Origin of the sequence: Paraburkholderia sp. LEh10, assembly GCF_017814945.1 — a bacterium.
Classification (GTDB): domain Bacteria; phylum Pseudomonadota; class Gammaproteobacteria; order Burkholderiales; family Burkholderiaceae; genus Paraburkholderia.
Genome location: NZ_JAGIPX010000058.1, coordinates 287 through 52,231, shown reverse-complemented (window position 1 = coordinate 52,231; position 51,945 = coordinate 287). Strand labels below are relative to the sequence as shown.

The following is a 51,945-nucleotide window of genomic DNA, read 5'->3' as shown; positions in this document are numbered from 1 at the left end:
CGACCATCTCCCCTACGGTACTGAAGTTTCGGCGAAATCGAGAGCACTCGCTACTACGGGGATTCTCGGGCGGATACGCATCAGCGACAGATACCCGTACAACCATGGCTGCGCCCTCAGGCGCTCAACCATTTCCGCCGATAGCGCCGCCTCGCGCAGCATCGAAGTGGACGGTGCCCGCTTCATCAGGCCACTCCGCGTGTGCCCATGCGCACCGGCCAGCGCATCAGGCGACCGCGCTGCATCGAGTGAAGCTCGGTCTGCGTGAACGAGTTGATCGACACATGCCGCGCCAGGTAGTGCTCGAGAATCAGCCCAAACAGGTATGGGCTGACGCCGGAAAAACCGGTCTCGTCGACCGTCAACTGGCACTCGATGCCACGCCCGAACACCAGCGGACCACCACCCGGCAGCTTTCTCGCGACGGGACGGGTCTTCACGCCCACAAGGCTCTCCACCTGGCGCCGCGGTCCCGTATCGTCGCCGGTCAGAAACAGGCGAAGCATGTCGCGTACACCCTGCCCGCCAGGACGGTGGTCCATGTCTTCAAGCGGCAAGTAATTGAAATTCAGTTGCCGGATGAGCCGCCATGCGGTTTCACGCTCTGCGAACGGCGCGCGCGGCGTGCTCGGCGCGCGGATCAGCCCAACGCCCACCACGGGCACCGATTCGCTGGCCTTCAGGTCATCCACGCCGTCGCGCGGCAACAGGTTCGGCAAGTCGCGATTGGTCAGCCATGCGTCGACCGACAGGTAGCGCATCCCTTCGTGATACGGCGCCTCATGCTGGTCGACCAGCGACACGAAGACCTCGGTCCCGATATAGGGCGTGCGCGTACCATAGCGACGTGCCGACTCCGACAACAGCCGGCGTTCGCGACGAAGCGAGAAGTAGCGTCCGTGATTGCCTTCGTCGTTATTCAGGGTCTGGTAAAGCGGCCGGAACTCGAGTCCCGCCGATTCCTTGCCGACCTGACCAATCAGCGAATCGACCGCAAACACCTCGTAATCGAGCGGTGCGAGGCGCTTGGGTACCAGGTGAAACTCCGTGCTGGCCTGGTTCAGCTCGATGCGATCGACCTGGCGTGGAAACAGGTTGATGACGGGAGTGCAGAACAGCGCGAACCGCGATGCGTCGACGAGTCCCGCCAGCCGGTCAGGCGACTGGTCGAGCAGCACGACGATCTCGGCTTCGCGGCCGCTTGTCTTTTTCAGTCCCTCCCGCAGTCCTGTCAGCGTAAAGAAATAGAACCGGCTCGGACAAGTGAAGTATTCATGCAGCAGGTTATGACCATGAAACTTTGACCAGACGAGAGGCAACAGGCCCTGACCGGTACCGAGTCCCTCGTGTACGACTGCGTCCTGCATGACCGCGCCAAAGGACCGCCCAGGCTCGCCGAATGCACCGGGTTCGCCTGTGATCGACGCAACGCCCGCCGCGTGAAGTAACTCGAACAGGTGCGAGGCGACCTGCTCGTCCCCGGCCAGGTAGACCGGCAAGCGGTCCAGCCCCCGCAGGTCCGCGATGTTGGACTCGCCCGTGCACCGTAGCCGTAACCGCAATGCACCACGCACTTGCGTATGCGGCGGCACGTAGCGGTCAAGCATCGGGATATCCGGCGGAATTCCCGTCAGCCTCGCTTCGGTGATCTCCAGCGGGTAAAGGGTGATGTCCTGGCTGGTGCGAAATTCGCACGCTGTTTTCTCGCCTGGTGGCGTCCGGCTTTTGAGCGCACTGCCACGCGGCACCAGAAACCCTTCGATGAGGCTTCCTTCCTTCGGGCTCGGGAAAAAACGGGTGATTGCCATCGACGGCGAACCGCTCCTTCAACATCTGCGGCGCGTTCCGACGACGTCGCCCGCCGACCTTTACGCGTTGCTGATCAGCATGGCAGGGGAACTCTCGACCTACGTGCGTCCGCAGACGCGCCGGCCGCTCGAAAGTCATCCGCCGTATCAGCACATCGAGCCGCATGTTTGCCTGAAACCCGTCGTCGATGACACGCACCTGCTGCTCAACGCGGTGCTGGTACGCAGCGCGCAGAGCATCCCGTTTGCCGATGCGGGGTACGGCATGCGCAACGCGGTGGTCGATCCGGCGGAAATGCGCAGCTTCAATTCGCTCGTGCTTGCCGTGTCCGCGCAGATGCCACCCGATACATTGATCCAGCAGTTCGCCATGCAGGCCAAGATGGGACCGTCCGAACGTCTGCCCGATCTGGTGCGCTCGCATCTTCCGGGCATCGCGCTTCAGGCGCTGCCCGTGCCGCCACGGCAGATTCCCTTCAATGCTGGCTACGTGTACTACGAACTGTCGCGCACTGGCCCATTGTGGGACGCGGTCGCGCAACACGGCGGTATCGCGCTGCACGTGGCAGGCGACTTCCCCGGACTGAGGCTGGAACTGTGGGGCGTGCGCGGATAGCGCGCTACACGCCCAAAAACAGGAGCGCTTCTGCTGAAGCGCCTGTTGGTCATCAACCAAAGGAACACAGTGAAACCTGACCCAGGACTTCCTTCATTCGGCACGGCATTTCCGACGGCCGATCGCACCGCGGCTACCGGTATGCAGACAGTAGCCGGCGAACCCGTAGTTGATCTGAAGCCGGCTCTGCCTTCCGAACCACTGGCGGACATCCCGTTGGGCGAACCCCAAGCTGCGCGGCTGCGATCCGTCGAAGGCGCTCGCAATCCGCTGCTCGAAGCCACGCGTCCATTGCTGCGCGCGCTCGCCGACATGCCCAATGAGCTCGATCTGAAGGCTATCGACCGGCTTCACCTGCTGCTAAAGCAGGAAATGCGCGTCTTTCAGCGACTATGCGAGCAGGCCAGGATCCGGCGCGATCACATGATCGGCGCCCGCTATTGCCTCGCGACGGCGCTTGACGAGTCTGCCGGCCAGACGGACTGGGGCAAACGCGAAACCGGCGTCGAATGGATTCGCAAAGGCCTCGCCACTGAGTTCCATGAAGACCGGCAGGGTGGCGACAAGGTCTATCTGCTGATCGGGCGACTAATGACCGAAGCGCAGGAACATCTCGACCTGCTCGAAGTCATCTATCGGCTCCTGAGCCTCGGCTTCATGGGCCGCTACCGGCACGAGGCCGATGGCGCACGCAAGCACGACGCCGTGCGCCAGCGACTCTACAACGAAATCCAGACCCAGCGAGGGATCGTGCCAATCGCGCTCTCGCCGCATGTGCAATCCGACGCACGCGGGCGGCGCATGTCGGTCTACGACTTTCCGGTCTGGATCACGTTCGTGGTACTTGGACTGATGCTGCTCGGCCTGTTCGGCTGGTTCAAATACCATCTGCTGGACCATAGTGCGGCCGTCGAGAAGCAGATCATTGACATCGGCCATCTGACACCACCGCCCGCCCCACGGCTGCCGCGTCTGAAGGAACTGCTGAAAGACGAGATTGCCGCCGGCACGGTCACAGTCGATGAAGACGCACGCCACAGCTCAGTCACGTTCAAGGGAGACGCGATGTTCCCGCCGGGTGCCGTCAGCGCAAACGCGTCGATGGGCCCGCTCATTGCAAAGATCGCGAACGAAGTCGGCAAGGTGCCGGGCAAGGTGACGGTCACCGGCTACACCGACAACGTGCCAATCAGAAGCCGCCAGTTCGCATCGAACGACGCGCTCTCCGAAGAACGCGCTACCCAGGTCATGCAGATGCTGCAGACAAAGGGCGTAGCTGCCGCCCGGCTCGAAGCCATCGGCAAGGGAGAGGCGAACCCCATCGGCGATAACGCCACGGCGCAAGGTCGCGCGCAAAACCGCCGCGTCGAAATCACGGTCATGCCCTGACCGCGCACATGCCCATCGGGACTCAAGGATGAAGAAGTTTTTGTCGTTTCTGGTATCGCGCTGGTTTCTCGCATTCCTCGCGCTGTTGGTTCTCGGACTGGTGATCTGGTTTCTGGGGCCCTTTGTCGCATTCGGTGGCCTCAAGCCTCTCACGACTGCAGGAATGCGCATTCTAGTGATCGCGCTGTTGCTTGTCGGCGTGCTTCTTTGGCTTGCCGGCCGATCGATCAGCGTGGTGTTCGTCGCCCTGCTTTGCCTGCTCATCTGGTACGCGGGGCCGCTGCTCAGTTTCGGACATACCGAGCCACTGGTGTCGGTAGCGACGCGTGTCATCGCCATTGCCGTCGTGCTGGCGGTCTTTGCCGCATTCGGCCTGTACTGGCTCTGGCAGAAAATGCGCAGCGACGAAGCGTTCCTCAAGAAGGCGCTCGCATTCGGCGCCAGGAAGGAGGCATCGCCCGCCGCCGGTCGGCTCAAGGACGTCGAAACCCGTGTCAATGCGGCGCTCGTCCGCCTCAAGTCCATGCGCACGGGTGCACGCGGCGTCGGGCGGCTATTCCAGGGCACGCGCTATCTGTACGAGTTGCCCTGGTTTATCGCACTCGGCTCAACGTCCTCTGGCAAGACGACTGCATTGCTGAATGCCGGACTGGCGTTTCCGGTCGTTGGCGCGACGCCGCGAATATCCGGCGCAGCGACCAGCACGAAGAACGTCGACTGGTGGCTCACCAATGACGCGGTGTTGATCGACACTGCTGGGTACTACACCCGCCATGGCGCATCGACGCTGTCACTGCCCACGCCCGTAGATCAAGACCGCGAGAGCGACGAAAAGAACAGCCGCCGTAGCACGACAGGTCGAATGGATGCTCCCGACGCGCAAAGCGATGCCGACTGGCGTCGGCGCGTCGATGAAGACGAATGGCATGGTTTTCTGGACCTGCTTCGCCGTCATCGTCCTCGTGCGCCGATCAATGGCGCGTTGCTCGCGATCAGCCTCGATGTGCTCACCGCATCCGATCCGGCAGCGCGTGCAGCGGAAGCCGATGCGCTGCGCGAACGGCTGATTGATTTGCGCGGCAGGCTCGGCATCCGCTTCCCGGTCTATCTGATGATCACGCAAATGGACCGGTTGTCTGGATTCGCCGACTACTTTGGTTCCTTGACTGAAGAACATCGCACGCAGATGTGGGGATTCACGCTGCCCGTCAATAGCCGGGCAGATCAGGGCAATCTCGCCGCCCTCTGCGACGGAGAATTCAGGCAGCTTGCGGCACGTCTGACCAACGGCGTCAACACGCGCCTCGAAGACGAGTACGATCTCGACAGACGGCGTCGTCTCGCCACCCTTCCCGAAGCGTTCGCCTCACTCGCGGCGCCGTTCGCCGAACTGCTTGCGCAACTCTTCGTCGACTCGCGTTACGACGACACGCAGCATCACGCGTCGATACGAGGCGTGTACTTCACGAGCGCCCTGCAGGGCGGGCAAAAGCTCGTGGCCGAACCGCTCACTGTCATGCACCGCCTTACGACGGGGCGCAGCAGTCCACTCGCAGCGCACGCCATGCAACCGGCTGGAAACCAGAGCTATTTCCTGCATGACCTGTTTGCCAAGGTCATATTTCCGGAAGCCCATCTCGTGCGTCCCAACCTGCGCTGGGAATACCGATTCCGTCTGCTACGGCTGCTTGGCCATGCGCTCGGACTTCTGCTGTTCGTCTGGCTTGCGATCGGTATGCGCATGAGTTTCGGCAACAACAGCGACTATCTCGATGCGATCGCGCGCAAGACGCAGGCACTCGCAGCAAAGGTCACTCAGCTTTATCGCGAGCCGAAACCGGAAGCTGTTCCCGACACGCTGGGTGAAGCGCGTTACCTGCCGACCTGGACGGGACTCGATCTCTCCGATCCTGACAGCGGATTCCGCTATGGCTTGTACAGTGCGCCGGGCGTCGTCGATGCGAGCCGCGCAACGTATCGCGCGCTCGAAGACAACCTGCTGCTGCCGTCGATTGTTCATCGCCTCGAAGATGTCATCGCGCAATCGATGGCAAACAAGGACGCCAAGGCCACGTATGATGCGTTGCGCGTCTACCTGATGCTGTACGACAAGGCGAAGTTTAGCGCCACCGATATCAAGGCCTGGGTATTGGACGACTGGGCGAAGAATGACAGTGCATCGATTTTCGGTGGGCGAGCATCGATGATCGAACACGTCGAGGAGCTTTTCTCGGGTGATCGAGTCGTCCAGTCGCCCCTGATCCGCAACGATGCGCTGATCCAGCAGGCCCGCGCGTTCCTCGACGGCAGCAATGCGACACAGCGTCTGTATGACCGCGCAAAAGCGGACATGGCGAAAGAGGCACCCGACGAGTTCACACTGCTGCGCGCAGTAGGCCCTCAGGCAGGAACGGTGTTCACGCGGGCGAGCGGCGCACCATTGTCGCGTGGTGTACCCGGCCTCTTCACCTTCGACGGCTACCGCAATCTGTTCGACAAGCGGCTGCCCGAATTCGTCGGCGCCGCACGCGATGACGACGCGTGGGTGATGGGACGTTCGTATCTTGGCGACGCTCAAAAAAAAACGGCTGAAATTGTGAGCACGGTGACGGGCGCCGACGATCCGTTGACGGAAGCGATCCGCCGCCTCTATCTGACCGAGTATGCGCAGCGGTGGGACGCATTCCTCGGCGATATCCGCACCGTTGCCGGCACAAGCCTCGCGTTCAACCTGCAGGTGCTGCGCCAGTTCGCAGCACCGGATTCCCCGCTGACGCGGCTCGCGCGCGCGGCCGTACACGAAACGACCCTCACCCGGTCGATGGCGGCCGCAGATGGCTCGCTTCTGCAAAAGACCACCGACCAGCTCAGCCAGAAAGCAGACAAGACGCTGGGCATCCGCGCGGAAGAACGCATCGAGCGCGAACTGGTCGACACCCACTTTGCGGCGCTACGTGAGATGGTGACGGGCAATGGCGACGCGTCGACGGCAAACCAGTCTGCCAATACGCAGGCCGGCAAGACCGGGCTCGATGGCGTCACGAGTCTGCTCAACGATTACTACACCGCGCTGACGGTCGCGGACAACGCAATCGCAAACAACAGCATGCCGCCAGCCAGCGATGCCGCAGCAAAGCTGAAAATGGCGGCCAACACGATGCCGGCGCCATTTCGCGAAGTGCTGCTCGGACTGTCAGTCCAAGGCTCACACGAGGTCAATCAGGGTATCGGCCAACTGCTCTCGCGCCAGATGCAGGCCGTCGTCAGCGACACCTGCCGGCTGACAGTCGAAGGCAATTACCCATTCGCGCCCGACAGCCCGCGCGATGTGAGCATCGACGACTTTACACGCGTGTTCGCGCAGGGTGGCGTGATCGACGATTTCTTCGCGAAGAATCTCACGCCATTTGTCGATACGTCAGCCAAGCCATGGCGCTACCGCACACTACCCGGCGCCACTGAGCCGGTGCAGGGTCCCGATCTCGAACCTTTCCAGCACGCAAAACAGATTCGCGACATTTTCTTCGGCGATCAGGGCAAGCAGCTTCAGTGGAAGACGGATATCCGCGTGCCTGAACTCGACCCAACCGTGACCACGCTTGCGATCGACATCGATGGCCAGAGCACACAGTATCAGCACGGGCCTGTCGCACCGTTTGCCGTGAACTGGCCTGGCCCGCGCGGCGGTGTGCACGCCGAAGTCACAGCAAGTCCGCGCGTTCACGCAGAAACGTCCACAGTCACAGCGGACGGACCGTGGGCGTTGATGCGCCTGTTGCGCAAAGGGCAGATCATCGAGACCGCCACACCGGGCCGCACACGCGTAGCGTTCGACTTCGATGGACGCAAGGCCGTGCTTGATATTGGCAGTGCCGGAAGTGTTCCTAATCCGCTGACCAGTGACGTGCTCACCACTTTCCGTTGCCCTAGTTCAATGCCGATGTTCAGTTTGCCCAACAGCGGTCCGCCGCCAGAATTGCCGCCTGCGGCTGGCGTGGCAAACCTGGGTCGTATGCATTGATGCGCTCGCCATAAGCCCTCCGGACGCAACATGAGCACATCGCGTATTTTTGATTCGTCGGCAACGTGCCGCGATAGTGATCCGCTCCCGCAGACATCTGGATGTGACAAGCTGGGAGTCCGCGACGGCATGCGCATGGTGCTGCATGACGGGCACAAGAACGATCCTGAACTCCTCTTCGAGCCTGCCGTTGTCGGATCCACCTCGGCACCCGCCGGTCGCCGGCATCCCTTGGTAACGCGGCAGCTCACGGAAGTCTCGCGACGAATTTAGCTAACACAGCGCAGTACGAGGAGCGCCAGCATGATCATCGATGAAATAGGCTGGACCGTGCCAGAAGCAAGGGGAAGTTGCTGCGGCGAAGCGCCGTGCTGACTCTCTGCCATCTATCCGACATCGTCATTCGGGCGAGCACGGGCAGCATCCAGCAGAAAGGCGATCTTTTTGACGCTTGCGCCCGTCTCGTTGCGCAATTCATCCACATAAAGAAAAAAGGACCTACGGCTTTCACCGTAAGTCCTTGATTTTCCTGGTCGGGGCGAGAGGATTTGAACCTCCGACCACCTGCACCCCATGCAGGTACGCTACCAGGCTGCGCTACGCCCCGAAAGCATGAAAGTATAACAGACACTTCACGCGAATAGAACCGCCACAATTAATCTCGAGCGATTTAAATCGTTCAATGCCCGAGCAGGTCGATCACCTGCAACAACTCCTTGCGCAACTGATCGACGTCGACGCTCGCGGTGGTCGGCTGCACGACCGTCCCTTCGACCACTTCATTTTCGCCTTCCGCGCTCTGTACGGCGCCATGCGAATCGAGCCGGTTACGCGCGCCGTTGATCGTAAAACCCTGCTCGTACAGCAACTCGCGAATCCGCCGGATCAACAGCACTTCATGATGCTGATAGTACCGGCGATTGCCCCGGCGCTTCACCGGACGCAACTGCGTGAACTCCTGCTCCCAGTACCGCAGCACATGTGGCTTCACGCCGCATAGTTCGCTGACTTCACCGATCGTGAAGTAGCGCTTCGCAGGAATCGGAGGCAAGACGACTTTTTCGATCGTCGCTGTCATCGTCAGTTAGCGGTCGGTTGACCGTCGTAATGGTTGCGCAGACGCGCGATTCGATCAGCGCGCGAAGCTCTCTTCAGCGCCGTTCTCAACCAGCGCCTTCAGCTTTTGACTTGCGTGGAACGTCACGACGCGGCGCGCGGCGATAGGTATCGCCTCGCCCGTCTTCGGATTTCTGCCCGGACGCTGCGGCTTGTCGCGCAACTGGAAGTTGCCGAAGCCGGACAGCTTGACGCTGTCGCCGCCCTCCAGCGCATCACGAATCACCTCGAAGAACGCCTCGACCATGTCCTTCGCTTCCCGCTTGTTGAGCCCGACATTGTCGAACAGCAGCTCGGCAAGCTCAGCCTTGGTGAGCGTCGGCGCTTCGACCGACGCGCTGGAGGTTGAAGTAGGAATATCGCGGATCATGGCGCTACGTTGCGCCGAAAGAAGGGCTTCGAAATCACTCGAGTTCATTTCATTCATATCTGTCAAATGGCGCGTCTACCACAACGGAACATGCGGAACAGCCGTTATCGGTTATCCGCGCAACCGCGCGCCATACACTCGAGCAAGACGATCCACCAAAGTCTGAATGGCCAAATCGACCGTTTCATCCTGAAGGGTCCCACCAGTATCTTGCAAGGTTACACGGAACGCAAGGCTTTTCTCGTGCGCCGCCAGTCCGCCGGAAGTATTTGATTTTGCACGAAATTCATCGAAAAGCGCAACCCTTTGAATGGTCTTGCAGGCGTCTTCCGACAACGCCTTTTGCATCTCGTCAAAGAGCGCCTGAACCTCGATTTTCTGATCGACGACGATCGCGATGTCACGTCGCACGGGCGGGAACTTCGACACTTCCGTCGGGCTCGGCAACGCGCGCTGCATCAGCGCTTCTGCTTCGACTTCGAACAGGATCGGCGCATGCGGCAAGTCGTACTTCTGCATCCAGCGCGGATGCAGTTCGCCGATCCAGCCAATTGCGCGGCCATCGAGTTCGACGCGCGCGCTGCGTCCCGGATGCAGCGCGGGATGCCCGGCCTTCACGAAACGCGCGACGGCGGGCGCAAGCAACGCTTCGAGATCGCCCTTTACGTCGAAGAAATCGACAGCGCGCGTCTGTGCGCCCCACTGCTCTTCGACGACGGGGCCATACGCGAGCGCACCGATCATCTTCGGCTGCGCAAAGCCTTCGACAGCCAGCTCGCCCGCCTTGACCGACGAATCCGGCAGGAACACGCGCCCCGCTTCGAACACGCGGATGCGATCCGCGCGACGGTTCAGGTTATGACGCAGCACATTGATCAGGCTGCCGAACAGCGTCGTGCGCATCACCGACAACTGGCTCGCGATCGGATTCAGCAGACGTACAGGCTTGTCGTTACCGGCGAAGTCCTGTTCCCATTCCGCGTCGACGAAGCTGAAGTTCACCGTTTCCGCGTAGTCGCGCGCGGCCAGCGCGTGACGCAGCACGTGAATCGAGCGCTGCGTTTCGTTCGTGCGGCGCATCTCGCTGCGCGCGATGGGCGGGCGCGCGGGAATCTTTTCGAAGCCGTAAATGCGCGCGACTTCTTCGATCAGGTCCTCTTCGATTTCGATATCGAAGCGATACGGCGGCGGCGTCACGAGGAAGTCGTCGCCTTCGCGCGTGAACGGCAGGCCGAGGCGCGTAAAAATCTGCGCGATCTCGTCGGCGCCGATTTCGACGCCGATGATGCGGTTCGCGCGCGCCACGCGCATCTTCACGGGCTCACGCTTGGGCACGTTGACGATCTGGTCGTCGACGGGGCCCGCCTCGCCGCCGCAGATATCGAGGATCAGTTGCGTGATGCGCTCGATATGCTCGACGGTCGTCGAGTAATCGACGCCGCGCTCGAAGCGATGACCCGCATCCGTCGAGAAGTTGTACCGGCGCGATCGCCCGCGGATGCTGTCGGGCCACCAGAACGCGGCTTCGAGGTAAATGTTGGTCGTGTCGAGCGTGACGGACGTGCTGTCGCCGCCCATGATGCCCGCGAGGCTTTCGAGGTGACGGTCGTCGGCGATCACGCCGACCGTTTCGTCAACTTCGACGGTATTGCCATTGAGCAGCTTCAGCGATTCGCCGCGCTTGCCCCAGCGCACGTCCATGCTGCCGTGGATCTTGTCCAGATCGAACACGTGCGACGGACGTCCTAGCTCGAGCATCACATAGTTCGAAATGTCGACGAGCGCCGAAATGCTTCGTTGACCGGAACGTTCGAGCCGCTCGACCATCCACGCCGGCGACTTCGCGCGCGCGTTCACGCCTCGGATCACGCGGCCCGAGAAGCGGCCGCACAGGTCCGGCGCCGAGATCTTGACGGGCAGCGTTTCGTCGAGCTTGACCTCGACGGGCTTGATGTCGAGCGCACGCAATGGCGCGCCCGTGATTGCGGCCGTCTCGCGCGCGACACCGAAAACCGACAGGCAATCGGCCTTGTTCGGCGTCAGCTTGATTTCGAAGATCGTGTCGTCGAGGTTCAGCGCTTCGCGGATATCCTGGCCGATCGGCGTATCTTCCGGCAGGATCATGAGACCGCTATGATCTTCCGACAGCTTCAGTTCACGCGCCGAGCACAGCATGCCTTCGCTCTGCACGCCCCGCAGCTTCGACAGCTTGATCGCGAACGGCGCGCCGCCCTCTTCGGCAGGCGGCAATTGCGCGCCCACCAGCGCCACGGGCACCTTGATGCCGGGCGCCACGTTCGGCGCGCCGCAGACGATGTTCAGCGTCGCGCCCGTACCGGCGTCGACCTGACATACGTTGAGCTTGTCCGCGTCCGGGTGCTTGACGACCTCGAGCACACGGCCCACCACGATCTTCGACGTCGGCGGCGCAGCGGGGCGTAGGTCTTCCACTTCGAGACCGGCCATCGTCAGCGCGTGCGACAACTCGTCCGTCGTCAGTTGCGGATCGACAAAGGTTCTGAGCCAGGATTCCGGGAATTGCATGGTTCTGTACGTTCTAAACAGGTTGTGTCCGCGTCCGGCCGATACGTCGGCACCGAGCCGGAGGCGCTGTTTGCGGCACGGCGGTCATGCTCGATGCCGGGCCGCTCTCGTAGCGTGCTTGAGCCTGATGCGCTCACGCTCTATGCGCTTGCAAGCGTCAGGCGAACTGGCGCAGGAAACGCAGGTCGTTCTCGAAAAACAGACGCAGGTCCTGCACGCCATAGCGCAACATGGTCAGACGCTCGAGGCCGCTGCCGAATGCAAAGCCGATGTAGCGCTCGGGGTCGAGGCCCATGTTACGGATCACCGTCGGGTGAACTTGGCCCGCGCCCGAAATTTCGAGCCATTTGCCGGCGTTCTTGCCCTGCTCGAACATCATGTCGATTTCGGCTGACGGTTCGGTAAATGGGAAGTACGACGGACGGAAGCGCACGAGAATATCGTCGCGCTCGAAGAATTTCTTCAGGAAGTCGGTATAGACGCCCTTCAGGTCGGCGAAGCTGATGTTCTCGTCGATCCACAGGCCTTCGACCTGGTTGAACATCGGCGAGTGCGTCGCGTCGCTGTCCACGCGGTACGTGCGGCCCGGCACGATTACCTTGATGGGCGGCGTATTGGTGCGCGCGTAGCGGACCTGCATCGGGCTCGTGTGCGTGCGAAGCAGCAGCGGACGGCCTTCGGCGTCCTTGCCGTCGATGTAGAACGTGTCCTGCATCGAACGCGCCGGATGGTTTTCCGGGCTGTTCAGCGACGTGAAGTTGTACCAGTCGGTTTCAATTTCGGGGCCGTCGGCCACATCGAAGCCGATCGTGCGGAAGATCTGTTCGACGCGCTCCCACGTGTGCATCACGGGATGCAGGCTGCCCGTGCCCAGGCCGCGCCCGGGCAGCGTGACGTCGATGGCTTCGGCGGCGAGACGCTGGTTCAGCAGCGCATCGGCCAGCGCCTGACGGCGCGCCGTCAACGCGGCTTCGACCTGCTGTTTCACGATGTTGATCCGCGCGCCTTCCGTCTTGCGCGCTTCGGGATCGAGCTTGCCCAGCCCCTTCAACAGTTCCGTCAGTACGCCCGATTTGCCGAGAAAGCGTGCCTTCTCGTTCTCGAGCGTGGTGACGTCGGAGGCTTGTTCAAAGGCGCTTTTTGCGTCGGCGACAATCTGGTCCAGATCCATTGATCCCATCTTTTCAACGTCAGTATTCAATCGAAGTAAAACTGGCTCGACCAACAAAAAAGGGGCTCGGTGAGGAGCCCCGTTTTTGTTGCAGCGTCACCGGGACTACCGGACTGTTCGCTGCAACGAACCACGCAGTACTAGATGCAAGAAGCGCAATCAGGCTGCAACGGCGGCTTTCACCTGCTTGACGATCGCAGCAAAAGCAGCCTTGTCGAACACAGCCATGTCGGCCAGCACCTTGCGGTCGAGTTCGATCGACGCCTTCTTCAGGCCGTTGATGAACACGCTGTACGTCATGTCGTGCTGACGCACCGCCGCGTTGATACGCGTGATCCACAGTGCGCGGAACACACGCTTCTTGTTGCGGCGATCGCGGTAGGCGTACTGGCCTGCGCGCATGACCGCCTGCTTGGCGATGCGATAGACGTTATTGCGGCGGCCGCGGTAACCCTTGGCCAGCTTGATGATCTTCTTGTGGCGGGCCCGTGCGGTAACCCCACGTTTGACTCGAGGCATGTTTCGCTCCTATGAGTGTCGGTTAAGGGTTAGGCGAACGGCAGCATCGCGCGTACGGAGTTCAGATCGGAATCATGAACTGCCGTGGCGCCGCGCAGGTGACGCTTGTTCTTGGTGGTCTTCTTGGTAAGAATGTGGCGCTTGAAGGCTTGACCGCGCTTGACGGTACCGCCCGGACGAACCACGAAGCGCTTTGCAGCGCTCTTCTTGGTCTTCATCTTCGGCATGACAGACAACTCCATTATTTGATGGACATGGGTGTGCGGTCGGCTCAGAAAGCCCTCACCCGCCCTTCGAAACCCACTCCACTTGGTATGCAGCCGGCCTGAACCGCTAGCCGCTGCTCTTTCAGGAAAAGCGCCCGCTGTACAACCGATACGGGCGCCCGTTCCGAAACCTGCTTCCTTGTCGCCCCAAGGCGACGCACTCTACTCAAACTTTCCAGCAAACGGGCTGCGCATACTCAAATGCGCGGCGCACGTCTGCTTACTTCTTTTTCTTCGGCGCCAGCACCATGATCATCTGGCGGCCTTCCATCTTCGGCATTTGCTCGACCTGACCAACTTCATCCAGGTCGGTGCGCAGACGTTCAAGCATACGCATGCCAATTTCCTGGTGCGCCATTTCGCGGCCGCGGAAACGCAACGTGATTTTCGTCTTGTCGCCATCTTCCAGGAAGCGGACAAGATTGCGCAGCTTGACGTTGTAGTCACCGTCATCCGTACCCGGCCGGAATTTGACTTCCTTGACCTGGATGACCTTCTGCTTGAGCTTGGCCTCGTGCTGCTTCTTCGCTTCCTGGTACTTGAACTTGCCGTAGTCCATCAGGCGGCAGACAGGCGGAACCGCTTGCGGCGCGATTTCGACCAGATCTACATCCTGCTGTTCCGACAGGCGGAAAGCTTCAGCCAGTTTTACGATGCCGAGCGGTTCGTTGTCGACTCCGACCAGACGCACCTCGGGCGCAGTGATTTCACCGTTGATGCGATGCGACGACTTATCAGTAGCGATCTTACGTTTCCTCTAAAGATTAAAAAAACGAGCCGCGCTGCCAGGTGGTTTAGTTGAACGTCTGTACGTCCTGACGCAGACGCTCGCTGAAGGCGTCGACGGACATTACGCCCAGATCGACACCGCCACGGGCACGCACGGCTACCGTTTGTGCATCACGCTCCTTATCGCCGACGACCAGCAGATACGGCACCTTTTCGAGCGTGTGCTCCCGTATTTTATAGCTAATCTTCTCGTTGCGCAAATCGGCCTCCACTCTAACCCCTTGTTTTTGCAACGATTGGGCTAGCGTTTCGGCGTATTCGACCTGACTTTCGGCAATATTCATCACGACGACCTGCATCGGCGCCAACCACGCAGGCATTGCGCCTGCATGGTGTTCGATCAGAATGCCCAGGAAGCGCTCCATTGATCCGACGATTGCCCGATGCAGCATGATCGGCCGACGACGGCTGTTGTCTTCCGCCACATACTCGGCGCCGAGGCGCTCCGGCAGCACCATGTCGAGCTGCAACGTGCCGCACTGCCATGAGCGACCGAGCGCATCCTTGATGTGATATTCGACCTTCGGACCATAGAAAGCGCCCTCGCCCGGCAACTCTTCCCAGCTCACGCCGCACGCGGTCAGCGCGTCACGCAAACCCTGCTCGGCGCGATCCCAGATTTCGTCGGTGCCGGCGCGCGCGTCGGGACGCAGCGACAGCTTGATCTCGACGTTTTCGAAGCCGAAATCCTTATAGACGCTCATTGCCAGCGTGTTGAACGCGATCGATTCGCTAATGAACTGGTCTTCCGTACAAAAGATATGCGCGTCGTCCTGGACGAAGCCACGCACACGCATCAATCCGTGCAGCGCGCCCGACGATTCGTTGCGGTGGCACGACCCGAATTCGGCGTAACGCAGCGGCAAATCGCGGTACGAGCGCAGGCCGTGATTGAACACCTGCACGTGGCCCGGGCAGTTCATCGGCTTGATCGCGTAATCGCGCTTTTCCGACTCGGTCGTGAACATGTTCTCGCGATAGTTCTGCCAGTGACCCGACGCTTCCCACAGCGAGCGATCCATGATCATTGGCGTCTTGATCTCGAGATAGCCCGCGTCGTTGACGCGGCGGCGCATGTATTGCTCGACCTGCTGCCACAGCGTCCAGCCGCGCGGATGCCAGAACACCATGCCCGGAGACTCGTCCTGCATATGGAACAGGTCGAGTTGCTTGCCGAGCTTGCGGTGATCGCGCTTTTCCGCTTCTTCGAGCATGTGTAGATACGCGTCCTGGTCTTCCTTTTTCGTCCAGGCCGTGCCGTAGATGCGCTGCAACTGCTCGTTCTTCGAATCGCCGCGCCAATATGCGCCCGCGACCTTCATCAGCTTGAAGACCTTCAGCTTGCCCGTCGAAGGCACGTGCGGACCGCGGCACAGATCCGTGAAACCGCCGTGCGAGTACAGCTTGATTTCTTCGCTGACGGGAATCGATTCGATGATCTCGGCCTTGTACTTTTCGCCGATGCTCTTGAAGTACTCGACGGCCTCGTCGCGCGACACCACGCGACGCGACACCGGCTCGTCCTTCTTCGCGAGTTCCTGCATGCGCTTCTCGATCTTCTCGAGATCTTCGGGCGTGAAGGGACGGCTATAGGAAAAGTCGTAGTAGAAGCCGTTATCGATCACCGGCCCGATCGTCACTTGCGCTTCCGGGAAGAGATCCTTCACCGCGTACGCAAGCAGGTGCGCCGTCGAATGGCGAATGATGTCCAGACCGTCGGCGTCCTTATCCGTGACGATCGCGAGCGCGACATCGTGGTCGATCAGCGCGGACATATCGACCAGCTCGCCATCGATCTTGCCGCCGAGCGCGGCCTTCGCGAGACCGGGACCGATCGATGCAGCCACTTCGGCGACGGTCACGGGATGCTCGTACTGTCGAACGGAACCATCGGGAAGTCGTATCGAAACCATTGCGTTCTCCGTAATGCCGGCCGGCGGCGGCACAGGCAACAAGACCAAAGACAAAAAATGCGGACAAAAAAAATGCGGCCCCGCTTTCGAAGGGCCGCATTCACATTTCTGCAAGCTACTGCAAACAACAAGGGCGAAAGTGGTCCTCGACTAGCGTCGCTCCGAAACAGTTCCGGTCAACGTTCGCGGTGTCATAACCATGTTCGCTTTATTCGCCGATTACGCCGAAGCGCGCACTGCTACTTGCGTTTGCGAAACTTCGGCAAGCCGAAGTTTCAGATTCGTTGGTAGGCTCGATTGGACTCGAACCAACGACCCCCACCATGTCAAGGTGGTGCTCTAACCAGCTGAGCTACGAGCCTAGAGAAACGAGATTATATGGAGCGTACAGAAAGTTGGCAAGCGTTTTATGTACCGACCGCAAAATTTCTCTAGGGATCGCCCGCGAGCGGCCAGCCGTCTCACTTGCGCGTTGCCCTGACGACGCCCGCCACTTCGCCCAGCATCGCACAGGCGCGCTGTATCTGTGCCGCGCTCGACACTTCGACAGTGAACTGCATGAACGCCGCATTGCGCCGCGACTGCGTCTTGACACCGATCACATTCATCTTCTCGCGCGCGAAGACTTCGGATATGTCGCGCAGCAAGCCTTGCCGGTCGCTTGCTTCGATCGACAGATCGACGGGGTAGACCGACTTGCCTCGCCCGCTCATCACATCCGCGGACCACGCAGTTTGCAGCACACGTTCGGGCGCGCGTTCTGCCATGCGCAGGAAAGTCGGGCAATCGCTGCGATGGATCGACATGCCCTTGCCGCGCGTGACGAAACCGGCAATGTCGTCGGGCGGCGCGGGGCGGCAGCAGCGCGCCAGTTGCGTCAGCAGCGCGTCGACGCCCACCACGAGCACGCCCGTCGACGCGCCATGCGCGACGCTCGCACCGCTACTGCGCTTCTCGAACTGCTCCGGTGCTTCGACGACGGGCTCGGCTGGCGGCGCATCGCTCAGCGCCTGCTCGACGAGCCGCAGGCTGAACTCTTCCTTGCCGACCACTGAAAACAGATCATCGGGCGCCTTGAAGCCGAGCTTCGCGGCGAGCTGATCGAGACTGACGGAGGTCTTGCCTTCGCGCTGCAACGTCTTTTCGACCATCGCGCGCCCCGCCGCGATGTTCTCCTGTACCTCGACGGCGTTGAACCACGCGCGGACTTTTTGACGGGCGCGGTTGCTTTGCAAGTAGCCGAGCTGCGGATTGAGCCAGTCGCGAGACGGGCCGCCTTCTTTCACAGCGATGATCTCGACCGTCTGCCCGTTCTGCAAAGGCGTATTCAGCGGCACCATTGCACCATCGACGCGCGCCCCTCTGCAACGATGCCCAAGCTCGCTGTGCAGGTGATACGCGAAGTCGAGCGGCGTCGCGCCTTGCGGCAGCGGAATGACGCGCGCCTGCGGCGTGAGCGTGTAGATGTGGTCGTCGTCGAGGGTCGCCTGGCGCAGCTGCTCCCACGGCCTGGCAGAACCCTTCTCGCCCTGCTTGCCTTCGGACACATCGTCCTTCCACGCAAGCAGTTGACGAAGCCATGCAATCTTCTCGTCGTATTTTTCGCTGGCGCTGAACTGGCCGCCATAGCCGCGCGTGCCCGCTTCCTTGTAACGCCAGTGCGCCGCCACGCCATACTCGGCGAACTGATGCATTTCCTGCGTGCGGATCTGCACTTCGAATGCGCGGCCATCATCGCCGATCACGACGGTATGCAGCGACTTGTAGCCGTTCGGCTTGGGCCGGGAGATGTAGTCGTCGAACTCCTTCGGCACCGGCTGCCACAGGTTATGCACGATGCCGAGCACCGTATAGCAATCCTTGATGTCGGGCACGATGACGCGAAACGCACGCACATCGTAGAGCTCGGAAAAGTCGAGCTCCTTGCCGCGCATCTTGCGCCAGATGCTGTAGATATGCTTTGGCCGGCCGCTCACTTCGGCCTTGATGTGCGCGGCCGCCAGTTCCCGCTGCAACTGCGCGATCGCCTCGGCCACATAGGTTTCCCGCTCGACGCGCTTCTCGTCGAGCAGCTTCGCGATGCGCTTGTAGGTTTGCGGCTCTTCGAAACGGAACGCGAGGTCTTCGAGCTCCCATTTCAGTTGCCAGATACCCAGGCGATTCGCAAGCGGCGCGTAGATGTCGAGCGTCTCGCGCGCGACATCCGGCGACGGCGTGATCTTCGCCGCCGCGTAATAGCGCAGCGACTGCAGCCTCGACGCAAGCCGGATCAGCACGACGCGGATGTCTTGCGCGAACGCAAGCAACATCTTGCGCAGCGCTTCGACCTGCGCGCGACGCGCGGCCTGCGCATCGCGGCCCGCTTCGGGCATTGCGTTCTGCGCGGCGCGCATGCTCACAGTGCCGAGGCGCAACAGCTTGCGCACATCACCCACGAGCTGCGCCACTACTTCGCCGAAGTTGTCGGCGATAGTCTGCTCAGGATTCGCGAGACGCGGTGTCAGCGAGAACAACGCCGCCGCCAGCACCGCCGGCGGATCGACGTTGAGCGTGCGCATGATGGCTGCCGTACCCGCCGCATGGTCGGCGAGCGGCTCGCCCGAAGACAGACGCGCGTCGCCCGCGTGCTCGCGCACGAACGCGAGCGCGTCGTCGAAAGACGGCGTCGGGTTCGGAGCAGTCGTGACGGTGTCGGTATTCATCATGCGGCGGCCCGCCACTTGTGCGGGCTAGTGAAGCAAAGGCCAATGCTCGATGCGCGGTTTTAGGGAATCAGTTGCGCTGCGCGGCGACCACGACCACTTCGACGAGGCACTTCGGATTCGCGAGCTTCGCTTCGACGGTTGCGCGCGGCGGCGTGTTGCCTTGCGCAACCCACTCGTCCCACACGGCGTTCATGCCGGCGAAGTGCGCCATGTCCGAGATGTAGATCTGCACCGACAGCAGATGCGCCTTGTCGCTGTTGACTTCGCCAAGCAGGCGGTCGATGTGGCCAAGCACTTCGCGTGTTTGACCGGCGATGTCCTGATCGGTGTCCTCGGCGATCTGTCCGGCGAGATAAACCGTGCCGTTGTGCACGGCGATTTCCGAAAGACGCTTGCCGACATGATGACGAATGACTGCCATGAGATTTTCCTGTCCGTTATGAATGAAAATACGACGCCGCGCGACGATGGATGTGATCCGAACCTGCGAGGTCGGTCAATGACGTCGCGCCAATCTCACATTATGACGCGTCGGCGCCGCGCCCGATAAAGAACCTTTTCGCAATATCGATCTGATCGGCGGAAAGAAACGCCGGCGCGTGGCCCACGCCCGGGATTTCGACGCTCGATACGTTGCGCCCCTTCTCAATCATCTGCGCGACGGTTTCGCGCGACAGCAGGTCCGATTGCTCGCCACGCACGACGAGCACGGGCCCCTCGATGGCCGCAAACGACTGCCACAGCGCCGCCTCGCCAAGCGCAGCCAGTTCAGGCGTGGTCTGCGTGAACGGCTCCGCGATGCGCGGGTCGTAGCGAAAGCGCCACGCGCCATCTCGCTCGTGCACGAGCGGCGTGTTGATCTCGCGCCACTCGTCCGGCGTCAATGGCCCGAACGATTGCGCGAGCAGCGCCGCGTGATCGATCGCTTCCTGCTGCGTGGCGAACGACACCGGCTGCCCCAGATAGCTGCCGATACGCTCGATAGCCCCCGGCTCCAGATGAGGACCGACGTCGTTGACGATCATCTTGCGGATGGGCGACTCCTTGAGCCCGGCGAAGGCCATGCCGATCAGTCCGCCCATCGACGTGCCGAACCAGTCCACCGTCTCCACGCCCAGCCGCGCGACGAGCGTGACCATGTCGCCGACGTATTGCGGAATGCCGTAATAGCTGGGGTTGGCAAGCCATGAAGAGAGGCCGCGCCCGACCACGTCAGGACACACGACGCGATACACCGATGACAGCGCCGCCGCGAGCCGGTCGAAGTCGCGGCCCGAGCGCGTCAGGCCATGCACGCAGACGAGCACGCGAGGATTATCCGGCGCGCCCCATTCCGTGTAGGCGACGCGATGCAGACCGGTGGGACTCGCGCATTGCACATAGCGCTGACGGGGCACGGCGGGATCGACAGCGGTCGAAACAGCGACGGGCGTAGCGGTCATCAGGATTCCCTCGATCGAAAGAAGGCAACGTGCGAAGACGCACGGGACACGATCGATTCTAAACTGCTTCGCGCCGCGCGCTCATCGGCCGAACGGCATAGGACACATGCACAAGCGCGAAAAAGAGAAACGGGCGCGACTTGCGTCGCGCCCGTTTCCGGAAGACCGATTTCGACGCGAGGTCGAACGAAGAAGGCTAGCTCACTGCGCTCGTGTCGAGCGGCGCGCCCGTCTTCGCCTTGATCTCATCGACGCTCACGCCGTCGGCCAGCTCGACCAGCTTGAGTCCGTCGTCCGTCACGTCGATCACGCCGAGGTCCGTGATGATGCGATCGACCACGCCCACGCCCGTCAGCGGCAGCGTGCACTGTTCGAGGATCTTGTGCTGGTCGCCCTTCGCGACGTGCTCCATCAGCACGACCACGCGCTTGACGCCCGCCACCAGATCCATCGCGCCGCCCATGCCCTTGATCATCTTGCCCGGGATCATCCAGTTCGCCAGATCGCCGTTCTTGCTGATCTGCATCGCGCCGAGAATCGCCAGGTTGATATGGCCGCCGCGAATCATCGCGAACGAGTCGGCCGACGAGAAAATCGACGAACCGGGCAGCGTCGTCACCGTCTGCTTGCCCGCGTTGATCAGGTCGGCGTCCACTTCTTCTTCATACGGCGACGGGCCGATGCCGAGCAGGCCATTTTCCGACTGCAGCCACACTTCCATGCCCGCGGGCACGTGGTTCGCAACGAGCGTCGGCAGGCCGATGCCGAGGTTCACATAGAAGCCGTCCTGCAGTTCCTGCGCCGCGCGCGCGGCCATCTGGTCACGATTCCAAGCCATGATTACTCTCCTTTCGCGCGGACGATGCGTTGTTCGATGCGTTTTTCGGGGTGGGCGTTCAGCACGAGACGCTGCACGAAGATGCCCGGCGTGTGAATTGCGTCCGGATCGAGCTCGCCCGTCTCGACGATCTCTTCAACCTCAGCGACGGTGATCTTGCCCGCCATCGCGCACATCGGGTTGAAGTTGCGCGCGGTGCGCCGGTAGATCAGGTTGCCCGACTTATCGGCCTTCCATGCCTTGACGAGCGCGACGTCGGCCGTCAGCGAACGCTCGAGAATGTAGTGATTCTCGCCGAACTGGCGCGTTTCCTTGCCCTCCGCGATGATCGTGCCGTAGCCCGTGTTAGTGAAGAATGCCGGGATGCCCGCGCCGCCTGCGCGCAGCTTTTCGGCGAGCGTGCCTTGCGGCGTGAATTCCAGCTCCAGTTCGCCGGACAGATACTGGCGTTCGAATTCCTTGTTCTCGCCGACGTACGACGAGATCATCTTCTTGATCTGGCGCGTCTCCAGCAGCAGGCCGAGGCCGAAGCCGTCGACGCCCGCGTTGTTGCTGATGCAGGTAATGCCCTTGACGGCCGAGTCGCGCAGGGCGGCGATCAGCGCCTCCGGAATGCCGCACAGTCCAAAGCCGCCGACGGCGAATGTCTGCCCGTCCTTGACGATGCCTTCGAGCGCGGCTGCCGCGCTTGCGTAGACTTTATTCATCAGTGTGTCCCTTCCTTGATTGGATACCCGAAAACCGGATCGATGCGACGCCGTTTTTGTATCGACTGGCGCCGGCTCGTGCATTCTGCTGCCCTTGCATGAACCGGCTGACGGGGCGCTGCGGACGCGGCCCGACATGCCATTCTAGTCATCCGCGGCGAATGGTGGCGCGACACGGGCACATCCTTTCCGTGTCGCGCTCGCGAGCGGCCGTGAACCCGCAACGACGGCCGCCTGGGAGCTCCATTTCGCGCCTGCATCGCATCTCATGATGTGCCGAAAGGGTACGATGTGGCGGCCTTGCGGCACAATACGCAAAAATACATAAGTATTCGTACCGCATCCCTCCGATTTCATGCCCGCTCTGGATTATCAAACCGCTTTTCATCTCGCGCCGATCGGTCTGGTGCTGTCGCGCGAGCGGATCATTGAAGACTGCAACGAGCAGGTGGCCGCCATCTTCGGACGCTCGCGCGAGTCGTTGCTGGGGCAATCGTTCGCGGTGCTGTATCCGTCGCCGGACGAGTTCCAGCGCATCGGCGAACGCATTCCGCCCATCATGACGGCGCAAGGCAGCTACGCCGACGACCGCATCATGAAGCGCGCGAACGGCGAACTGTTCTGGTGTCACGTGACGGGGCGCTCGCTCGATCTCGCCGTGCCGCACGCCGCGGGTGTCTGGACCTTCGAGGATTTGAGCGCGACGCGGCGCGTCGCCGTCGAACTGACGCCGCGCGAGCGCGAAATCGCCGCGCAACTGGTGACGGGGAAAACGAGCAAGCAGATCGGCAGGATTCTCGACATCAGCTCGCGGACGGTCGACGTCTATCGCGCGCGGCTGATGCGCAAGTACGACACGGGCAACGCGACGGAACTGCTGCAGCGGCTGCTCGGCAATTGATTGTCGAGGACAGCGAGGCGCCAGCACGCTTCGCCGGCGCGCTTGCGCGAAGGCAAAAGCTCAGGCTTTGACAAGCTGTGCGTGCTCAATCGTCGAGCGCAGCAGCTCGGGAATCGGCACCGATTTGCCCGCCGCGTAGTCGATCCACACGCACTTCGCGGAACCGCGTGCGTACAGCGTGTTCGTGTCGTCGGCGCGAAAAAGCTCGAAGCGCGTGTCGAAGCTGCTGCGCCCCGGCGTGCCGACCGTCATGCGCCCGATCACGTCGCCGGGGTAGTGCAGCTGCTTCAGGAATTCCATTGACGCATTGACGATCACGGGCCCTTCCCCTTCGCCGTTGCCGCCGGCGATGCCAAGCTGCTCGAACCAGGAAATCCGCACCTGCTCCATGTAGCGGAAATAGACCGTGTTATTCACATGACCGAACGCGTCCATGTCGCCCCAGCGGATCGGCATCGACATTTCAAAAACGGGGTGGTAATCGCTCATTGCACTTCTTCTACGGGTTGAATCGGAAAACGGATCCGCGCGGCGTCCGGCGCGAGGCGCAAAGGCCGCGAATCGACACTGCGGACGGCTTCGCGTAACGCCCGCGCTCAGCGGACGTTGCGCGCGAGTGCCGATAATCGCTCTTTTCCGGCGTTTGTGCCGTGAGCGTTACACGAAGCACAAGGGGGCCGAACGATTGCCCGGCCGCCTCACGAAAGGGCGAAGCCGTCGTCGGCGGCAATCACCGAGCCGTTGATGAACTGCGATTCGTCGGCGGCGAGCAGCAGCAACAGCCCATCGAGATCCTCCGGCTTGCCGACGCGGTGGCGCGGCAGCATGGAAACCAGCTTTTGCCCCTGATCGGTCGACCAGTGATGGTGGTTGATCTCGGTATCGATATAACCGGGGCAGATCGCGTTGACGTTGATGCCGTGTCGCCCCCACTCCTGTGCCATCGCTTTCGTCATGTGCACGACGGCCGCCTTGCTCATCGAGTAGAGCCCGATTTGCGGCAGCACCCGCAAACCCGCCACCGACGCGATATTGATGATCCGGTACGGCGGCTTATTCGCGCCGCCGCCACGCATGATCATCCGTTTGGCCACTTCCTGCGCGACGAAGAAAGCCCCGCGCGTGTTCGTGTCGAACACGTATTCGAAGTCCGCGGGTGTCACGTCGGTCAGCTTCTGCGTCGTCGACACCCCCGAGTTGTTGACGAGGATATCGATCGTGCCCGCCTCGGTCTCGGCATGCGCGACGGCTGACTTGATGCTCTGATAGTCCGTCACGTCGAGCGAGACGACATGCGCTGCGCCGCCCGATGCCTCGATCTCGGCACGTAGCTCCTTCAGAAGCTCGACACGTCGGCTTGCCAGCACGACCTTTGCCCCGGCTTGCGACAGCACCATCGCAAACCGCTTGCCCAGCCCACTTGACGCGCCCGTAATCAGCGCTACCTTACCTTCCAGATTGATCGAACGGCCCATTGTCGTTTTCCTTGGAACGTGGATGTGACGCGAGTCAGGCCGACGTGCCGTGTGGCATCGGGTCATCCCGAATCACATAAATAGTACGATCGTGCTAATCTTACGCCTTTGTGTTGCAGCGCAGGGATCGTTCGCTGAAAATACGATCCCGAAAAAAGCATTCTAACGGTAAGAGGAGCATCATGACCCCCGCAAGTCTGATCGAGCAGTACGGTCCGCGCGAGTCGATGGAATATGACGTGGTGATCGTCGGCGGCGGCCCGGCGGGTCTCGCCGCGGCGATTCGCCTGAAGCAGCGTGCCGCGGAAAAAGGCGTCGAAATCGGCGTCTGCGTGCTCGAAAAGGGCTCGGAAATCGGGGCGCATATCCTCTCCGGCGCAGTGATGGACCCACGCGCGCTCAACGAGCTGATTCCCGACTGGAAGGAAAAAGGCGCGCCGCTGGATGTCGAGGTGACGGAGGACCGCTTCCTGTTCCTGTCGGAAACGGGCGCGAAGTCCGTGCCGAACTGGGCGCTGCCCGATAACTTCAAGAATCACGGCAACTACGTGATCAGCCTCGCGAACGTCACGCGCTGGCTCGGCCAGCAGGCGGAAGCGCTGGGCGTCGAGATTTTCCCTGGCTTTCCGGCCGCCGAAGTGCTGTACAACGATGACGGCTCCGTGAAGGGAGTCGCGACGGGCAATCTCGGCATCGGCAAGGACGGCGAACCGACCGAGAATTTCCAGCTCGGCATGGAACTGCACGCGAAGTACACGCTGTTCTGCGAAGGCGCGCGGGGCCACCTCGGCCGTCAACTGTCGGACAAATTCCGGCTGCGCGACGGCGCCGATCCGCAGGTGTACGGCATCGGCATCAAGGAGCTGTGGGAGATCGATCCCGCCAAGCACAAGCCGGGCCTCGTGATCCACACGGCCGGCTGGCCGCTCGACACGCAGACCTACGGCGGCTCGTTCCTCTATCACATCGACAACAATCAGGTGATGGTGGGCTTCGTGGTCGGCCTCGGCTATTCGAATCCGTATCTGTCGCCGTTCGAGGAATTCCAGCGCTACAAGACGCACCCGGAAATCCGCAAGTTTCTCGAAGGCGGCAAGCGCGTGTCGTATGGGGCGCGCGCGATCACGGCGGGCGGCCTGATGTCGCTGCCGAAGCTGGTGTTCCCGGGCGGCGCGCTGGTCGGCGACGACGCGGGCTTCCTGAACGCGTCCCGTATCAAGGGCTCGCACGCGGCGATCAAGACGGGCATGCTCGCCGCCGACGCGGCGTTCGATGCCGTGCAGGCAGGCCGTCAAAACGACGAACTGAAGGCCTACCCCGAGGCGTTCAAGACCTCGTGGCTGCACACGGAGCTACATAAAGCCCGCAACTTCAAGCAGTGGATGAGCAAGGGCCTGTACCTGGGCACGCTGATGGTCGGCATCGAGCAGAAACTGCTGGGCGGCAACGTGCCGTGGACGCTGCACCACCAGCACTGGGATCACGAGATGCTGAAGCCTGCATCGCAGTGCAAGCCGATCGAGTATCCGAAGCCGGACGGCAAGCTGACGTTCGACCGGCTTTCGTCGGTGTTCATCTCGAACACGAACCACGAAGAGAACCAACCCGCGCACCTGACGCTGAAAGACCCGTCGGTGCCCGTCAAGGTGAACTGGCAGACCTATGCGGGACCGGAAAGCCGCTATTGCCCCGCGGGCGTCTACGAGTTCATGAAGAACGACGACGGCAGCGAGCGCCTCGTGATCAACGCGCAGAACTGCGTGCACTGCAAGACGTGCGATATCAAGGACCCGACGCAAAACATCGTGTGGGTCACGCCGGAAGGCGGCGGTGGGCCGAACTACCCGAACATGTGACGCACGCCGCGCCCTGGCAATCAAAAACGCCGCTCGATGAGCGGCGTTTTCTCGTGATGGCGTCCATGTGTGGGCAATCGCACCTGCGTCATGCCGCGAACGCCTCCAGCCGCGCCCGCACCCTTTCGAGCACAGGCTGCCACGCGCCGACGGACGGTTGCCGGAACAGTTCGACCGTCTGATACCACGGCGTACCCTCCGTTTCCTCGCCCCAGAACCAGGCGGACACGTGATCTATCATCAGCCACGTCGGCACGCCGAGCGCACCCGCCAGATGCGCGGGACCGCTGTCGATCGTCACGAGCGCGTCGAGATTGACGAGCAGCGCGGCCACATCGTCGAAGCCCGCTTCGAACTGCGTCGTCGGATCGACGATATCGACGCCCTGTCCTCGCCATTGCCCGACGGCCTCCTCGCGCCCCGGCGAAATCGCGAAGAACGTCACGCCGGGCACATTCAGGATTGTCATGAGCTGATCCGCGGGAACCGAACGACGCGCGTCGCGAATGTGATCGGGATTGCCGTTCCACACGATGCCGATCTTCTTGTTCCCCGCCTGCGCCGCAAGGGCGACGCGTTCACGCCATACGTCCGCCCGTGCGGGATCGGCGGCCAGATACGGACGCCCCCACATCGACGGATCGTTGATGCCGAGGCGCAGCGGCAAGCTCATCAGCCCGCAGTGATAGTCCGGTTTCGTGTCGAGGCGCGTTTCGATGCTGATGGCGGCAGGCAGCATGCGTTCGAACAGATGCTGCATCGGCCCCGCATAGCCGAAGATCACGCGGCCGCCTTCGCGTTGCGCACGTTCCGCGAGCAGCGGCAGGAAACGCACGGCCCACAAACAGTCGCCATTGCCCTGCTCGCCATAAACGACGAGCGTCTTGCCCGCCAGCGATTCGCCGCGCCAGTTGGGACTGAGTGAAGCAAGCGCGGCCTTGGCGGCGTTCGCGTCGTCCGCGAACGCGATGCGCGCTTCGTAGTCGAGCCAGCCTTGCGCGTATCGCCCCGAGCGCACTTCCAGTTCCGACAGATCGAATAGCGCGTGCGCATTATTCGGCGTGAGTTCGAGCACGCGGCGCAGCAGCGCTTCCGCTTCGGCGAACCGGCCTTGCTCCTTGATGCATAGCGCGAGCTTGTGCAGAACGATGTGATTGCCCGGCGCCGCGCGCGCCGCTTCGTGCAGCAGACGCTGAGCTTGCGTGAAATCGTCCCGCTGCTGGGCAGACGCTGCCCGCCAGACGAGCGCGTTCGCGTCGCTCGCATCGCGCGCCAGCAATAGCGCCGTCGCCGAATCGACGAGCACCCAGTCGCGCAGGACGAACGCCGTCTGCGCGATGTTGTGAAGCAACCCGGGTTCGCAGTTGGCATCGAGCCGCCACGCGCGAACGAGCGCATCGATTGCTTCCCGCAAACGCGCCTTGTCGCCGTTCGCCGAGGCCAGCAACGCATTGCCGAGCGCGAGCCAGTCGGCCGCGACGGCGCAGGGCCTCGCGGTGCGCGCGCGTAATTGCCCCAGCGCGTCGGCGCCCGCGGGATCGATGTTGTTCATGTTGACCCCACTGTCAAAAAGCGGCGCTCCGCCAACGCGGCGTCAGCGTTTTCGCCGGTCGAGTGCCGTCCGACGTATGGCCCGCGTCAGGGCGCGCTCGCGGCGATCTTCGGCGTATCGACGCCGACGTCGCCGCACTGCGCGCGGTGCCGCAGTGCGTGGTCGATCAGCACGAGCGCGAGCATCGCCTCGGCGATCGGCGTCGCACGGATGCCGACGCAAGGATCATGGCGGCCGAACGTTTCGACGACAGCAGGTTGCCCGTCCTTGTCGATCGAGCGACGCGGCGTGCGAATACTCGACGTCGGCTTGATCGCAATCGACACCGTGACGTCCTGCCCCGTCGAAATGCCGCCGAGCACTCCACCCGCATGATTGCCGACGAAACCTTCCGGCGTCAGCTCGTCGCCATGCACCGAACCGCGCTGCCGCACGCTCTCGAAGCCCGCGCCGATCTCGACGCCCTTCACCGCGTTGATGCCCATCATTGCGTGCGCGATATCGGCATCGAGCCGGTCGAACAGCGGCTCGCCGAGGCCAACGGGCACGCCCGACGCCACGACGTTGATACGCGCGCCGATCGAATCGCCGTCCTTGCGCAGCGCATCCATGTACGCCTCGAGTTGCGGCACGATGTCCGCGTTCGGCACGAAGAACGGGTTTTCGCGCACATGCTGCCAGTCGACGAACGGCACATCGATTTCGCCGAGCGCCCCCAAATAGCCGCGAATCTCAGTGCCGAACTTTTCGCGCAGCCATTTCTTCGCGACGGCACCCGCCGCGACGGTCGGCGCCGTCAGTCGCGCGGACGAACGGCCGCCGCCGCGATAGTCGCGGATGCCGTACTTCTGCCAATAGGTATAGTCGGCGTGCCCCGGGCGGAACGTTTCCGCGATGTTGCCGTAGTCCTTGCTGCGCTGGTCCGTATTGCGGATCAGCAGCGCGATTGGCGCGCCCGTCGTTTTGCCCTCGAAGACGCCCGACAGGACCTCGACCTTGTCTTCCTCCTGGCGCTGCGTCACATGGCGCGACGTGCCGGGCCGGCGGCGATCGAGTTCGAGCTGAATGTCGGCTTCGACGAGCGACATGCCCGGCGGGCAGCCGTCTATCACACAGCCGATGGCTGGGCCATGCGATTCGCCGAAGGTCGTGACGGTGAAGAGCGTACCGAGGGTATTGCCGGACATGGGCGTCGTCCAAAGAAATGCGGGGAGAGCGTTATTATGCCAGCCCAGCCGGTTCGACGTGGCGCGGACAGGTTCGCGCGGAAGTCATAGGACAAAAACACAAACGCGCACGTTGCCCGCCGTGACACCAGCCTCACTTCCTCGCGCCGCGCAGTTCCATCACGAGCTGTTGCAGGCGCGCCGGCGACGCTTGTTCAGGCTCGAGCGGCACGCCCACAGCGAGCGTCAGGCGGCTCATCACGCCCTTCTGGATCGGCCGCGGAAAGCGCGCGTCGATGCTGCGGGACCAGAAGCTGCCCCACAGGCCGCGCAGCGCCATCGGCACGACAGGCACGGGTGCGCGGCGCACGATCTCCGTCACGCCATGCCGGAACGGATTCATGTCTCCTGTTTTCGTCAGCTTGCCTTCGGGAAAAATGCAGACGAGATCGCCCTCTTCAAGCGCCCTTGCGCAGGCATCGTAAGCACGTTTGAGCAGAATCGCGTCTTCGTGCGCGGGCGCAATCGGAATCGCCTTCGCATGTCTGAACAGCCAGCCGGCAAACGGCATGCGAAAAATACGGTGATCCATCACGAAGCGGATCGGACGAGGGCTTTCGGCCATGATGACGATGGCATCGACATAGCTCACGTGATTGCACACCAGCACGGCCGCGCCCTCTTCGGGGATGCGCTCTGCGTGAACGAGGCGGATCCGGTAGAACGTGTGCACGAGCAGCCACGCGACGAAGCGCAGCAGAAACTCGGGCACGAGCGAATAGATGTAGACGGCGACGACCACGTTGAGGAGCGCCGTGACGAGGAAAAGCCCCGGAATGCCGACGCCCGCCGACGTCAGCGCGACGGCCATCAGCGCCGACACGATCATGAACAGCGAGTTGAGGATATTGTTCGCGGCGATGATCCGCGCGCGATGGCTGGGCTGGCTGCGGCTCTGGATCAGCGCGTAAAGGGGCACGCTGTAGAAGCCGCCGAACATCGCGAGCAGGAACAGGTCGGCGAGCACGCGCCAGTGCGCGGGCAGCGTCATGAACTCGCCGACCGTCAGCAGATGCCCGGCGCCCGGCAACGCGTGGCTTGCAAAGAACAGATCGATTCCGAATGCGCTGATGCCAATCGAGCCGAGCGGCACGAGGCCGATCTCGATGCGCTTTTTCGACAGCCGCTCGCACAGCAGAGAGCCCGTGCCGATGCCGATCGAGAATGTCGCGAGCAGCACCGTCACGACGTCCGGGTTGGCGGACAACACGTCCTTCGCAAAACGGAAGAACGAGGATAGGAACGTCGCGCCGACAAACCACAACCAGGAAATGCCAAGCAGGCTTAGGAACACCGTCCGGTTTTCGCGCGCGAGTTTCAGATTGCGCCAGGTCTCACTGACCGGATTCCAGTTGATGCGCAAATCAGGCTGAGATGGCGTCGATCGCGGCACGAACCCCGACGCCACGCGCCCGATCAGCGCGATCGCGACGCAGCCGAACGCGAGGATTGCCGCACCATGCGTCTGCGCGCCCGCCGCCGCACCGCCCGCGATCGTGCCGAGCAGAATCGCGACGAACGTGCCCATCTCGACCATGCCGTTGCCGCCCACCAGCTCCGTCTTGTCCAGGTGCTGCGGCAGATACGCGTACTTGACGGGGCCGAACACCGTCGAATGGACACCCATCAGGAACGTGCACAGATACAGCAGCACGGCGTCATGCAGCCAGAATCCCGCGCCCCCGACCAGCATCACGCCGATCTCGAAGGTCTTCACGAAGCGCGTCAGCATGGCCTTGTCGTACTTGTCGGCGATCTGACCGGAAGTCGCTGAGAACAACACGAACGGCAGAATGAAGATCGCTGAAATAAGAAAGGCAGCCGTGTCCGCGTTGACGCCTGAGAAACGCGCGGCCTGATACGTGACGAGCGACGTGAAGCCGATCTTGAACACGTTGTCGTTCATCGCACCGAGGAACTGCGTCCAGAAGAAAGGGGCGAAGCGTCGTTCGCGCAACAGGCCGAATTGCGAACCATGTTCGCGCGCGGCGCGCCTTGTGCGTTGGGCGGTGGACAACGGACGGTCGCTCATGGGAGGGTCGATGGATGGGGAGACTACGCTCGAATCCGCAGACGCTCTACGGGAATCGCGGACACAAAAAAAGCGCACGCTGGTCGCGCGCGCTTCGACGAGGATTCAGTCATGCGGGAGCGGCGTATCGGCAGCGCCGGCATCGGGCCTGCTCAACGCGAGGGCTGCTCCTGCTGCGGCTCGTCTTCCGCCGGCCAGTCGCGGATATAGGCCTTCAGCATCCGGTTCTCGAAGCCCTGCTCTTCGACGACAGCCTTCGCGACGTCGTAGAAAGAAATCACGCCCATCAGCTTGCGGCTTTCCATGACGGGCAGGTAGCGCACGTGATGTTCGAGCATCATGCGGCGCACTTCGTTGACATCCGTTTCGGGCGTGCACGTGAGCGGGTGATCGTCCATGACCTTGCGGATCGTATTGCCGCCTACGCTGCCGCCGGTGCGGCTCAGCACGAGAATGATCTCGCGGAACGTCAGCATGCCGACGAGATCGCCGTACTCCATGACGACGAGCGAGCCGATGTCGTGCTCCGCCATCGTGTTGACGGCTTCATTGAGCGGCGTATCGGGCGTGACGGTGAAAAGGGTGTTGCCCTTGACCTTGAGAATGTCGCTGACTCGCATGATTTGTCTCCTGTCGGCCAGAGTTGGCGCTTTGACGCATTGCCCTGGTCCCACCCAACATGGTTGCTGACGAAGCCTTCTGCAATGCAAAAAGGCATGACTGACTTTCGATCCTAGCGGAAAGGCCTACAAAAAGGAAGCGGACACCCGCCCCCGTCAGCGCGCCGCCGAACGCCCGACAGACGGCGCGTCCAGGCCTTCCGGCGGCCGGCTGCCGCACGCGGCAAGCCCCTCTTGCGCGGCTTTGACGCACGGCTGCCTACGGGCGAAAACGGAGTGGTCCGCGCGCGCCGCGATGATACGATGGCCCCCACTCTCACCTTCGCCGGGCTCCCGACGCCTGGCCGTCCATGATGTCCGCCAACCGTTTCGACACGCTTGCGCTGCATGCGGGCGCCGCGCCCGATCCCGCAACGGGCGCGCGCGCCACGCCCATCTATCAGACCACGTCGTTCTCGTTCCGTGATTCCGACCATGCCGCCGCGCTTTTCAACATGGAGCGCGCGGGCCACGTCTACTCGCGCATCTCGAACCCGACCGTCGCCGTGTTCGAGGAGCGCGTCGCCGCGCTCGAAAACGGCGCCGGCGCGATCGGCACAGCAAGCGGCCAGGCCGCGCTGCACCTCGCGATCGCGACGTTGATGGGCGCAGGCTCGCATATCGTCGCGTCGGGCGCGCTGTACGGCGGCTCGCACAACCTGCTCAACTACACGCTGCGCCGCTTCGGCATCGAAACGACCTTCGTGAAGCCCGGCGACATCGACGCATGGCGCGCCGCGCTGCGCCCGAACACGAAGCTGCTGTTCGGCGAGACACTCGGCAACCCGGGCCTCGACGTGCTCGATATCGCGACGATCGCGCAGATCGCGCACGAGCATCGCGTGCCGCTGCTCGTCGATTCGACATTCACGACGCCATATCTGCTCAAGCCCTTCGACCATGGTGCCGACTTCGTCTACCACTCGGCGACCAAGTTTCTGGGCGGCCACGGCACGACGATCGGCGGCGTGCTGGTCGACGGCGGCACGTTCGACTTCGAGGCCTCCGGGCGCTTCCCGGAATTCACCGAGCCGTACGAGGGCTTTCACGGCATGGTGTTCGCCGAGGAAAGCACTGTCGCGCCGTTCCTGCTGCGGGCCCGCCGCGAAGGGCTGCGCGACTTCGGCGCGTGCCTGCATCCGCAAGCCGCGTGGCAACTGCTTCAGGGCATCGAAACGCTGCCCCTGCGCATGGAGCGGCACGTCTCAAATACGCGCAAGATCGTCGAATTCCTTGCCGCGCACCCCGCCGTCGCATCCGTCGCCTATCCGGAGCTGCCGACGCACCCGGATCACGCACTCGCCCAGCGCCTGCTACCGCGCGGCGCGGGCGCCGTGTTCAGCTTCGACCTGCGCGGCGACCGCGCCGCCGGCCGCGCGTTCATCGAGGCGCTGTCGCTGTTCTCGCATCTGGCAAATGTCGGCGACGCACGCTCGCTCGTCATTCACCCCGCATCGACAACGCATTTCCGCATGGACGCCGCCGCGCTTGCAGCGGCGGGCATCGCGGAAGGCACGATACGTCTGTCGATCGGCCTTGAAGATCCCGACGATCTGATCGACGACCTCAAGCGCGCGCTGAAGGCCGCGCAGAAGTCCGCGGGCGGCGCGGCCAAACCATCCACGACGCCCCCTGCCACGCCCACCGATAGCGCGCGCAAGGAGTCCGCATGATCGTCGACGTCAACGGCAAACGGGCCTATGCCTACACGGGCGGCAAGCCATTCGACGCCGCCCTGCCCACCGCCGTCTTCATCCACGGCGCCCAGCACGATCACAGCGTCTGGGCGCTGCAGACGCGCTATTTCGCGCACCACGGTTTCGGCGTGCTGGCCGTCGATCTGCCCGGCCACCACCGCAGCGCCGGCCCCGCGCTCGCGAGTATCGGCGCGATCGCCGACTGGCTCGCCGCACTGCTCGACGCGCTGGGCGTGGCGCGCGCGTTCGTCGCCGGGCACAGCATGGGCTCGCTCGTCGCGCTCGATTTCGCGGCCCGCTATCCGTCACGCGCGACGCATCTCGCGCTCGTCGCGACAGCCGTGCCGATGGCTGTCTCCGATGTGCTGCTCGACGCGGCCCGCGAGCGCGAGCCCGAAGCGATCGCGATGGTCAACCAGTGGTCGCATTCGACCATTGCCGCCAAGCCGTCCTGCCCCGCCCCCGGCTTCTGGCTCCTCGGCATGAACCAGCGGTTGATGGAACGCGTCTCGGCAACGGGCGAACCTCAGCTTTTTCACACCGACTTCGCCGCCTGCAACGGATACGCGGATGGCCTTGTCCGCGCTGCGCAAGTGGCATGCCCCGTGCGCCTGATCGTAGGCAAGCGCGACGCGATGACACCGCCGCGCGCGACCAGGGCGCTCGCCGACGCGCTGCGCGAAGCGAACGTGCCAGTCGATACGGTCGAGCTCGACGCCGGCCACGCGCTGATGTCGGAGCAGCCCGACGCGACGCTCGATGCGCTGTTTGCCTTCGCGACGACACGCGCTTCGAAACGCCCCGAGTCGTAATCCGAATCGCCACCCGACCGTCACCCGAACCGCCATCCGAACCGCCACCCGAATCGCCAGATTAACCGCCCCCGAAAGCGCGCACCATATGCCGAATGGCCAGGTTGCAGGCGTCTGGCGATCGCAGCACAATGAATCCATGCCTGCGCAGTTCTGGTGTCGCGATATCGCGAGAGGCAGCACAGGCGGGCAATGGAGGCGATCATGGGCCATCAGACAACGCACGACGAGCACTTCGCCAACTTTGCGGAGTTCTATCCGTACTATCTGACCGAGCATCGCAATACGATGTCGCGGCGTCTGCATTTCATCGGCTCGCTGGGTGTGATCGGCTGCGTCGCAATGGCGCTCGCGACGGGCGACTGGCTATGGCTGCCGGCAGCCGTCGTGTGCGGGTATGGGTTGGCGTGGGTCGGCCACTTCTTCTTCGAGAAGAACAGGCCGGCAACGTTCAGGCACCCGGTCTATAGCCTGATGGGCGACTGGGTGATGTTCAAGGACATCTGCACGGGGCGCATTTCGCTTTAGCGCCGCCACGAAGCCGAACGGGGCATGCACAACCGAGAACGCGCGCGCCCCGTCCGCTGTCACGCGGCCTGCTGAGGCATCGCGGCCGCTCCGCCCACGCCTGTCTGATCCTGCCGCGCTGCGCCGCGCGAGGCCGCGCGGGCCGCCAGCAACGCCGCGAGGCTCACCCTGAGCCCGTCGTTATCGAGTGCGGCAAGCAGCGTCGCGCTATCGACGTGCGTCGAATCGAGCTTCAGTTGATAAGCGAGTTCGTCGCGGTCGATCACGAACAGGTTGTACAGTCGCTCGACGGTGATCTGATTCGGGTTCGCAACCAGCAGGAAGCGCGGGCGCTGGCCGTTTTCATCGAGCTGCACGATCCAGTCGATCGCTTCGAGCTGCTGCAACAGGCGCACGGTCGTGTCCATGTCGCGGCGCAATGCACGTGCGAGCTCCGGCACGGTATAGCCGTGCGTGCCCGCTTCGCGCGCTTCGACAAGGCGCGCCAGCAGTTCGAGCGAGTCGAGCAGATCGCTGCCTGGAAAGTCGGGGCGATGGAATTGCCCGGTGCGTATCGCGGGCAGCGCCGACGCGATCATCGCGCCTGCCAGCGTGATGAACCAGCTCAGGTACATCCACAGCAGAAAGAGCGGCACGACGGCGAAGGCGCCGTACACGGCCGTGTACGTGGGAATGCGCCGGATGTAGAAGCCGAAGCCGCGCTTGGCGAGCTCGAACGCGATCGCGGCCGTCACGCCGCCGACGATCGCGTCGCGCCACTCCACGCGGCAGTTCGGCACGAACACGTACAGCAGCGTGAACGCAAGCACCGTCAACGGCAGAGCCGCGCCCGCCAGCGCCCATTCGATCAGCGGCGTGATGCGCTGCGCGGCGGAGAAACTCATCGACTGCGTGAACAGATACGACGAGATCGACAGGCTCACGCCGATCAGAATAGGCCCGAGCGTCAGGATCGACCAGTAGACGAGCACGCGCTGCGCGAAAGGTCGCGCCTTGCGCACGCGCCAGATCACGTTGAACGCCGACTCGACCGTCATCATCGTCATCACGGACGTGACGAACAGCACGATCATGCCGACCGTCGTCAGCCCCTTCGCCTTTGAGGCGAACTGGTTCAGGTATTTGAAGATCTGGTTGTTGAACTGGTCGGGCATCAGGTGGTCGGCGAGGAACTGCTGCAGCGACACCTGAAACTGCGCGAAGATCGGGAACGCGGTGAAAAGCGCGAACGCGACGGTCGCAAGCGGCACCAGCGACAGCATCGTCGTGAACGTGAGACTGCCCGCCACCTGCGGAATGCGATCCTCGCCGCTGCGCTTCGCGGCGAACTCCGCGAGACGCTTGAGCGTGTCGAGATCGAGACCCAACCTGGACAACAAACCGACCTCCTCCGACATCAATGCACGCGCCAGCGTGAACATGGCCTGTGAGCCGAAACACCCGCCGGGCCGTCCAGGATCGCCACAGGCGAACAACCCGAAAGCGGTCCGCAAGCAAGACCCCCACAGACATACTCACGGCACCGCCGGCGAACCCACCCCTATAATACCCGTTCACTGCAAACGGCCTATGAAAGACATCCTCGTGCTTTACTACAGCCGGCACGGCGCCACGCGCGAACTCGCGCTGGCGATCGCGCACGGCGTCGACGGCGTTCCCGGCATGCAGGCGCGCGTGCGCACGGTGCCACCCGTCTCGACGGTCTGCGAAGCCACGCAGCCCGACATTCCCGACGAAGGGCCGCCCTACGCGGAGCTGCGCGATCTCGAAGAATGCGCGGGGCTCGCGCTCGGCTCGCCGACCCGCTTCGGCAACATGGCCGCGCCGCTCAAATACTTCCTCGACGGCACGACGCCGCAGTGGCTTTCGGGCGCGCTCGCGGGCAAGCCCGCCTGCGTGTTCACGTCGACGGGCAGCCTGCACGGCGGCCAGGAAACGACGCTGCTGTCGATGATGCTGCCGCTTTTGCATCACGGCATGCTGATCGTCGGCATTCCGTACACCGAAAGCACGCTCACGACGACGCAGACGGGCGGCACGCCCTATGGCGCTTCGCATTTCGCGCGCGCGGACTCGGCGGGCCACGGCATCTCCGCCGACGAGAAGACGCTCGCCATCGCGCTTGGCGCGCGCATCGCGCGCACGGCGGCATCGATGAGCGAACGTCCATGAGCATGCCGCGCGGCGCAGCCGGAACACTCGTCGAGGGCAATCGCGTTGCCGCATCGGGCGCGGCGCTTGCGCTGATCGCGTTGATCGCGCTGTGCGCCGCATGGGAATGGTGGCTCGCGCCGTTGCGCGCGGGCGGCTCCCTGCTGGTGCTCAAGACCGTGCCGTTGCTGCTCGCGCTGCCGGGCGTAGTGCGCAAGCGGCTCTACACGTTGCAATGGGCGTCGATGCTGAGCTTGCTGTACCTGATGGAAGGCATCGTGCGCGGCATGTCCGATCGCGGCCCGAGCGCGACGCTCGGCTGGTGCGAAGCGTTCTGCGCCGTCGCGTTCTTCGGCTGTGCGCTCGCGTATGTCGCACCGTTCAAGCGCGCCGCGAAACGCCGCGCGCGCGCTGCGCGCGACCACGACACAGCAAACGGAACCGGGCGCGGCCCCGCATAAACCGTCCTGCGGCGCGCGGCCCCGGCCCGGCCCCAACGCACGTCGATCAACCTGAGCCGCATGAGACGACGCTCGCATCTACCGACCACGCCCAAGCCCGATACGCTTCACCCGTCCTGACCGACCAACCATGAATTCCGCTGCTCCATCGACCTTCATCGCCGCGTGCATCGACGCCATCGGCGCCGCGCATGTTCTCACCGATTCACACGACACCGCGCCGTATCTGACCGACTGGCGCCGCCGCTATACGGGCAGCGCGTGCGCGGTGCTGTGTCCCTCGACGGCTGACGAAGTCGCCGCGCTCGTGAAGCTCGCGAACCAGCACCGCGTCGCGATCGTGCCGCAAGGCGGCAACACCGGCCTCGTCGGCGGCGCGACACCCGATGCGAGCGGCGCGCAAGCAGTGCTGAGCCTCAAGCGCCTGAACCGCGTGCGCGACGTCGATCCGCACAACAACACGATCACCGTCGAAGCGGGCGTCGTGCTTGCCGATGTGCAGTCGCGCGCCGAAGCGGCGGGCCGCCTGTTCGCGCTGAGTCTCGCGGCGCAAGGCAGCTGCACGATAGGCGGCAATCTGTCGACGAACGCCGGGGGCACGGGCGTGCTGCGCTACGGCAACGCGCGCGAGCTATGTCTCGGGCTGGAGGTGGTGACGCCGCAGGGCGAGCTGTGGGACGGGCTGCGCGGACTACGCAAGGACAATACGGGCTACGATCTGCGCGATCTCTTTATCGGCGCGGAAGGCACGCTCGGCATCATCACGGCTGCCGTAATGAAGCTGCATCCCCAGCCGACCGCTCGCGTGACCGCCCTCGCCGCGCTGCCGTCGCCGCATGCCGCGCTGGATTTTCTGTCGCTCGCGCAACGTCACGCCGGGCCGCTTCTGACCGGCTTCGAGCTGATGTCGGATTTCTGCCTGCGGCTCGTGGGCAAGCACTTTGCGCAAATGCGCTACCCGTTCGCGCAAGCGCATGCTCAGATCGTGCTGCTCGAACTGTCGGACAGCGAAAGCGAAGAGCACGCACGCGCCCTCTTCGAGCGTCTGATGGAAACCGCGCTCGAGGCCGGTCTCGTCGAGGACGCCGTGGTCGCGGAAAATCTCGCGCAGTCGGCGGCCTTCTGGAATTTGCGCGAGCACATTCCACTCGCGCAGGCCGAGGAAGGGCTCAACATCAAGCACGATATCGCGGTGCCGATCTCGCGCATCGGCCATTTCATCGAGGAAACGGATGCCGCGATTGCGCAGGCCGCGCCTGGCGCGCGCATGGTGACGTTCGGCCATCTCGGCGACGGCAATCTGCATTACAACGTGCAGGCGCCGGAAGGCGTCGATGCGAGACAGTTTCTCGCCGAATATCAGAGCACGATGAATCAGATCGTCTACGACAGCGTGCATCGGCATCGCGGCAGCATCAGCGCGGAACACGGACTCGGTCAGTTAAAAATCGACGAGGCCGCGCATTACAAGCAGGATGTCGAAGTACGTCTGATGAAGACGTTGAAAGCCGCATTCGACCCGCTGAATCTGATGAACCCCGGCAAGGTGCTACGCTAACAGCAACGGCATTCACGAGAGACGTCCATGAAAATCCGCGTGCTGTCCGATCTGCATCTCGAATGCGACGCGCCCGAACTGATTCCACATGCGCACGCCGATCTCGTCGTACTGGCGGGCGACATCCACAACCACGCCGAGGGCTTGCGCTGGGCGGCTGAAACATTCGACGGCGCAGTGCCCGTCATCTATGTGCCGGGCAATCACGAGTACTACGACGGCGAGTTCGGCGCGCTCGAAGCGGCGATGCGCGACGCCGCCGCCAGCGTCGACAACGTGCACTTTCTCAACAACGCGACGCTTGCCGACCCGCAGGGCGGCTGGCGCGTACTCGGCACGACGCTGTGGACCGACTTCGAACTGTATGGCGCGGACGACGATTCGCGCGCCGCGTCGATCGCAGCGGCCGAACGCGTGATGCTCGACTATCGCGGATTGATCCAGGTGACGTGGACCGCGGGCAACGACGAACGCGATCAGGACGGCGTGAGCGCGCTGCCCGACAACACGCCGCGCAATCTGACGCCCGCCGATACGATCGCGCTTCACCAGCATGCGCGCGCGTGGCTCGAAGCTGAGCTGAAGCAGCCTTTCGCGGGCAAAACGATCGTCGTCACGCATCACGCGCCGCATCGGCGCAGCCTCGCGGAGCGTTATGCGGAAGATCTCGTGTCAGCGGGTTTCGTCAATCACCTGCCGACGCTCGTGCACGCGCCTGTCGCGCTGTGGGTGCACGGGCACACGCACACGGCATTCGATTACGTGGAGAACAGTACGCGCGTGGTCTGCAATCCGCGCGGCTACATCGACCGCCGCACGCGACGGCTCGAGAACGAAGCGTTTGCGTGGGATAAGGTCGTAGAGATCTGAGGCGCGCCCACTACGCGCCCTTTTAGAGACGATCAGTACCGGGACGATCAAAATCCGCTGATGTCACGCGGGCGACGCGCACGCCGCTCGATGCGCACGGGCACGAGCCGTTGCTGCGGCCGCAAGCGGCGCAGCAGATCGCGCGACGCCGCAATTCCAATCAATCCGAACATGATGGCGACGCCGATCATCAACAGTTGCGTGTCCATGTTTCCCTCTTCGATTCAGATGTGCAAACGCGCCGGACATCGTCGGCTGCGGCCCTTGACTACACGTTAGCAAACGCGGTGCCGTGAGGAAGTAAGGAAGTGTTGCGGTGCGGCGCAACGATGTAACAGTCCGTCAAAAGGCTGTCCGAAGCATATTGCGCCTGCCTCGCGTATTTTCAATGCGTCGTGTCAAGTACGCGCGAATTGGCGCAGTTCGGCCTGATCGGCGGCAAGCGTCGCGGGCAGCACGTCGCGCAAAAACTCGACCCAGGTGCGAATCTTCGCGTCCAGATATTGCCGCGACGGGTATAGCGCGTACACGTTCATCTCCTGCGAGATGTACTCGGGCAGAATCCACACGAGCCCGCCGCTGCGCAGGCCCGCAATCGCCGAATAGATCGGCATCACCGCGACGCCCATCCCTTCGCGCACGGCCACGGCCATCGCTTCCGCCACGTTCACCTGGAACGTCGATGCGCCCAGATGCAGCGTCTCCTGGCCGTTCGGGCCATCGAAGGTCCATTCGTCGGCGGGCATGACGGGCGTGATCATCTGCAGGCAGGTATGGCCGCGCAGATCGGACAGCGCCTGCGGCACGCCGTTGCGCTCCAGATAGTCCGGCGACGCGACGGCAATGCTGAACGTGCTGCCGAGGCGTTGCGACACCAGACCCGAATCCGGCAGGCTTTGCGCGAGCACGACCGCGACGTCGTAGCCTTCGTCGAGCAGATCGGGCATGCGCTGCGCGAGCGTCAGTTCGACATGGACGTCGGGATAGCGCTGCTGATAGCGTCCCACGGCGGGCACGATGCAGTGCTGGCCGAAGCTCGTCATGCCGTGCACTTTCAGCTTGCCGGAGGGGCGAGCATGCGCGTCGCTCGCTTCGGCCTCCGCCTGGTCGACATAGGCGAGAATCTGCTCGCACCGTTGCAGATAGCGCTCGCCCGCCTCCGTGAGCGCGATGCGGCGCGTCGTGCGATTCAGCAGACGCGTGCGCAGATGCGCTTCCAGATCGGAGACGGCACGCGATGCGTATGCCGTCGTCGTATTGAGGTGCTGCGCGGCACCCGTGAAACTGCCCGCTTCGACGACGCGGACAAATACGCGCATGTTCTGAAGCGTATCCATATATGACACCCATCCTTCTGACCGGAAGGATTGTTGCACGATTTGGAAAGACGATTATCTCATTCTCCGTAAGTATCCGTTACACCCTTGCCGGTTATTCCGCTAATAATCGAAAAATATAATGACGGACAAGGTTCTATAGCCATTCAGGGAGCAAATCGTGCAGTTTCCGGTAAAGAAAGGGATCGCCGCGCTGTCGGTTCTTACGATCTCGTTGATAATCGCCGGCTGTGCAAGTACCGGGCACATCGCTCCCGAATCGACTGGCACCGATCCCGCCACGCTTGACGTCGGCGCCGCGATCCGCGCGGCCGATACCGACGCTCAATGGCCCGCCGCCGACTGGTGGCGCGCCTATAACGATCCGCAGCTGAACGCCTGGATCGAGCAGGCTCGGGCCGACAGTCCGTCGCTCGCCGCCGCGCAGGCCCGCGTGCGCGAGGCGCAGTCGATGGCGGGCGTCGCGAAGTCGGCGCTCCTGCCGCAGGTCAACGGCAGCATGCAGATCCAGCGCAAGCAATGGCCGGACAATGTTTTTTACGGCCCGGGGCCGCTCGCGGGACAGCAGACGTGGAACAACACGGCTGAGCTCGGCCTGTCCTATCACCTCGACCTGTGGGGCAAGGACAGAAACGCGGCCGAAGCGGCGCTCGACGTCGCCCACGCCCGCTCCGCCGACTATCGCGCGGCGCAGCTCGAACTCGAGTCGAACATCGTGCGCGCCTATATCGGGATGTCGCTGAACTACGCGCTGCTCGATATCGCGAAATCGACGCTCGAGCAGCAGGAGCAGGTCGCGGCGCTCGCAAACCGGCGGCTGAAAGGCGGCATCGGCACGCAGCTCGAAGTCGCGCAGGCGGAAGCGCCGTTGCCGGAATACGAACGACAGATCGACGCAATCGAGGAATCGATCGCACTCGGGCGCAACCAGCTCGCCGCGCTCGCCGGCAAAGGGCCGGGCGCCGGCGACGCGATCACGCGTCCGCAGTTGTCGCTGTCGGCCTTCGCCGGCCTGCCGTCGAAGCTGCCCGCCGAGCTGATCGGCCATCGCCCGGACATCGTGGCCGCGCGCTGGACGGTCGCCGCGCAGGCGCGCGGCATCGACGTCGCGAAGGCCGACTTCTATCCGAACATCGATCTGCTCGCGTCCGTCGGCGGCTATGCGGCGATGGGACCGCTCTTCGGCTTCCTGAAGTCGCAGGCGGGCGGCTGGTCGGCGGGCCCCGCGCTGTCGCTCCCCATCTTCACGGGCGGACGTCTGCGCTCGCAGCTGGGCGCGGCATCGGCGGGCTACGACGTGGCCGTCGACCAGTACAACCAGACCATCGTCGACGCGCTGAAGGAAATCGCCGACGAGGTCGTGCGGATGCATTCGCTCGACACGCAGCTGAAGGACGCACAGCGTTCCGTCGCGACGGCGAGCAAGAGCTATCAGCTCGCGCGCGAGGGTTATCGCCGCGGCCTCACCGACTACGTGAACGTGCTGATCGCGCAGACGCAGTTGCTGCGCGCGCAGGAAGGCGTCGCGAAGGTGCAGGCCGAGCAGTTGTCCGCGCATGCGCAGCTCGTGACGGCGCTCGGCGGCGGGCTGACCGACCCCGCCGATGGTCCGTCGGAAAAGGACGTGCTGCCCGCGCACGGCAAGGGCAGCGTCAACGGTAATGTCACGAAGACGGGCGCAGCCGGCAGCAAGCTGGCCGCCTCGACGGCCGATGCCGGGGCCGCCGGCGCCGCTGCAAACGGCGCGCCGGCCGTGCAGTGACAGGGAAGCCGCCGATGTCCGCCAAGCCTTCCGCCTCCCGCCCGACGCAGACGCCGGGCGCGCTCTACGGCGCGTTCCTCGATTGGGCGCGCGCCGACGGCCGCGCATGGATCTATCTTTTCAAGGCGCTGGCCGCATGCTTTCTCGCGCTCGGCATTGCGATGAGACTCGACCTGCCGCAGCCGCGCACCGCGATGACGACCGTCTTCATCGTGATGCAGCCGCAAAGCGGCATGGTGTTCGCAAAGAGCTTCTACCGGATCTGCGGGACGCTGATCGGTCTCGTGGTGATGCTGGCGCTGACGGGTCTGTTCGCGCAGCAGCCGGAACTCTTCATCATCGCGACGGCGATCTGGGTCGGCATCTGCACGGCGGGCGCGGCGCGCAACCGCAACTTCCGCTCATACGGCTTCGTGCTCGCGGGCTACACGGCGGCGCTGATCGGCATTCCGGCTTCGCAGCATCCGGACGGCGCATTCCTGTCGGCGCTCACGCGCGTCGCGGAAGTCGTGGTCGGCATTGTCTGCGCGGGCGTGGTGAGCGCGCTCGTGCTGCCGCAGCACGCGGGCGAGCAAATGCGCAGCACGGTGCGCGCGCGCTTCTCGTCGTTCGTCGATTACGTGTGCGCGGCGTTATCGGGCAACGCCGATCGCGCGCGCATCGAGGACACCAACGCGAAGTTCGTCGCCGATATCGTCGGCTTCGAGGCGGTGCGCAGCGTCGCCGTGTTCGAGAGTCCCGATGCACGGATGCGCAACGGCCGCCTGTCGCGGCTGAACAGCGAATTCATGACGGTGTCGACGCGCTTTCACGCGCTGCATCAGCTGATGAATCGCCTGCGCGCGTCGGGCACGGCGGGCGCGACGGCCGCCGTCGATGCGCTCGAACCCTACTTCCGCGAAATCTCGCCGTTGCTGAGCAAGGCGGGCGAGCCGGTGCTGACGGCCGCCGACGCGTCGCACGCCGCCGCGCAGCTCGAAGCCTTCAAGGCGGAACTGCCAAAGCGCGTGCGCACGACGCGCGCGTCGCTCGAAAGCGCGGCGAACGTGCCGCTGCTCGACTTCGATACAGGCGCCGAACTGCTGTACTGCTTCGTCGATGATCTCCACGCGTACGCGGCGACCTACGCATCGCTCGCCGTCGCGACCCACGAGCGGGAGCGCTGGGTCGAGCGCTACGCGCCGAAGACGAACGGCATCGCGGCAGGCGTCGCGGGCCTGCGCGCGGCGATCGTGATGTCGATCCTCGGCGCGTTCTGGCTCGCCACCGCATGGCCGAGCGGCACGACGTTGACGCTGACCGCGGCGGCTGTCTGCGCGCTGGCGTCGTCGTCGCCGAATCCGACGCGCACCGCGTTCCAGATGGCGGGCGGCACGATGCTGTCGTCGCTGCTCGCGATGCTCCTGACGTTCGGCATCTACCCGCACATCGACGGCTTTGCGCTGCTCTGCGCGGCGCTCACGCCGTTCCTCGCGCTCGGCGTCTGGATGACGACGCGCCCGAAGCTGGCGGGCTACGGCGTCGGCTATTGCATCTTCTTCTGCTTTCTCGCGGGCCCGGACAACGTGATTCACTACGACCCGACGACCTTCATCAACGACGCGCTCGCGCTCGTGCTGTCGATGCTGGTAGTGTCGATCGCCTTCGCCGTGTTGCTGCCGCCGTCGACGCCGTGGCTGCGCAACCGGCTGCTCGGCGACCTGCGCGCCCAGGTGGTGCTCGCGTGCCGTGGGCGCGTCGGACGTCTGTGGCGTCTGCGCACGCGCTTCGAGAGCGGCGCGCGCGACCTGATGTACCAGATCAACGCGCTCGCCGCGAACGAGCCCGACGTGAAGCGCGACACGATGCGCTGGATGTTCGCGGTGCTGGAGATCGGCAATGCCGTGATCGACCTGCGCAGCGAAGTCGCGACGCTGCCGCACGACGCGCGCCATGCGCCGTCGATGCCGTGGCGAGTGAGCCTGCGCGCGACCTGCGATGCCGTGAGCCGGCTGTTCGCCCGCCCGCGCGCCGGGCGCCTCGACGAAGCGCTGGCGGCAACGGCCGGTGCGATCGGCGCCGTCCAGCAGACGCTCGCGGCCTTCACGCCGCCGCGCGATGAGCGTCATCAGTTGCAACGCATTTTGAGTCATCTGCATTTCATCCGCAGCGCGCTGCTCGATCCGCAATCGCCGCTGGGGCAGCCCGGCGCCGAAGGCGGCACGCGCGGCGACGCGCCACAAGGAGTTCGCCATGCCACGTGAGATTGCCGTCCTCGACGCCTACGTGCCCGCCATCGTGTTGCTGTTCGTTGCGGGCGCCGCGATCACGTGGGTGCTGGATCGCGCGATTGCCTGGACGGGCCTGTACCGCGTCGTATGGCACCCGTCCCTGTTCCGCGCGAGTCTGCTCGTGTGTGTGTGCGGCGTATTGGGTCTCGCCGTTTATCGTTGATCAGAGTCGAATCATGACAATCAGAAACATCATTGGATTTATCGCGACGGCCATCGTGTTCGTCGTCGCGATCCTGATAGGGCGCGCGCTGTGGGTGCACTACATGGACGAGCCCTGGACCCGCGACGGCCGGGTGCGCGCCGAGGTCGTGAACATCGCGCCGGACGTGTCGGGCGCCGTGGTCGAGCTGCCCGTGCGCGACAACCAGTTCGTCCACAAGGGCGAACTGCTGATGCAGATCGATCCGTCGCACTATCAGATTGCCGTCGAGCAGGCGCAGGCCGCCGTCGCCGCGCGCAAGGCCGAATTGCAGATGCGGCGCGACGACGCGGCACGCCGCGCGGACCTCGACAACCTCGTGGTGTCGAAGGAAAACCGCGAGAACGCCACGCATACGGCTTCCGCCGCCGAGGCGCAGTATCAGCAGGCGCTGGCCGCGCTCGATGCGGCGAAGCTCAATCTCGAACGCACACGGGTCGTGTCGCCCGTCGACGGCTATGTGACGAACCTGAACGTGTATGGCGGCGACTACGCGATCGCGGGCTCCGCGAAGCTTGCGATCGTCGATAGCCACTCGTTCTGGGTGTATGGGTATTTCGAAGAAACGAAGCTGCCGCACGTGAAGGTCGGCGATAAGGCCGATATCCGGCTGATGAGCGGCGGCACGCTGAAGGGTCACGTCGAGAGCATCTCGCGCGGCATCTACGATCGCGACAATCCGCAAAGCCGCGAGCTGCTCGCCGATGTGAATCCGACTTTCAACTGGGTGCGGCTCGCGCAGCGCGTGCCTGTGCGGGTGAAGATCGATTCGGTGCCGGACGGCGTGCTGCTGTCGGCGGGGACGACCTGTACGGTGGTGGTGACGCCGTCGTCGTGAACTCGGGATACCTTCAGGGCTCGGCCATGAAGCCGTCGCGGAACGCCTCGAGATCGGCCTCAAGTTTGTCGGCGTAACCGTCGTCAAACGGAACGGCTGCTGCGCGCGCCAACAGGTCGCGCAGCAGCATCTGGTAAGTGCGGTCGCTTCCGAGCAGCGAGAGCAACTTTTCGCGCGTAGCCGGCAATGCCACGTTCCGTGCATCACGTCCAAGAAGCGCACATGACGCGGTCGAGTCGTCAAACCCGTATGCTTCCATCAGGTCGGCCGCGTCGGTCCACATTCGCTCGCCGTTGCCCGCCCACAGATAATTGCGCAGGATGAGCAACAGATCGGCAGCATCCTTGTTTTCCTGCTGACGGCGGTCTTTCCAGGCAATCAGTTTCAACAGCGTCAGCGCGGCAAGCGAGACAACGGGCACGACGACGTCGGCCTCGACCTCGACCTGAACCGCGGTATCGACGGCCTCCCTGAAGCCCAACACGGTAAGAATCCACGCCCCTTCCGGCGGCCAGGCGATCGAACCCTCCGGTGCTTCGATGTCCCCGAAAGGCACCAGATCGAGCGGGATGGTCCCGCTCGCATCGCCGCGCCCGAGCAATAGCCGGTGCGCAGCGCGATCGTCCCGCTGAAAACCTTCATTGCTCACCAGCTCCCCGATCAGCGCCTCGTACGATTCCCAACTGACGGCACACACGGCGACATCTACGTCTCGCGTCGCACGCCCGGCCTGAATGCCGTAGACATGCCAGAGAATCAAGTCGCGTGCCGTTGCGCCCGCCACAACGAACGGCGTGTCGAGGCGCTTCGCCACGTCGCAGACTCGCATGAGCAGCCCCAAAGTGTCGTCGTGAAGCGGACGTTCTTCGCTGACTCTAAGCATGGAGGTTTTCGAGGTAGCGCTCGTAGATGTCCTTCGCGACTGAAAGGTTTCGACTGTCTCCGGAAGCGATCAGATCAGCGTACACAAGCAGGGGATGCACGACGGGAAGCGACGCCGATGCGTCCCACCCGTATTCGGCGGGTTCACGCCAAAAGGATGCGAGAACCTCCACGTCGCCGTCGGGAGCTGGGCGCAGGCGCGCTTCCTTCAGAAAGTCTGCGCCCAGATTGTGCTGCGCGTAAATCGTCACACGCGCCGCCTTGAGTTCCTGGGTAACGAGATCCGCTGCGGCCTCACCCGCCAGCCGCGCATCAAATTTCAGAAAATCGAACGAGCGCCACCAGTCTGGCGTCGTGCTCGTGTATCTCGACATTGCGAGCCTGGGCCGCAGCCGCGCCGGGTAGAGACTTACCCATTCGTCGACATACTTGCGCCAATCCGGGAATATCCGCTGACCGGTTCGACGCGTAGCAAGAAGTCCGCGGGACAGCAGATCGTCGATGACCTGATTGACGGTGCTCAAGGCTGCGCCGGAAACCTCCGCGATCTTGCGGTAGGGCTCACTGGCAAGACCCGGCTGCGTGGCCAGCGCGAACATGACTTGCAGACCCTTGCTGGTCGTCGAGCGTGTCGCCCGCGCGCCGATTGCCCAAACCAGTCGTGGGCGCCCGACGATCATGATCGTGGCCTCCCGCGCGCGGATAAACGCGTTACCCGCCGCATCGAGAAACGGAATGTCGGAATCGATCAGATGAGCAGCCAGTTCGGGGTCGACATAGGACGCGACCAGCATGACGGGACGGCCATCGACACGAGCGGACTTGAGACGGGATGACGCGAGAAGAATGTCGGGACGGCTGGCGCGAGATGCCACCTGCACGGGCATCACCAGCTTCTTGCCGTCGATGTCGAACTGGATGGCGCTATCGGCCTCAAGACCGAACCTGGAGGGTACAACTGGCTTTGCCCTGTAGATTCGCGTCGAAGACCGGAACGCGGCACAAGCTCCAGCCAAAAGCTGCTGCTCAGTGATCGACACGCCGTCGGGTCGAGATGTCATCCGGCACCTTTTGTACGATTTCTGAGTAGTGTACGAAAAAATCGTACAGAGTCAAGAAATCGTACAAGCGACATGCAACCTATTGAAATTAAACGAAACCGGACCCTATCGTACTATCTTCCGCCGCCGTACGAAAAAATCATACGGCAATGATTTTTCGTACACGGCTGTTCCACGTCACGCCCGCAGGGAAAATTTCGCCACGGCAGCCTTCAACGCCTGCGCCTGATCGTCCAGCGCCCGCGCGGCGGCCGTCGCCTGCTCGACGAGCGCGGCGTTCTGCTGCGTCCCCGCATCCATCTGCGACACAGCGAGATTGATCTCCTCGATCCCCGAGCTCTGCTCAGCGGACGCCGCCGAGATCTCTCCCATGATGTCCGTCACGCGTTTCACGGCCTTGACGACTTCGTCCATCGTCTGCCCGGCGTCCTGCGCGAGCTGCGAGCCGTTGCTCGCGCGCTCGACCGATGCGCTGATCAGCGACTTGATCTCCTTCGCGGCGGCCGCGCTGCGCTGCGCGAGATTGCGCACCTCGCCCGCCACCACCGAGAAACCGCGCCCTTCCTCGCCGGCGCGCGCCGCCTCGACAGCCGCGTTCAACGCGAGGATGTTCGTCTGGAACGCGATTCCTTCGATTACGCCGATGATGTCGCCGATGCTCTTCGCGCTGTCGTTGATCTCGCCCATCGTCGCGACGACGCGCCCGACCACGTCGCCGCCTTTCTCCGCAATCGACGACGCGTTGTCGGCGAGCGTGCGCGCCTGCTTCGCGTTGTCCGCGTTCTGGCGCACCGTCGAGGTCAGCTCCTCCATGCTGCTCGCCGTGCGTTCGAGCGCCATCGCCTGCTGCTCGGTGCGCTGCGACAGGTCGAGATTGCCCATCGAAATCTGCCCGGACGCCGACGCGATCGCCTCGGCGCTCGCCGCGATGTGAGCGACCGTCGACGACAAACCGTCCTGCATGTCGCGCAGCGCCGACAACATGCTCGCGCTGTCGCGCTTGCCGAGCACGATATCGTTCGACAGATCGCCCGCCGCGATGCGGCTCGCGATCTCCTTCGCGTACGCGGGCTCGCCGCCGAGCTGCCGCGCGAGCCGCCGCACGACCCACTCGCTGATCACAAACGCGAGCACGATCAGCGCGACCGTCATCACGGCCATCATCACGAACGACGACTGGTAGATGAACGCGGACGCATCGATCGTCGCCTTCGCGGCCGTGCCGCGCTGCGCGACGAGTTCATCGACGAGCTTTTCGAGCTTGCCCGTCTCGACCAGCAGCGACACGTCCTGGGTGCCGACCTGCCAGTTCATCTGCGACAAATCGAGCGGCTGCGCTTTCACGAGCGTCACGAAATCGCGCAGATGTCCGCTCCACAAGCCGATCGCGGCGGCGAACTTCTTCTGCTGCGCGGCGGCGTCGGCGGAATCGGCGTATTGCTGGAGCGTGTTGAGTTCCGCCGACAGACCCGTCAGCCCTTTGTCGATATCCGCACCGAGTTCGTCGCGTTCCTTCGCGGTCGTCGCCGTCAGCAGCATCTTCTGCGCGCGGCTTGCGCGCAACAGATAGCCCCGCGCTTCCTCGGCAGCACGGCTCGCGACGTGGCCCTGCTCATAGATCGAGCGCATCTGGCCATTGAGCCGGCTGATCTGCGCCAGCGAAAACACGCCGATTGCGAGCGTGCCGACCAGCAGCACGGCAAACGCAAAGCGCAAGGTCGTCTTCACCGACCAGCCGCGCTGCTTGCCGCGCGCGCCCCGCTTGCCCGAACGCACGGGCCCACCCGCCGCTTTCCCATCCGGTACGAAGCCCGCGCCCGGCTGGCCACCCAGCGAAACTGCTTTCATATTTCTCGTCCCCACTCTCAAACAACCGGAAAGGTCAGTCCCGGCATTCCTGCTTTTCTCTCCGGGATGACGGCATCGCCGGCGGCGTTCTTGAGGCCGTCCGTCCGGCAATTTCCCGGTCCTCGGCGCGCCGCCTCGTGGGCTGCGCGCCGCGTCCGCTTTATACAACGGCCAAAATTCGCCCGGCCGGTTTCCTCGCTTTGGATCCGGCACGCCGATCCGCCACCATCACGTCTCGAGCGCGACGCGCCGCAACGGTGCCTAGGGCGCACGCCCGCACAAAAAACAGGCAAATCCGATCGACCGCAGTGTCCGATTCGCGACAAAACTTGGCCGGACAATTGGCGCGAGACACCCTACACTTCATCAAACGCTAAAAACATCCGCCACCGTCGACGGGTAACCCCGATCCTCCGTGCTGGCATCCGAATCAATTTCTCCTGACCGACCTCATGGAAACCAGCCTCGACAAGGGAGGCGCCTTGGCTGGCGCCACCGTTTCAGCTTCCGCCGCAATCGCCCCCAAGGCGCAGGCGAAGACCGTGTATTCGATCCTCGGCGCGATCAGCTTCTCGCATCTGATGAACGACATGATCCAGTCGTTGATCCTTGCTATCTATCCGATGCTGAAGGCCAACTTCTCGCTGTCGTTCGGGCAGATCGGGCTGATCACGCTCACGTATCAGATCACGGCGTCGCTGCTGCAACCGCTCGTCGGCATCTACACCGACAAGCATCCGAAGCCCTACTCGCTGCCTGTCGGCATGGGCTTCACGCTGTCGGGACTGCTGCTGATGTCGGTCGCGCCGAACTTCGGCGTGCTGCTCGTGGCCGCGGCGCTGGTCGGCTGCGGATCATCGGTGTTCCATCCGGAGTCGTCGCGCGTCGCGCGCATGGCGTCGGGCGGCAAGCATGGTCTTGCGCAGTCGCTGTTCCAGGTGGGCGGCAACGCCGGCTCGTCGCTCGGGCCGCTGCTCGCCGCGCTAATCGTGATTCCGCACGGACAGCGCAGCATTGCGTGGTTCTCGGCGGCGGCGCTCGTCGGCATTCTGGTGCTCACGCATATCAGCCGCTGGTACAAGCAGCATCCCGCGACGAAGAAGGCGCGCGCCGGCCATATTCCGCACGCGACGCTCCCGCGCGGCAAGGTCGCGTTCGCGATGGGCGTCCTCGTGCTGCTGGTGTTCTCGAAGTATTTCTATCTGACGAGCATCAACAGCTACTTCACGTTCTATCTGATCGACAGGTTCCATCTGCCCGTTCAGGCTGCGCAGGTGCATCTGTTCGTGTTCCTCGCGGCCGTCGCGGCGGGCACGGTGATCGGCGGGCCGGTCGGCGACCGGATCGGCCGCAAGTACGTCATCTGGGTATCGATTCTCGGCGTCGCGCCGTTCACGCTGCTGCTGCCGTACGCGAATCTGTTCTGGACGGGCGTGTTGACGGTGATCATCGGTATCGTGCTGGCGTCGGCGTTCTCGGCGATTCTCGTCTATGCGCAGGAACTGATTCCGGGCAAGGTCGGCATGGTTGCCGGTTTGTTCTTCGGGTTTGCGTTTGGGCTTGGTGGGATCGGCGCTGCCGTGCTCGGGCAGCTTGCCGACGCGACCAGCATCGCTTATGTGTATAAGGTCTGTTCGTTCCTGCCGTTGCTGGGCGTTTTGACTGTGTTCCTGCCGGATGTGGAGAAGCACGCCTAGGCGTGAGGGTTGGTTTTTTGCCGTGCGGGGGCATTCGCGATGCGGTTTGCTTTGCC

At 63.5% G+C, this 51,945-nt stretch carries 41 protein-coding genes, 2 tRNA genes and 2 pseudogenes; 17 read left to right on the top strand and 28 right to left on the bottom strand.

What is annotated here, in order from left to right; genetic code table 11:
• Positions 1–185: 185 nt before the first annotated feature.
• A pseudogene (gene tssF / locus J8I87_RS33705) lies at positions 186–1,817 on the bottom strand (type VI secretion system baseplate subunit TssF); the annotation flags it as partial.
• On the opposite strand from tssF, the pseudogene tssK reads away from it, so the two are divergent.
• The 3 genes and pseudogenes from tssK to tssM form a co-directional block, all read left to right on the top strand.
• A pseudogene (gene tssK / locus J8I87_RS33700) lies at positions 1,816–2,424 on the top strand (type VI secretion system baseplate subunit TssK); the annotation flags it as partial. The pseudogenes tssF and tssK sit on opposite strands and share 2 nt — an antisense overlap.
• A gap of 141 nt (positions 2,425–2,565) precedes the next feature.
• Positions 2,566–3,813 carry a type VI secretion system protein TssL, long form gene (gene tssL / locus J8I87_RS33695; protein WP_209936570.1) on the top strand — a complete coding sequence of 416 codons (1,248 nt, stop codon included), beginning with the start codon at positions 2,566–2,568 and terminating at the stop codon, positions 3,811–3,813.
• Positions 3,814–3,841: 28 nt separating this feature from the next.
• Entirely contained in the window at positions 3,842–7,834 is a 3,993-nt protein-coding gene (tssM, locus tag J8I87_RS33690; RefSeq protein ID WP_209936569.1) for a type VI secretion system membrane subunit TssM, read from the top strand.
• Positions 7,835–8,364: 530 nt separating this feature from the next.
• Here tssM and J8I87_RS33685 read toward each other — a convergent pair.
• The 15 genes from J8I87_RS33685 to J8I87_RS33615 all read right to left on the bottom strand — a co-directional run bounded on the left by J8I87_RS33685 (position 8,365) and on the right by J8I87_RS33615 (position 22,214).
• Positions 8,365–8,441, bottom strand: a tRNA-Pro gene (locus J8I87_RS33685).
• Positions 8,442–8,513: 72 nt separating this feature from the next.
• Entirely contained in the window at positions 8,514–8,912 is a 399-nt protein-coding gene (locus tag J8I87_RS33680; RefSeq protein ID WP_209936568.1) for a MerR family transcriptional regulator, read from the bottom strand.
• A gap of 54 nt (positions 8,913–8,966) precedes the next feature.
• Positions 8,967–9,377 carry an integration host factor subunit alpha gene (locus J8I87_RS33675; RefSeq protein WP_209936567.1) on the bottom strand — a complete coding sequence of 137 codons (411 nt, stop codon included), beginning with the start codon at positions 9,375–9,377 and terminating at the stop codon, positions 8,967–8,969.
• A gap of 54 nt (positions 9,378–9,431) precedes the next feature.
• Positions 9,432–11,864 carry a phenylalanine--tRNA ligase subunit beta gene (pheT, locus tag J8I87_RS33670; protein WP_209936565.1) on the bottom strand — a complete coding sequence of 811 codons (2,433 nt, stop codon included), beginning with the start codon at positions 11,862–11,864 and terminating at the stop codon, positions 9,432–9,434.
• Between the two features lie 157 nt (positions 11,865–12,021).
• Positions 12,022–13,035 carry a phenylalanine--tRNA ligase subunit alpha gene (gene pheS, locus J8I87_RS33665; RefSeq protein WP_209936564.1) on the bottom strand — a complete coding sequence of 338 codons (1,014 nt, stop codon included), beginning with the start codon at positions 13,033–13,035 and terminating at the stop codon, positions 12,022–12,024.
• Positions 13,036–13,194: 159 nt separating this feature from the next.
• The gene (gene rplT, locus J8I87_RS33660; protein WP_007585475.1) at positions 13,195–13,554 is read right to left on the bottom strand and encodes a 50S ribosomal protein L20; all 360 of its coding nucleotides are present in this window, start codon (positions 13,552–13,554) and stop codon (positions 13,195–13,197) included.
• Between the two features lie 29 nt (positions 13,555–13,583).
• Positions 13,584–13,781, bottom strand: a complete 198-nt coding sequence (gene rpmI, locus J8I87_RS33655; RefSeq protein WP_004191477.1) for a 50S ribosomal protein L35 — start codon at positions 13,779–13,781, stop codon at positions 13,584–13,586.
• A 259-nt stretch (positions 13,782–14,040) separates the two neighbouring features.
• Positions 14,041–14,565, bottom strand: coding sequence for a translation initiation factor IF-3 (gene infC, locus J8I87_RS33650; RefSeq protein WP_081767593.1), 525 nt, complete (start codon positions 14,563–14,565; stop codon positions 14,041–14,043).
• Between the two features lie 49 nt (positions 14,566–14,614).
• Positions 14,615–16,522, bottom strand: coding sequence for a threonine--tRNA ligase (gene thrS / locus J8I87_RS33645; RefSeq protein WP_209936563.1), 1,908 nt, complete (start codon positions 16,520–16,522; stop codon positions 14,615–14,617).
• Between the two features lie 285 nt (positions 16,523–16,807).
• Positions 16,808–16,884 (bottom strand) — tRNA-Val (locus tag J8I87_RS33640).
• A gap of 99 nt (positions 16,885–16,983) precedes the next feature.
• Positions 16,984–19,224, bottom strand: a complete 2,241-nt coding sequence (locus J8I87_RS33635; RefSeq protein WP_209936575.1) for a bifunctional (p)ppGpp synthetase/guanosine-3',5'-bis(diphosphate) 3'-pyrophosphohydrolase — start codon at positions 19,222–19,224, stop codon at positions 16,984–16,986.
• Positions 19,225–19,294: 70 nt separating this feature from the next.
• The gene (locus tag J8I87_RS33630) at positions 19,295–19,648 is read right to left on the bottom strand and encodes a RidA family protein (protein WP_209936562.1); all 354 of its coding nucleotides are present in this window, start codon (positions 19,646–19,648) and stop codon (positions 19,295–19,297) included.
• 100 nt (positions 19,649–19,748) lie between these two features.
• A complete protein-coding gene (locus J8I87_RS33625; protein WP_209936561.1) occupies positions 19,749–20,669 on the bottom strand; it encodes an alpha/beta fold hydrolase in 921 nt (306 codons plus the stop codon).
• A 196-nt stretch (positions 20,670–20,865) separates the two neighbouring features.
• Positions 20,866–21,507: a CoA transferase subunit B gene (locus J8I87_RS33620; RefSeq protein ID WP_209936559.1), complete on the bottom strand. Its 642-nt coding sequence runs from the start codon at positions 21,505–21,507 to the stop codon at positions 20,866–20,868.
• 2 nt (positions 21,508–21,509) lie between these two features.
• The gene (locus J8I87_RS33615) at positions 21,510–22,214 is read right to left on the bottom strand and encodes a CoA transferase subunit A (protein ID WP_209936558.1); all 705 of its coding nucleotides are present in this window, start codon (positions 22,212–22,214) and stop codon (positions 21,510–21,512) included.
• 355 nt (positions 22,215–22,569) lie between these two features.
• On the opposite strand from J8I87_RS33615, the gene J8I87_RS33610 reads away from it, so the two are divergent.
• Entirely contained in the window at positions 22,570–23,115 is a 546-nt protein-coding gene (locus tag J8I87_RS33610; protein WP_209936557.1) for a PAS and helix-turn-helix domain-containing protein, read from the top strand.
• A 60-nt stretch (positions 23,116–23,175) separates the two neighbouring features.
• On the opposite strand, the gene J8I87_RS33605 is transcribed toward J8I87_RS33610, so the two are convergent.
• Positions 23,176–23,604, bottom strand: coding sequence for a thioesterase family protein (locus J8I87_RS33605; protein WP_209936556.1), 429 nt, complete (start codon positions 23,602–23,604; stop codon positions 23,176–23,178).
• Positions 23,605–23,813: 209 nt separating this feature from the next.
• Entirely contained in the window at positions 23,814–24,590 is a 777-nt protein-coding gene (locus tag J8I87_RS33600) for an SDR family oxidoreductase (RefSeq protein ID WP_209936555.1), read from the bottom strand.
• A gap of 182 nt (positions 24,591–24,772) precedes the next feature.
• Here J8I87_RS33600 and J8I87_RS33595 point away from each other — a divergent pair, with 182 nt between their 5' ends.
• Positions 24,773–26,446 (top strand): electron transfer flavoprotein-ubiquinone oxidoreductase, encoded by a 1,674-nt coding sequence (locus tag J8I87_RS33595; protein ID WP_209936553.1) that lies wholly within the window; start codon positions 24,773–24,775, stop codon positions 26,444–26,446.
• An 88-nt stretch (positions 26,447–26,534) separates the two neighbouring features.
• Here J8I87_RS33595 and J8I87_RS33590 read toward each other — a convergent pair whose 3' ends face one another.
• The 4 genes from J8I87_RS33590 to J8I87_RS33575 form a co-directional block, all read right to left on the bottom strand.
• Positions 26,535–27,998 carry a tetratricopeptide repeat protein gene (locus J8I87_RS33590; protein WP_209936552.1) on the bottom strand — a complete coding sequence of 488 codons (1,464 nt, stop codon included), beginning with the start codon at positions 27,996–27,998 and terminating at the stop codon, positions 26,535–26,537.
• Between the two features lie 86 nt (positions 27,999–28,084).
• Positions 28,085–29,185 (bottom strand): chorismate synthase, encoded by a 1,101-nt coding sequence (aroC, locus tag J8I87_RS33585; RefSeq protein ID WP_209936551.1) that lies wholly within the window; start codon positions 29,183–29,185, stop codon positions 28,085–28,087.
• A gap of 133 nt (positions 29,186–29,318) precedes the next feature.
• Positions 29,319–31,256, bottom strand: a complete 1,938-nt coding sequence (locus J8I87_RS33580; protein WP_209936550.1) for an MFS transporter — start codon at positions 31,254–31,256, stop codon at positions 29,319–29,321.
• Between the two features lie 152 nt (positions 31,257–31,408).
• Complete coding sequence (locus tag J8I87_RS33575) at positions 31,409–31,876, bottom strand: CBS domain-containing protein (protein WP_209936549.1); 468 nt, start codon at positions 31,874–31,876, stop codon at positions 31,409–31,411.
• Between the two features lie 353 nt (positions 31,877–32,229).
• Between J8I87_RS33575 and J8I87_RS33570 the strand changes: the two genes are divergently transcribed.
• The 3 genes from J8I87_RS33570 (at position 32,230) to J8I87_RS33560 (ending at position 34,952) form a co-directional block, all read left to right on the top strand.
• Positions 32,230–33,588 carry an O-acetylhomoserine aminocarboxypropyltransferase gene (locus J8I87_RS33570; protein WP_209936574.1) on the top strand — a complete coding sequence of 453 codons (1,359 nt, stop codon included), beginning with the start codon at positions 32,230–32,232 and terminating at the stop codon, positions 33,586–33,588.
• Complete coding sequence (locus J8I87_RS33565) at positions 33,585–34,424, top strand: alpha/beta fold hydrolase (protein WP_209936548.1); 840 nt, start codon at positions 33,585–33,587, stop codon at positions 34,422–34,424. Before J8I87_RS33570 ends, J8I87_RS33565 begins: the two co-directional genes overlap by 4 nt.
• A 204-nt stretch (positions 34,425–34,628) precedes the next feature.
• On the top strand, positions 34,629–34,952 hold the full coding sequence (locus J8I87_RS33560; protein WP_209936547.1) for an Mpo1-like protein: 324 nt from the start codon (positions 34,629–34,631) through the stop codon (positions 34,950–34,952).
• Between the two features lie 59 nt (positions 34,953–35,011).
• On the opposite strand, the gene J8I87_RS33555 is transcribed toward J8I87_RS33560, so the two are convergent.
• Positions 35,012–36,373, bottom strand: a complete 1,362-nt coding sequence (locus J8I87_RS33555) for a YihY family inner membrane protein (RefSeq protein WP_245254355.1) — start codon at positions 36,371–36,373, stop codon at positions 35,012–35,014.
• Between the two features lie 148 nt (positions 36,374–36,521).
• Here J8I87_RS33555 and wrbA point away from each other — a divergent pair, with 148 nt between their 5' ends.
• The 4 genes from wrbA to J8I87_RS33535 all read left to right on the top strand — a co-directional run bounded on the left by wrbA (position 36,522) and on the right by J8I87_RS33535 (position 39,992).
• A complete protein-coding gene (wrbA, locus tag J8I87_RS33550) occupies positions 36,522–37,124 on the top strand; it encodes an NAD(P)H:quinone oxidoreductase (protein ID WP_209936545.1) in 603 nt (200 codons plus the stop codon).
• Positions 37,121–37,564: a DUF2069 domain-containing protein gene (locus tag J8I87_RS33545; protein WP_409518859.1), complete on the top strand. Its 444-nt coding sequence runs from the start codon at positions 37,121–37,123 to the stop codon at positions 37,562–37,564. The genes wrbA and J8I87_RS33545 overlap by 4 nt, the downstream gene beginning before the upstream one ends.
• 130 nt (positions 37,565–37,694) lie before the next feature.
• Positions 37,695–39,122 (top strand): FAD-binding oxidoreductase, encoded by a 1,428-nt coding sequence (locus J8I87_RS33540; RefSeq protein WP_209936544.1) that lies wholly within the window; start codon positions 37,695–37,697, stop codon positions 39,120–39,122.
• A gap of 27 nt (positions 39,123–39,149) precedes the next feature.
• Positions 39,150–39,992 carry a metallophosphoesterase gene (locus tag J8I87_RS33535; protein ID WP_209936543.1) on the top strand — a complete coding sequence of 281 codons (843 nt, stop codon included), beginning with the start codon at positions 39,150–39,152 and terminating at the stop codon, positions 39,990–39,992.
• Between the two features lie 47 nt (positions 39,993–40,039).
• Here the strand turns inward: J8I87_RS33535 and J8I87_RS33530 are convergent, their stop codons facing one another.
• Both J8I87_RS33530 and J8I87_RS33525 read right to left on the bottom strand, forming a co-directional pair.
• Positions 40,040–40,201 carry a hypothetical protein gene (locus J8I87_RS33530; RefSeq protein ID WP_209936542.1) on the bottom strand — a complete coding sequence of 54 codons (162 nt, stop codon included), beginning with the start codon at positions 40,199–40,201 and terminating at the stop codon, positions 40,040–40,042.
• Positions 40,202–40,390: 189 nt separating this feature from the next.
• The gene (locus J8I87_RS33525; protein ID WP_209936541.1) at positions 40,391–41,329 is read right to left on the bottom strand and encodes a LysR family transcriptional regulator; all 939 of its coding nucleotides are present in this window, start codon (positions 41,327–41,329) and stop codon (positions 40,391–40,393) included.
• A gap of 160 nt (positions 41,330–41,489) precedes the next feature.
• Here J8I87_RS33525 and J8I87_RS33520 point away from each other — a divergent pair, with 160 nt between their 5' ends.
• The 4 genes from J8I87_RS33520 to J8I87_RS33505 are packed head-to-tail and all read left to right on the top strand — an operon-like array spanning position 41,490 to position 46,401.
• Positions 41,490–43,091 (top strand): efflux transporter outer membrane subunit, encoded by a 1,602-nt coding sequence (locus tag J8I87_RS33520; protein ID WP_209936540.1) that lies wholly within the window; start codon positions 41,490–41,492, stop codon positions 43,089–43,091.
• A gap of 14 nt (positions 43,092–43,105) precedes the next feature.
• On the top strand, positions 43,106–45,334 hold the full coding sequence (locus tag J8I87_RS33515; RefSeq protein ID WP_209936538.1) for an FUSC family protein: 2,229 nt from the start codon (positions 43,106–43,108) through the stop codon (positions 45,332–45,334).
• Positions 45,324–45,524, top strand: coding sequence for a DUF1656 domain-containing protein (locus tag J8I87_RS33510; protein WP_209936537.1), 201 nt, complete (start codon positions 45,324–45,326; stop codon positions 45,522–45,524). Before J8I87_RS33515 ends, J8I87_RS33510 begins: the two co-directional genes overlap by 11 nt.
• Positions 45,525–45,537: 13 nt before the next feature.
• A complete protein-coding gene (locus J8I87_RS33505; RefSeq protein WP_209936536.1) occupies positions 45,538–46,401 on the top strand; it encodes an HlyD family secretion protein in 864 nt (287 codons plus the stop codon).
• 13 nt (positions 46,402–46,414) lie between these two features.
• On the opposite strand, the gene J8I87_RS33500 is transcribed toward J8I87_RS33505, so the two are convergent.
• The 3 genes from J8I87_RS33500 to J8I87_RS33490 all read right to left on the bottom strand — a co-directional run bounded on the left by J8I87_RS33500 (position 46,415) and on the right by J8I87_RS33490 (position 50,192).
• Complete coding sequence (locus J8I87_RS33500; RefSeq protein WP_209936534.1) at positions 46,415–47,215, bottom strand: nucleotidyl transferase AbiEii/AbiGii toxin family protein; 801 nt, start codon at positions 47,213–47,215, stop codon at positions 46,415–46,417.
• Between the two features lie 61 nt (positions 47,216–47,276).
• On the bottom strand, positions 47,277–48,344 hold the full coding sequence (locus tag J8I87_RS33495; protein WP_209936533.1) for a type IV toxin-antitoxin system AbiEi family antitoxin: 1,068 nt from the start codon (positions 48,342–48,344) through the stop codon (positions 47,277–47,279).
• Positions 48,345–48,521: 177 nt separating this feature from the next.
• Positions 48,522–50,192, bottom strand: a complete 1,671-nt coding sequence (locus tag J8I87_RS33490; RefSeq protein WP_209936532.1) for a methyl-accepting chemotaxis protein — start codon at positions 50,190–50,192, stop codon at positions 48,522–48,524.
• Positions 50,193–50,644: 452 nt separating this feature from the next.
• Here J8I87_RS33490 and J8I87_RS33485 point away from each other — a divergent pair, with 452 nt between their 5' ends.
• A complete protein-coding gene (locus tag J8I87_RS33485) occupies positions 50,645–51,889 on the top strand; it encodes an MFS transporter (protein ID WP_245254354.1) in 1,245 nt (414 codons plus the stop codon).
• Positions 51,890–51,945: the final 56 nt, after the last annotated feature.

What these genes read in the sequence shown, in the direction of transcription:
- rplT (WP_007585475.1), bottom strand. Translation starts at nt 13,554, where the DNA reads ATGCCTCGAGTCAAACGTGGGGTTACCGCACGGGCCCGCCACAAGAAG.
- rpmI (WP_004191477.1), bottom strand. Translation starts at nt 13,781, where the DNA reads ATGCCGAAGATGAAGACCAAGAAGAGCGCTGCAAAGCGCTTCGTGGTT.
- J8I87_RS33510 (WP_209936537.1), top strand. Translation starts at nt 45,324, where the DNA reads ATGCCACGTGAGATTGCCGTCCTCGACGCCTACGTGCCCGCCATCGTG.
- pheS (WP_209936564.1), bottom strand. Translation starts at nt 13,035, where the DNA reads ATGGATCTGGACCAGATTGTCGCCGACGCAAAAAGCGCCTTTGAACAA.
- J8I87_RS33560 (WP_209936547.1), top strand. Translation starts at nt 34,629, where the DNA reads ATGGGCCATCAGACAACGCACGACGAGCACTTCGCCAACTTTGCGGAG.
- J8I87_RS33535 (WP_209936543.1), top strand. Translation starts at nt 39,150, where the DNA reads ATGAAAATCCGCGTGCTGTCCGATCTGCATCTCGAATGCGACGCGCCC.
- J8I87_RS33675 (WP_209936567.1), bottom strand. Translation starts at nt 9,377, where the DNA reads ATGAATGAAATGAACTCGAGTGATTTCGAAGCCCTTCTTTCGGCGCAA.
- J8I87_RS33530 (WP_209936542.1), bottom strand. Translation starts at nt 40,201, where the DNA reads ATGGACACGCAACTGTTGATGATCGGCGTCGCCATCATGTTCGGATTG.
- J8I87_RS33485 (WP_245254354.1), top strand. Translation starts at nt 50,645, where the DNA reads ATGGAAACCAGCCTCGACAAGGGAGGCGCCTTGGCTGGCGCCACCGTT.
- J8I87_RS33635 (WP_209936575.1), bottom strand. Translation starts at nt 19,224, where the DNA reads ATGAATACCGACACCGTCACGACTGCTCCGAACCCGACGCCGTCTTTC.
- tssM (WP_209936569.1), top strand. Translation starts at nt 3,842, where the DNA reads ATGAAGAAGTTTTTGTCGTTTCTGGTATCGCGCTGGTTTCTCGCATTC.
- J8I87_RS33590 (WP_209936552.1), bottom strand. Translation starts at nt 27,998, where the DNA reads ATGAACAACATCGATCCCGCGGGCGCCGACGCGCTGGGGCAATTACGC.
- J8I87_RS33605 (WP_209936556.1), bottom strand. Translation starts at nt 23,604, where the DNA reads ATGAGCGATTACCACCCCGTTTTTGAAATGTCGATGCCGATCCGCTGG.
- J8I87_RS33540 (WP_209936544.1), top strand. Translation starts at nt 37,695, where the DNA reads ATGAATTCCGCTGCTCCATCGACCTTCATCGCCGCGTGCATCGACGCC.
- J8I87_RS33630 (WP_209936562.1), bottom strand. Translation starts at nt 19,648, where the DNA reads ATGGCAGTCATTCGTCATCATGTCGGCAAGCGTCTTTCGGAAATCGCC.
- J8I87_RS33565 (WP_209936548.1), top strand. Translation starts at nt 33,585, where the DNA reads ATGATCGTCGACGTCAACGGCAAACGGGCCTATGCCTACACGGGCGGC.
- pheT (WP_209936565.1), bottom strand. Translation starts at nt 11,864, where the DNA reads ATGCAATTCCCGGAATCCTGGCTCAGAACCTTTGTCGATCCGCAACTG.
- J8I87_RS33580 (WP_209936550.1), bottom strand. Translation starts at nt 31,256, where the DNA reads ATGAGCGACCGTCCGTTGTCCACCGCCCAACGCACAAGGCGCGCCGCG.
- J8I87_RS33490 (WP_209936532.1), bottom strand. Translation starts at nt 50,192, where the DNA reads ATGAAAGCAGTTTCGCTGGGTGGCCAGCCGGGCGCGGGCTTCGTACCG.
- thrS (WP_209936563.1), bottom strand. Translation starts at nt 16,522, where the DNA reads ATGGTTTCGATACGACTTCCCGATGGTTCCGTTCGACAGTACGAGCAT.
- J8I87_RS33570 (WP_209936574.1), top strand. Translation starts at nt 32,230, where the DNA reads ATGTCCGCCAACCGTTTCGACACGCTTGCGCTGCATGCGGGCGCCGCG.
- J8I87_RS33615 (WP_209936558.1), bottom strand. Translation starts at nt 22,214, where the DNA reads ATGAATAAAGTCTACGCAAGCGCGGCAGCCGCGCTCGAAGGCATCGTC.
- J8I87_RS33680 (WP_209936568.1), bottom strand. Translation starts at nt 8,912, where the DNA reads ATGACAGCGACGATCGAAAAAGTCGTCTTGCCTCCGATTCCTGCGAAG.
- J8I87_RS33505 (WP_209936536.1), top strand. Translation starts at nt 45,538, where the DNA reads ATGACAATCAGAAACATCATTGGATTTATCGCGACGGCCATCGTGTTC.
- J8I87_RS33600 (WP_209936555.1), bottom strand. Translation starts at nt 24,590, where the DNA reads ATGGGCCGTTCGATCAATCTGGAAGGTAAGGTAGCGCTGATTACGGGC.
- tssL (WP_209936570.1), top strand. Translation starts at nt 2,566, where the DNA reads ATGCAGACAGTAGCCGGCGAACCCGTAGTTGATCTGAAGCCGGCTCTG.
- J8I87_RS33620 (WP_209936559.1), bottom strand. Translation starts at nt 21,507, where the DNA reads ATGGCTTGGAATCGTGACCAGATGGCCGCGCGCGCGGCGCAGGAACTG.
- J8I87_RS33545 (WP_409518859.1), top strand. Translation starts at nt 37,121, where the DNA reads ATGAGCATGCCGCGCGGCGCAGCCGGAACACTCGTCGAGGGCAATCGC.
- J8I87_RS33625 (WP_209936561.1), bottom strand. Translation starts at nt 20,669, where the DNA reads ATGACCGCTACGCCCGTCGCTGTTTCGACCGCTGTCGATCCCGCCGTG.
- J8I87_RS33575 (WP_209936549.1), bottom strand. Translation starts at nt 31,876, where the DNA reads ATGCGAGTCAGCGACATTCTCAAGGTCAAGGGCAACACCCTTTTCACC.
- J8I87_RS33495 (WP_209936533.1), bottom strand. Translation starts at nt 48,344, where the DNA reads ATGACATCTCGACCCGACGGCGTGTCGATCACTGAGCAGCAGCTTTTG.
- J8I87_RS33555 (WP_245254355.1), bottom strand. Translation starts at nt 36,373, where the DNA reads ATGTTCACGCTGGCGCGTGCATTGATGTCGGAGGAGGTCGGTTTGTTG.
- J8I87_RS33515 (WP_209936538.1), top strand. Translation starts at nt 43,106, where the DNA reads ATGTCCGCCAAGCCTTCCGCCTCCCGCCCGACGCAGACGCCGGGCGCG.
- wrbA (WP_209936545.1), top strand. Translation starts at nt 36,522, where the DNA reads ATGAAAGACATCCTCGTGCTTTACTACAGCCGGCACGGCGCCACGCGC.
- J8I87_RS33525 (WP_209936541.1), bottom strand. Translation starts at nt 41,329, where the DNA reads ATGGATACGCTTCAGAACATGCGCGTATTTGTCCGCGTCGTCGAAGCG.
- J8I87_RS33610 (WP_209936557.1), top strand. Translation starts at nt 22,570, where the DNA reads ATGCCCGCTCTGGATTATCAAACCGCTTTTCATCTCGCGCCGATCGGT.
- J8I87_RS33595 (WP_209936553.1), top strand. Translation starts at nt 24,773, where the DNA reads ATGACCCCCGCAAGTCTGATCGAGCAGTACGGTCCGCGCGAGTCGATG.
- aroC (WP_209936551.1), bottom strand. Translation starts at nt 29,185, where the DNA reads ATGTCCGGCAATACCCTCGGTACGCTCTTCACCGTCACGACCTTCGGC.